50 protein-coding genes, 1 tRNA gene and 1 riboswitch (1 of these 52 only partly in view) are annotated in these 56,196 nt (G+C 67.3%); of the genes, 17 read left to right on the plus strand and 34 right to left on the minus strand.

Annotation, left to right across the window (positions count from 1 at the left end; translation table 11 throughout):
* Nucleotides 1-71 precede the first annotated feature (71 nt).
* From IQ782_RS18540 to IQ782_RS18550, 3 genes are all read right to left on the minus strand, one after another.
* Nucleotides 72-155: transfer RNA gene (locus IQ782_RS18540), tRNA-Leu, on the minus strand.
* 47 nt (nt 156-202) lie between these two features.
* The gene (locus IQ782_RS18545) at nt 203-844 is read right to left on the minus strand and encodes an META domain-containing protein (RefSeq protein ID WP_194136165.1); all 642 of its coding nucleotides are present in this window, start codon (nt 842-844) and stop codon (nt 203-205) included.
* Between the two features lie 53 nt (nt 845-897).
* Nucleotides 898-1,377, minus strand: coding sequence for an Lrp/AsnC family transcriptional regulator (locus IQ782_RS18550; protein WP_194136166.1), 480 nt, complete (start codon nt 1,375-1,377; stop codon nt 898-900).
* A 105-nt stretch (nt 1,378-1,482) separates the two neighbouring features.
* On the opposite strand from IQ782_RS18550, the gene putA reads away from it, so the two are divergent.
* Together putA and IQ782_RS18560 are read left to right on the plus strand one after the other, a co-directional pair.
* A complete protein-coding gene (putA, locus tag IQ782_RS18555) occupies nt 1,483-4,911 on the plus strand; it encodes a bifunctional proline dehydrogenase/L-glutamate gamma-semialdehyde dehydrogenase PutA (protein WP_194136167.1) in 3,429 nt (1,142 codons plus the stop codon).
* Nucleotides 4,912-5,120: 209 nt separating this feature from the next.
* The gene (locus IQ782_RS18560; RefSeq protein ID WP_194136168.1) at nt 5,121-6,998 is read left to right on the plus strand and encodes a methyl-accepting chemotaxis protein; all 1,878 of its coding nucleotides are present in this window, start codon (nt 5,121-5,123) and stop codon (nt 6,996-6,998) included.
* Nucleotides 6,999-7,135: 137 nt separating this feature from the next.
* Here the strand turns inward: IQ782_RS18560 and aroC are convergent, their stop codons facing one another.
* A complete protein-coding gene (gene aroC / locus IQ782_RS18565) occupies nt 7,136-8,236 on the minus strand; it encodes a chorismate synthase (protein WP_194136169.1) in 1,101 nt (366 codons plus the stop codon).
* Between the two features lie 192 nt (nt 8,237-8,428).
* A riboswitch (TPP riboswitch) is annotated at nt 8,429-8,539 on the plus strand.
* Between the two features lie 48 nt (nt 8,540-8,587).
* Between aroC and IQ782_RS18570 the strand changes: the two genes are divergently transcribed.
* The 3 genes from IQ782_RS18570 to IQ782_RS18580 are packed head-to-tail and all read left to right on the plus strand — an operon-like array spanning nt 8,588 to nt 11,755.
* Nucleotides 8,588-9,568 (plus strand): thiamine ABC transporter substrate-binding protein, encoded by a 981-nt coding sequence (locus tag IQ782_RS18570; protein WP_194136170.1) that lies wholly within the window; start codon nt 8,588-8,590, stop codon nt 9,566-9,568.
* On the plus strand, nt 9,544-11,061 hold the full coding sequence (locus tag IQ782_RS18575; protein WP_194136171.1) for a thiamine/thiamine pyrophosphate ABC transporter permease ThiP: 1,518 nt from the start codon (nt 9,544-9,546) through the stop codon (nt 11,059-11,061). The genes IQ782_RS18570 and IQ782_RS18575 overlap by 25 nt, the downstream gene beginning before the upstream one ends.
* Nucleotides 11,048-11,755 (plus strand): thiamine ABC transporter ATP-binding protein, encoded by a 708-nt coding sequence (locus IQ782_RS18580; RefSeq protein WP_194136172.1) that lies wholly within the window; start codon nt 11,048-11,050, stop codon nt 11,753-11,755. Before IQ782_RS18575 ends, IQ782_RS18580 begins: the two co-directional genes overlap by 14 nt.
* Nucleotides 11,756-11,815: 60 nt before the next feature.
* Here the strand turns inward: IQ782_RS18580 and IQ782_RS18585 are convergent, their stop codons facing one another.
* The 3 genes from IQ782_RS18585 to petA are packed head-to-tail and all read right to left on the minus strand — an operon-like array spanning nt 11,816 to nt 14,555.
* Entirely contained in the window at nt 11,816-12,604 is a 789-nt protein-coding gene (locus IQ782_RS18585) for a cytochrome c1 (protein WP_194136173.1), read from the minus strand.
* Nucleotides 12,605-12,623: 19 nt separating this feature from the next.
* Nucleotides 12,624-13,967: a cytochrome b gene (gene petB / locus IQ782_RS18590; protein ID WP_194136174.1), complete on the minus strand. Its 1,344-nt coding sequence runs from the start codon at nt 13,965-13,967 to the stop codon at nt 12,624-12,626.
* A 12-nt stretch (nt 13,968-13,979) separates the two neighbouring features.
* Entirely contained in the window at nt 13,980-14,555 is a 576-nt protein-coding gene (gene petA, locus IQ782_RS18595) for a ubiquinol-cytochrome c reductase iron-sulfur subunit (RefSeq protein WP_194136175.1), read from the minus strand.
* A 241-nt stretch (nt 14,556-14,796) separates the two neighbouring features.
* Between petA and IQ782_RS18600 the strand changes: the two genes are divergently transcribed.
* Nucleotides 14,797-15,459: an outer membrane protein gene (locus tag IQ782_RS18600; RefSeq protein WP_194136176.1), complete on the plus strand. Its 663-nt coding sequence runs from the start codon at nt 14,797-14,799 to the stop codon at nt 15,457-15,459.
* Between the two features lie 85 nt (nt 15,460-15,544).
* Here the strand turns inward: IQ782_RS18600 and IQ782_RS18605 are convergent, their stop codons facing one another.
* The 6 genes from IQ782_RS18605 to IQ782_RS18630 form a co-directional block, all read right to left on the minus strand.
* The gene (locus IQ782_RS18605; protein ID WP_194136177.1) at nt 15,545-15,835 is read right to left on the minus strand and encodes an alkylphosphonate utilization protein; all 291 of its coding nucleotides are present in this window, start codon (nt 15,833-15,835) and stop codon (nt 15,545-15,547) included.
* A gap of 11 nt (nt 15,836-15,846) precedes the next feature.
* The gene (pssA, locus tag IQ782_RS18610; protein ID WP_194136178.1) at nt 15,847-16,605 is read right to left on the minus strand and encodes a CDP-diacylglycerol--serine O-phosphatidyltransferase; all 759 of its coding nucleotides are present in this window, start codon (nt 16,603-16,605) and stop codon (nt 15,847-15,849) included.
* Complete coding sequence (locus IQ782_RS18615; protein WP_194136179.1) at nt 16,598-17,284, minus strand: phosphatidylserine decarboxylase; 687 nt, start codon at nt 17,282-17,284, stop codon at nt 16,598-16,600. The genes pssA and IQ782_RS18615 overlap by 8 nt, the downstream gene beginning before the upstream one ends.
* 98 nt (nt 17,285-17,382) lie before the next feature.
* Entirely contained in the window at nt 17,383-17,988 is a 606-nt protein-coding gene (locus tag IQ782_RS18620; protein WP_194136180.1) for a glutathione S-transferase, read from the minus strand.
* A 225-nt stretch (nt 17,989-18,213) separates the two neighbouring features.
* Nucleotides 18,214-19,854 carry a chaperonin GroEL gene (gene groL, locus IQ782_RS18625; RefSeq protein ID WP_095880555.1) on the minus strand — a complete coding sequence of 547 codons (1,641 nt, stop codon included), beginning with the start codon at nt 19,852-19,854 and terminating at the stop codon, nt 18,214-18,216.
* 71 nt (nt 19,855-19,925) lie between these two features.
* Entirely contained in the window at nt 19,926-20,219 is a 294-nt protein-coding gene (locus tag IQ782_RS18630) for a co-chaperone GroES (protein WP_194136181.1), read from the minus strand.
* Between the two features lie 316 nt (nt 20,220-20,535).
* Here IQ782_RS18630 and IQ782_RS18635 point away from each other — a divergent pair, with 316 nt between their 5' ends.
* Nucleotides 20,536-21,492 (plus strand): DMT family transporter, encoded by a 957-nt coding sequence (locus IQ782_RS18635; protein ID WP_194136182.1) that lies wholly within the window; start codon nt 20,536-20,538, stop codon nt 21,490-21,492.
* 9 nt (nt 21,493-21,501) lie between these two features.
* Here the strand turns inward: IQ782_RS18635 and IQ782_RS18640 are convergent, their stop codons facing one another.
* On the minus strand, nt 21,502-22,179 hold the full coding sequence (locus IQ782_RS18640; protein ID WP_194136183.1) for a DUF2161 domain-containing phosphodiesterase: 678 nt from the start codon (nt 22,177-22,179) through the stop codon (nt 21,502-21,504).
* Between the two features lie 85 nt (nt 22,180-22,264).
* Here IQ782_RS18640 and IQ782_RS18645 point away from each other — a divergent pair, with 85 nt between their 5' ends.
* Nucleotides 22,265-23,254, plus strand: coding sequence for a TraB/GumN family protein (locus tag IQ782_RS18645; protein WP_194136184.1), 990 nt, complete (start codon nt 22,265-22,267; stop codon nt 23,252-23,254).
* Nucleotides 23,255-23,261: 7 nt separating this feature from the next.
* On the opposite strand, the gene IQ782_RS18650 is transcribed toward IQ782_RS18645, so the two are convergent.
* The 8 genes from IQ782_RS18650 to IQ782_RS18685 form a co-directional block, all read right to left on the minus strand.
* On the minus strand, nt 23,262-25,283 hold the full coding sequence (locus IQ782_RS18650) for a M3 family metallopeptidase (protein WP_194136185.1): 2,022 nt from the start codon (nt 25,281-25,283) through the stop codon (nt 23,262-23,264).
* Between the two features lie 170 nt (nt 25,284-25,453).
* The gene (locus IQ782_RS18655; RefSeq protein ID WP_194136186.1) at nt 25,454-26,239 is read right to left on the minus strand and encodes an amino acid ABC transporter permease; all 786 of its coding nucleotides are present in this window, start codon (nt 26,237-26,239) and stop codon (nt 25,454-25,456) included.
* Between the two features lie 16 nt (nt 26,240-26,255).
* A complete protein-coding gene (locus IQ782_RS18660) occupies nt 26,256-27,062 on the minus strand; it encodes a transporter substrate-binding domain-containing protein (RefSeq protein ID WP_194136187.1) in 807 nt (268 codons plus the stop codon).
* Nucleotides 27,063-27,151: 89 nt separating this feature from the next.
* Nucleotides 27,152-28,207 (minus strand): HesA/MoeB/ThiF family protein, encoded by a 1,056-nt coding sequence (locus IQ782_RS18665; protein ID WP_194136188.1) that lies wholly within the window; start codon nt 28,205-28,207, stop codon nt 27,152-27,154.
* Nucleotides 28,207-28,644, minus strand: coding sequence for a dUTP diphosphatase (gene dut, locus IQ782_RS18670; protein ID WP_240989406.1), 438 nt, complete (start codon nt 28,642-28,644; stop codon nt 28,207-28,209). Before dut ends, IQ782_RS18665 begins: the two co-directional genes overlap by 1 nt.
* Nucleotides 28,645-28,764: 120 nt before the next feature.
* A complete protein-coding gene (coaBC, locus tag IQ782_RS18675) occupies nt 28,765-29,961 on the minus strand; it encodes a bifunctional phosphopantothenoylcysteine decarboxylase/phosphopantothenate--cysteine ligase CoaBC (RefSeq protein ID WP_194136190.1) in 1,197 nt (398 codons plus the stop codon).
* Between the two features lie 106 nt (nt 29,962-30,067).
* A complete protein-coding gene (locus IQ782_RS18680) occupies nt 30,068-30,910 on the minus strand; it encodes a ChaN family lipoprotein (RefSeq protein ID WP_194136191.1) in 843 nt (280 codons plus the stop codon).
* Nucleotides 30,907-31,788 (minus strand): RNA polymerase factor sigma-32, encoded by an 882-nt coding sequence (locus tag IQ782_RS18685; protein ID WP_194136192.1) that lies wholly within the window; start codon nt 31,786-31,788, stop codon nt 30,907-30,909. The genes IQ782_RS18680 and IQ782_RS18685 overlap by 4 nt, the downstream gene beginning before the upstream one ends.
* 464 nt (nt 31,789-32,252) lie before the next feature.
* Between IQ782_RS18685 and IQ782_RS18690 the strand changes: the two genes are divergently transcribed.
* Entirely contained in the window at nt 32,253-33,767 is a 1,515-nt protein-coding gene (locus IQ782_RS18690; protein ID WP_194136294.1) for a YifB family Mg chelatase-like AAA ATPase, read from the plus strand.
* On the opposite strand, the gene IQ782_RS18695 is transcribed toward IQ782_RS18690, so the two are convergent.
* The 4 genes from IQ782_RS18695 to rsmI form a co-directional block, all read right to left on the minus strand.
* Nucleotides 33,737-34,636, minus strand: coding sequence for an alpha/beta hydrolase fold domain-containing protein (locus tag IQ782_RS18695; RefSeq protein WP_194136193.1), 900 nt, complete (start codon nt 34,634-34,636; stop codon nt 33,737-33,739). The genes IQ782_RS18690 and IQ782_RS18695 overlap by 31 nt on opposite strands.
* A gap of 37 nt (nt 34,637-34,673) precedes the next feature.
* The gene (gshB, locus tag IQ782_RS18700; protein ID WP_194136194.1) at nt 34,674-35,609 is read right to left on the minus strand and encodes a glutathione synthase; all 936 of its coding nucleotides are present in this window, start codon (nt 35,607-35,609) and stop codon (nt 34,674-34,676) included.
* Nucleotides 35,610-35,708: 99 nt separating this feature from the next.
* Nucleotides 35,709-36,050, minus strand: a complete 342-nt coding sequence (locus tag IQ782_RS18705; RefSeq protein WP_240989402.1) for a YraN family protein — start codon at nt 36,048-36,050, stop codon at nt 35,709-35,711.
* A 133-nt stretch (nt 36,051-36,183) separates the two neighbouring features.
* Nucleotides 36,184-37,047, minus strand: coding sequence for a 16S rRNA (cytidine(1402)-2'-O)-methyltransferase (gene rsmI / locus IQ782_RS18710; protein WP_194136196.1), 864 nt, complete (start codon nt 37,045-37,047; stop codon nt 36,184-36,186).
* A gap of 90 nt (nt 37,048-37,137) precedes the next feature.
* Here rsmI and IQ782_RS18715 point away from each other — a divergent pair, with 90 nt between their 5' ends.
* Nucleotides 37,138-38,328, plus strand: coding sequence for a penicillin-binding protein activator (locus IQ782_RS18715; protein ID WP_194136197.1), 1,191 nt, complete (start codon nt 37,138-37,140; stop codon nt 38,326-38,328).
* Entirely contained in the window at nt 38,288-41,086 is a 2,799-nt protein-coding gene (locus tag IQ782_RS18720) for a [protein-PII] uridylyltransferase (protein WP_194136198.1), read from the plus strand. The genes IQ782_RS18715 and IQ782_RS18720 overlap by 41 nt, the downstream gene beginning before the upstream one ends.
* Before the next feature lie 104 nt (nt 41,087-41,190).
* Here IQ782_RS18720 and IQ782_RS18725 read toward each other — a convergent pair whose 3' ends face one another.
* On the minus strand, nt 41,191-41,397 hold the full coding sequence (locus tag IQ782_RS18725; protein ID WP_095884218.1) for a cold-shock protein: 207 nt from the start codon (nt 41,395-41,397) through the stop codon (nt 41,191-41,193).
* Nucleotides 41,398-41,834: 437 nt separating this feature from the next.
* On the opposite strand from IQ782_RS18725, the gene IQ782_RS18730 reads away from it, so the two are divergent.
* On the plus strand, nt 41,835-43,145 hold the full coding sequence (locus IQ782_RS18730) for a DEAD/DEAH box helicase (protein WP_194136199.1): 1,311 nt from the start codon (nt 41,835-41,837) through the stop codon (nt 43,143-43,145).
* Nucleotides 43,146-43,227: 82 nt separating this feature from the next.
* Here IQ782_RS18730 and IQ782_RS18735 read toward each other — a convergent pair whose 3' ends face one another.
* Together IQ782_RS18735 and IQ782_RS18740 are read right to left on the minus strand one after the other, a co-directional pair.
* A complete protein-coding gene (locus IQ782_RS18735) occupies nt 43,228-45,033 on the minus strand; it encodes an amidohydrolase (RefSeq protein WP_240989403.1) in 1,806 nt (601 codons plus the stop codon).
* A 156-nt stretch (nt 45,034-45,189) separates the two neighbouring features.
* Nucleotides 45,190-46,623 carry a TrkH family potassium uptake protein gene (locus IQ782_RS18740; protein WP_194136200.1) on the minus strand — a complete coding sequence of 478 codons (1,434 nt, stop codon included), beginning with the start codon at nt 46,621-46,623 and terminating at the stop codon, nt 45,190-45,192.
* A 256-nt stretch (nt 46,624-46,879) separates the two neighbouring features.
* Here IQ782_RS18740 and murJ point away from each other — a divergent pair, with 256 nt between their 5' ends.
* Both murJ and IQ782_RS30215 read left to right on the plus strand, forming a co-directional pair.
* Entirely contained in the window at nt 46,880-48,424 is a 1,545-nt protein-coding gene (gene murJ, locus IQ782_RS18745; RefSeq protein WP_194136201.1) for a murein biosynthesis integral membrane protein MurJ, read from the plus strand.
* A gap of 3 nt (nt 48,425-48,427) precedes the next feature.
* Entirely contained in the window at nt 48,428-49,915 is a 1,488-nt protein-coding gene (locus tag IQ782_RS30215; protein ID WP_194136202.1) for a phospholipase D family protein, read from the plus strand.
* A 10-nt stretch (nt 49,916-49,925) separates the two neighbouring features.
* Here the strand turns inward: IQ782_RS30215 and IQ782_RS18755 are convergent, their stop codons facing one another.
* Complete coding sequence (locus IQ782_RS18755) at nt 49,926-50,612, minus strand: rhomboid family intramembrane serine protease (protein WP_194136203.1); 687 nt, start codon at nt 50,610-50,612, stop codon at nt 49,926-49,928.
* 75 nt (nt 50,613-50,687) lie between these two features.
* On the opposite strand from IQ782_RS18755, the gene trpS reads away from it, so the two are divergent.
* Nucleotides 50,688-51,728 carry a tryptophan--tRNA ligase gene (trpS, locus tag IQ782_RS18760; protein WP_194136204.1) on the plus strand — a complete coding sequence of 347 codons (1,041 nt, stop codon included), beginning with the start codon at nt 50,688-50,690 and terminating at the stop codon, nt 51,726-51,728.
* A 147-nt stretch (nt 51,729-51,875) separates the two neighbouring features.
* Entirely contained in the window at nt 51,876-52,778 is a 903-nt protein-coding gene (locus IQ782_RS18765) for a homocysteine S-methyltransferase family protein (RefSeq protein ID WP_194136205.1), read from the plus strand.
* A gap of 12 nt (nt 52,779-52,790) precedes the next feature.
* Here IQ782_RS18765 and IQ782_RS18770 read toward each other — a convergent pair whose 3' ends face one another.
* From IQ782_RS18770 to ruvC, 4 genes are all read right to left on the minus strand, one after another.
* The gene (locus IQ782_RS18770; RefSeq protein WP_194136206.1) at nt 52,791-53,414 is read right to left on the minus strand and encodes a hypothetical protein; all 624 of its coding nucleotides are present in this window, start codon (nt 53,412-53,414) and stop codon (nt 52,791-52,793) included.
* Nucleotides 53,415-53,518: 104 nt separating this feature from the next.
* The gene (gene ruvB / locus IQ782_RS18775; RefSeq protein WP_194136207.1) at nt 53,519-54,550 is read right to left on the minus strand and encodes a Holliday junction branch migration DNA helicase RuvB; all 1,032 of its coding nucleotides are present in this window, start codon (nt 54,548-54,550) and stop codon (nt 53,519-53,521) included.
* 3 nt (nt 54,551-54,553) lie between these two features.
* Nucleotides 54,554-55,225 carry a Holliday junction branch migration protein RuvA gene (gene ruvA, locus IQ782_RS18780; protein ID WP_194136208.1) on the minus strand — a complete coding sequence of 224 codons (672 nt, stop codon included), beginning with the start codon at nt 55,223-55,225 and terminating at the stop codon, nt 54,554-54,556.
* Nucleotides 55,222-55,710 (minus strand): crossover junction endodeoxyribonuclease RuvC, encoded by a 489-nt coding sequence (gene ruvC / locus IQ782_RS18785; protein ID WP_194136209.1) that lies wholly within the window; start codon nt 55,708-55,710, stop codon nt 55,222-55,224. Before ruvC ends, ruvA begins: the two co-directional genes overlap by 4 nt.
* A 329-nt stretch (nt 55,711-56,039) precedes the next feature.
* On the opposite strand from ruvC, the gene IQ782_RS18790 reads away from it, so the two are divergent.
* Nucleotides 56,040-56,196: the 5' portion of a DUF1127 domain-containing protein gene (locus IQ782_RS18790; protein WP_194136210.1), read on the plus strand. The gene runs 110 nt beyond the window's last position; 157 of the gene's 267 nt are visible here — the first part of the coding sequence; it begins with the start codon at nt 56,040-56,042; the stop codon falls past the right edge of the window.

Genomic DNA, 56,196 nt, shown 5'->3' on the forward strand with positions numbered 1-56,196 from the left:
TCCAACATGTACTACGCCTCGGCTGCCCATGGACAAAAGCCGACGCAAAACAATGCTTTGGAAGTGATCATTGGTACCCGCGGCCGGACTCGAACCGGCACGCCATGCGGCTAGGGATTTTAAGTCCCCTGTGTCTACCATTCCACCACGCGGGCCCGCGCCCTCTGTGCCGCATCTGGCGGCGCTTGGCCAGTGCTTGCAGTCAGCGCGTCACCGTCAGCCGCGTGGCGTCACCCGCGCGCAGCTGCAAATCGCCCTCCGGAGAAAATCCAAGTCCGGTCAACGCGCGCAACGCTGCCAGCAGGGTCTCGTCCTGCGCAGCTTCCTCGGGCGAACAGGCCTCGCCGCGTGCGATCTCGGCCTCGACCGTCAGCGACCCGGCCCCTGCCGCGCTCCAGCTGCCGCCGAGCACGCCGCAACCGGCCCGCCCCGAGAGCTGCCCATCCGCTTCGAAGGACAGTTCGGCAGCCGTGTCCCCGACCGGCGCGCCGTCAAGGCTCGCAAGCCGCCAGACGCCCTCGGTCACGCGCGAGACCTGCTCGACCCGGCAACTGGCAAGATCCTGTCCCGCAAGCCGCACCTGCGCGTCATCGCCCTTTGTCCAGACGTAGGTTTCGGGATCATCGACGGAGTCGAACTTCACCCCGGAGGCCGCCCGCGCCCGTGCCATCGGCATCTCTGCCCCGCTGTAGTAAAGCGTGGCCACCTCGCCCTGCAACGTCAGCGCCAAGGCGTCGCCCGCGCAGTCGACCGCCACATGCACCGGGAAGAGATCGGCGGCATCCTCGGCCATCGCCGGGCCGCAAATTGCGACAATACCTGCAAAAATCCAACGGACTACCATGCCAACACTCCTTTTCACCCGGCGCGTCCGGGACCGAGACGGAGCGGCGCGCGTCAGTCGGCGATCTCCGCCAGCCCGTCTTCTTTCACCGCCTGCATGGCGACATAGGTCGAAGTGGTCGAGACATGCGGGAGGGTCGACAGCTTTTCGGCCAGAACCCGCCGGTAGCTGCGCATGTCCGAGGTCCTTACCTTCAGAAGATAGTCGAAACTGCCCGCGATCAAATGCACTTGCTCAATCTCGGGGATCGCCGTAACCGCCTTGTTGAAGGCTTCGAGCGAAGTTTCCCGCGTGTCCGACATGCGCACCTCGACGAAGGCGACGTGATCAAGCCCGAGCTGGATCGGGTCGAGGATGGCCCGGTATCCGCGGATCACGCCGAGGTCCTCGAGCCGCCGGAGCCGCGCCTGGGTCGGGCTTTTCGACAGGCCGATGCGTTTCGCCAACTCGGTGATCGAGAGCCGCCCCTCTTCCGCCAGCGTGGTCAGAATCGCCCGGTCGAAACGGTCGAACTCGTCCGTGACGTTTTGCATCGTGACTTCCATCATCTTCGGTGAACCTGCCTTTCAGAAATACCATCTTCGGGAAAATCGACTTTCGGACATGCGGTATCATAGGGCAAACGTCCGGAGATCACCATGCCCTACGACACCCTTTCCGACCTGCGCGCCGCGATGGATGCCGCAACCTATGCCGACGAGGCGCAGACCGTTGACCGTCTGCGCGACCTCGCCGCCCTGAGCGACGCCGAGCGCGCGCGGATCAACGCCAAGGGCGCCGATCTCGTCCGCGCCATCCGCTCCAGCGCCAAGCCGGGCCTGATGGAGGTCTTCCTAGCCGAATACGGCCTCTCGACCGACGAGGGCATCGCGCTGATGTGCCTGGCCGAGGCGCTGCTGCGGGTGCCGGATGCAGAGACCATCGATGCGCTGATCGAGGACAAGATCGCTCCTTCGGACTGGGGCAAGCACATGGGGCGCTCGACCTCGCCGCTGGTCAACGCCTCGACCTGGGCCCTGCTGCTCACCGGCAAGGTTCTCGATCCCAACCAGCGTCCGGGCCCCGTCGGGCACCTGCGCGCCGCCGTGCGCCGCCTCGGCGAGCCGGTGATCCGCAAGGCCGTGGGCCGCGCCATGAAGGAAATGGGCGCGCAGTTCGTGCTGGGCGAGACCATCGAGGCCGCGATGAAGCGCGGCGCGCAGCAGGAGGCCAAGGGCTACACCTACAGCTACGACATGCTGGGCGAGGCCGCCCGCACCGAGCCCGACGCCCTGCGCTACTTCAAGGCCTATGCCGACGCGATCAAGGCGATCGGCAAGGCGGCCAAGACCGACGACCTGCGCGACAACCCCGGCATTTCGGTGAAGCTCTCGGCGCTCTATGCCCGCTACGAAGAAGGCCAGCATGACGACGTCATGCGCGTGCTCGTGCCGCGTCTCGTCGAGCTCTGCGAGATGGCCGCCAAGGCGAAGATCGGTCTCAACATCGACGCCGAGGAGGCGGACCGACTCGCCATCTCGCTTGACGTGATCGAGGCCGCGCTGGCCGCTCCGTCGCTCGCCGGCTGGGACGGCTTCGGCGTGGTCGTGCAGGCCTACGGCAAGCGCGCCAGCCAGACGCTCGACTGGCTCTACGGCACGGCGCAGCGGCTCGACCGCAAGATCATGGTGCGACTGGTGAAGGGCGCCTACTGGGACAGCGAGATCAAGCGCGCGCAGGTCATGGGCCTGACCGATTTCCCGGTGTTCACCGCCAAGCACAACACCGACATTTCCTACATCGCGAACGCGCGCAAGCTGCTCGGCATGACCGACCGCATCTACCCGCAGTTCGCCGGGCATAACGCGCAAACGGTTGCCGCGATCCTCGAGATGGCTGGCAACGACCGCGACAGCTTCGAATTCCAGCGCCTGCACGGCATGGGCGAGCGTCTGCACGAGATCGTTCACGAGCAGGAAAAGACCCGCTGCCGGATCTATGCGCCGGTCGGCGCGCACCGGGACCTCCTGGCCTATCTCGTCCGCCGCCTGCTCGAGAACGGTGCCAACAGCTCCTTCGTCAACCAGATCGTCGATGAAAGCGTGCCGCCCGAGGTGGTCGCCGCCGATCCTTTCGCCGCGCAGGACGCGCGCGGGCTCACCCGCGGGCCGAATCTCTTCGCGCCCGAACGCGCCAACTCCGAAGGCTTCGATCTGACGGACCGTCCGACCATTGCCCGCGTCGAGGCCGCCCGCACACCTTTCGAGACCACGACCTGGGCGGCGGGCCCGCTGCTCGCCGTCGCGGCCTCTGCGGGCGCAACCGAGGACGTGCTGAACCCCGCCACCCTCGCCAAGACCGGCGAGATCACCTGGTCCAGCGCCGAGACCGTTGCCGCCGCTGCTTCCGCCGCCCAGCCGTGGAGCGCCACGCCGCGGGAGCGCGCCGCGATCCTGAACAAGGCCGCCGACCTCTACGAGGAAAACTTCGGCGAGGTCTTCGCCCTGCTCGCCCGCGAGGCTGGCAAGACCCAGCTCGACGCGGTGGCGGAACTGCGCGAGGCGGTGGACTTCCTGCGCTACTACGCCGCCCGCACCGAAGGCGCCGCACCGCAGGGTGTCTTCGCCTGCATCAGCCCGTGGAACTTCCCGCTGGCGATCTTCACCGGCCAGCTCTCCGCCGCGCTGGCAGCCGGCAACGCCGTGCTCGCCAAGCCCGCCGAGCAGACCTCGCTGATCGCCTACCGCGCGGTGCAATTGCTGCACGAGGCCGGTGTGCCCGCCGCGGTCCTGCAACTTCTGCCCGGTGCCGGTGACGTCGGCGCCGCGCTGACCTCGAACCCCGCCGTGAAGGGCGTCGCCTTCACCGGCTCGACCGAGACCGCGCAGATCATCCACAGGTCCATCGCCAAGCACCTCGCCCCCGGCACGCCGTTCATCGCCGAGACCGGCGGCCTCAACGCGATGATCGTCGACAGCACCGCCCTGCCCGAGCAGGCCGTGCGCGCCATCGTCGAGTCGGCCTTCCAGTCTGCTGGCCAACGCTGCTCGGCGCTGCGCTGCCTCTACGTGCAGGAGGACATCGCCCCGCATTTCACCGAGATGCTGAAAGGCGCGATGGACGTGCTGAAGCCGGGCACCCCCTGGCAGCTCTCGACCGACCTCGGCCCGGTGATCGATGCCGAGGCCAAGGACGGCATCGCCGCACACATCGAGAGAGCCCGCGCCGACGGCCGGTTGCTGCACGAGATCGCGGTTCCCGCCGAGGGTCACTTCATCGCGCCGACGCTGATCAAGGTCGCCGGCATCGACGATCTTGAGCGTGAGATCTTCGGGCCGGTGCTGCACATCGCCACCTTCAAGTCCTCCGAACTCGACAAGGTGATCGACGCGATCAACGGCCGCGGCTACGGGCTGACCTTCGGGCTGCAGACCCGCATCGACGACCGGGTGCAGCATGTCACCGAGCGCGTCCACGCCGGCAACATCTACGTCAACCGCAACCAGATCGGTGCCATCGTCGGCAGCCAGCCCTTTGGCGGCGAAGGCCTGTCGGGCACTGGGCCCAAGGCGGGTGGCCCGCTCTATGTCGATCGCTTCCGTGCCCATCCCGCGCCGCAGGCCGGCACCGCCTGGAGCACCGACGAGGTCCCGGCCCGCATCGAGCAGGCGCTGCGCTCCGCCGGCTGCGCTCCGCAGCCCGAGCGCAAGGATCTGCCCGGTCCGACCGGCGAGGCGAACCAGTACATGACGCTGGCGCGCGAGCCGGTGCTCTGCATGGGGCCGGGCCAGGAGGCCGCCGAGGCGCAGGCCGAGGCGATCCGCGCCCTCGGCGGTGTCGCGGTCACCACGCATGGCAGGCTGGCCCCTCAGGGCCTGGCGAAGCTGACCGGTATCTCGGCCGCGCTCTGGTGGGGCGATGCGGAACAGGCCGCCGCCTACCGCCAGGCGCTGGCGGGCCGCGAGGGTCCGATCCTGTCGCTGGTCACCGGGGCGCCGGACAAGGGCCATGCCCGCGCCGAACGCCATGTCTGCATCGACACCACCGCCTCCGGAGGCAATGCCGCCCTGCTCGGCGGCAACATGTGACCCCCGACGCCTGGCCGTTTCCGGGCGCCATGAAGCTCAGCCGCCTCCCGCCCTATCCGGCGGGAGGTGCGCATTCCCGGCACCGAATTTCGCGCCGACCCGCGCGAAATCGTGTCAATCCGAAGGGTCGCGAAGGGTTTGTTTACCCCCCGCTGCTAGCGAGGACATGTCCGGCGCACGCCGCGCCATGTCTCGAGCAGGAATGGGTCATGAGCAGGTTCTCTATCCGCGTACAATTGCTGATCCTCGGATCGGTCTTCATGCTGCTGACGCTCGCCCTGGCGGTGGCGTCGGGCTTCATCCAGATGCGCATGTCGAACAGCCTGGATTTCGGCAACGACCTGCGGCGACAGACCACGGTTCTGAATACCGTCCAGGCGCGGATCGATCACTCGGGTCTCGCGATCCTGCACTATGAGCACGGCGGCATGGCGCCACTCGACGAGCTGCGCACCAACCTTCTGGCCGTGCAGACGCTGGTGGATGAAAACGCCGATGCCTTCATGACCCCTGCATCCGCAGATGCGCGGCGCCCGGAATTCCTGACCCGCCTGCAGACGGTGGCGGCGCTGGCGAAGAGCCTCGTGCCAGAGATCGATACGCTGACGATCCCCGGCTTCACCATCTTCGAACGCGACAACCACATCAGCAACGTTCTGTTGCCGACGATCGACAAGGCCCGGACGGACGTCACCGACATGCGCAATGAGCTTCACCTCGCAGCGGCGCGCGCAGAGGCGCAGGCCACCGAGGCGGTGGACACCGGGTTTCTCATGCTTGTCACCGCCAATGCCGTGGCGGTGGGCCTGTCGCTGGTCTGTGTCCTTGGGTTCGGCAAGCTCCTCGCCCGGCCCTTCCAGACCGCCGCCAGCGCGGTCCAACGGATCGCCCAGGGCGACTACGCCACCGAGATCGAGGGGCAGGCCCGCGGTGACGAGGCCGGCTCTATCGCCCGCAACCTCGAAGAGCTGCGCGACCGGCTGCTGCAGGCCGATGACACACGCGCGCAGGAGCGGCAGGCGAACGACCGGCGACTGAACCTCTTCCAGTCTCTCGGGGCGGCGATGGGCAGCCTGGCGCGCGGGGACAGCGGGAATCGGCTGGATGCGGAGGAGTGGCGCAGTCTCGACGACGGCGCGGTGCAGCTGTGCGAGAACTTCAACGCGCTGTCGGAAGGCATCGGCACGCTGGTCAGTTCGCTGCGCGCCTCGGCCGACACGGTGCAGCGCAATTCCAAGGAGCTCTCGTCGATGTCCCGCGACATGTCGCGCCGCTCCGAGGTGCAGGCCGCCACGCTCGAGCAATCCGCCGCGGCGCTGGAACAGCTCTCCTCCAGCGTGCGTGCCGCGGCCGAGCGCGCCGAAGATGCCGACCGCCGCGTCGGAGAGGGGCGGCGCCGCGCCGAAGAGGGAGGGGCCGTCATGGAGAAGGCGCTGGCCGCCATGGGCTCGATCGCCGCCTCCTCCGACCAGATCACCCAGATCATCGGCGTGATCGACGACATCGCGTTCCAGACCAACCTTCTTGCGCTCAATGCCGGGGTCGAGGCGGCGCGCGCCGGGGAATCCGGCAAGGGCTTCTCGGTTGTCGCCTCGGAAGTGCGTTCGCTGGCGCAGCGCGCCTCGGAGTCCGCGAGGGAGATCAAGGCGCTGGTTTCCAACAGCTCGCAGCAGGTCAAGGATGGCGGCCAGCTGGTCGAAGAGACCGGCACGGCGCTCTCCGACATCGTGCGCAACGTCAGCGAGGTGTCCGACCTCGTGGCCGAAATCACCACCGCGGCCAGGGAACAGGCCGCCGGCCTGCAAGAGATCAACGTCGGGGTTGCCGAACTCGACAAGGTCACCCAGCAGAACGCCGCCATGGTCGGCGAGACGAGCACTGCCAGCGATCAGCTCAACAGCGAGGCGGACCGCCTGCTGTCGCAGCTCAACCGGTTCACCGGGACCGGCGACACCGACCCGTCCGAGGTCACGCCGCTGGCCGTACCGATCGAGGCCTTCGAGCCGGCTCCGCCCTCGGTGCCGCCAGCCCCGGCCCAGGCCCCCCGCGCCGCGGTCGGAGACGATGTGAGCTGGGAGGAGTTCTGAGAAGGACACCGCCGGAGGCTGCGCTCCCAGGCGCTCGGCGCTGCAGGACCGGCAGGCACACCGAGACCGCCGCGCGCTGCGCTCCGCTCAGAACCGCGGCCCCGACCTGCTACCCGCGGAACGCAGCGCGCCGCGCCTCAGCCGATGTGGCCGCGGTTCGCCCCGACCTGCCCGCGGTGCAACAGCAGGTGGTCGAGGATCACGCAGGCCATCATCGCCTCGCCCACTGGCACCGCCCGGATGCCAACGCAGGGATCGTGCCGGCCCTTGGTGACGATTTCGGTCTCCTCGCCGCTCACGGTCAGCGTCCTGCGCGGGGTGAGGATCGACGAAGTCGGCTTTACCGCGAAGCGCACCACCACGTCCTGCCCGGTGGATATCCCGCCAAGAATGCCACCCGCGTGGTTCGAGCTGTAGACCGGGCCATCCGGCCCCATGGTGATCTCGTCGGCGTTCTCGCTTCCGGTCAGCGTCGCCGCCGCCATACCCTCGCCGATCTCGACCGCCTTCACAGCGTTGATCGACATCATCGCGGCCGCAAGATCAGTGTCGAGCTTGCCGTAGATCGGGGCGCCCAGCCCCGCCGGTACGCCGCGGGCGGTCACCTCGATCACCGCGCCGACGCTGTCGCCGGACTTGCGCAGCCCGTCAAGGTAGTCCGCCCAGCCCTCGGCCGCCTCGGCATCCGGACACCAGAAGGGGTTGCGCGCGATCTCGTCCCAGTCGAAACGGGACCGATCGATGCCCTGCGGCCCCATCTGCACCATGTAGCCGGTGATGTGCAGCCCCGGTGCCAGTTCCGCCAGCGCCGCGCGCGCCAAGCCACCCGCCGCCACCCGTGCCGCCGTCTCGCGCGCCGAGGAGCGCCCGCCGCCGCGGTAGTCGCGGATGCCGTACTTCTGGAAGTAGGTGATGTCGGCATGGCCCGGCCGGAACTTCGCCGCGATCTCGGAATAGTCCTTCGAGCGCTGGTCGGTGTTCTCGATCATCAGCTGCACCGGCGTGCCGGTGGTCTGCCCTTCGAACACCCCCGAGAGGATCTTCACCGCGTCGGGCTCGCGCCGCTGCGTGGTGTATTTGTTCTGCCCCGGCTTGCGCAGGTCCAGCCAGCGCTGCAGCGCCGCCTCGTCGATCGGAACGCCGGGCGGGCAGCCGTCGACCGTAGCGCCAAGCGCCGGACCGTGACTCTCGCCCCAGGTGGTCACGCGGAAGAGATGGCCGAAGGTGTTGAGGCTCATGGTCGGGTCTCCTGTGTCGTGCCGTCCGGGTGCATCTGAGTCCGGGCCCGCCGCGCGGACCCGCCATTCAGGCCAGTCTGTTAGGGCAGCGCGGCCAATGCCTCAAGGGAATTGTCGGGGACCGGAGGCCCGGCGACGCAATTGCGGCACGGGCAAATCACCTTGCCAGTCCGCACCACCCCGGCTAGGTCTTGCGCTACCTCGGGGTGCCGCGCCACGCAAGCGCCGGCTGAGATGCGACTGTGCGAACCCGTTGAACCTGACCCGGTTAACACCGGCGGAGGGAAGGTCACGGCCCTCGGCGCGCTGCCCGGACCGTTCCGTCCTCTCGCCGCAAATTCGGAGGATGCCATGAAGGCCATCAGTTTTGCAGCGGGATGTCTCTTTGCCAGCACGGCGCTGGCGCAGGAGACTGTCCTCACTGTCTACGCGGGCGACTACGTCGTCTCGGAATGGGGTCCCGGCCCGAAGATCGAGGAGATGTTCGAGGCCCGCTGCGGTTGCGATCTGCAGTTCAAGCCCGGCGACCTGCTGCCGCGCCTGCTGCTCGAGGGCGGGAAGACCGAGGCGGACGTGGTCTTCGGCCTCAACACCGACGTGACGAAAAAGGCGCGAGAGAGCGGTCTCTTCGCACCGCATGGGGTTGATCTCTCGCCGCTGACGCTGCCGATCGACTGGACCGACGACACCTTCCTTCCCTACAATTACGGCGAGACGGCCTTCATCTATGACAGCGCCCGCCTGGCGGAGCCACCGCAAAGCTTCGCGGCGCTGCTGGACGCGCCGGATGACCTGAAGATCGTCATCCAAGACCCGCGCAGCTCGATTTCGGGGCTCGCCATGGCGCTCTGGGTCGAGGCAGTCTACGGCGACAAGGCCGAGGACGCCTGGCGCAAGCTGGCGCCGAAGATCCTCACCGTCACCAAGGGCTGGTCGGAAAGTTACGGGCTCTTCACCGACGGCGAGGCCGACATGGTGCTGAGCTACACCACCTCTCCCGCCTACCACATCATCGCCGAAGACGATCACGCCAAGAAGGCGCTGATCTTCCCCGAAGGCAACTACTTCATGGTCGAACTCGCGGCAAAGGTCGCCACGAGTGATCAGCCGGAGCTCGCCCAGCAGTTCATGGATTTCCTGCTGACACCTGAGTTCCAGAAGATGATCGCCACCGGCAACTGGTCCTTCCCGGCCGCGCTGCCGCATGACCGGTGGCCCGAGGGCTTCAAGGAGCTGCAGCTTCCGACCAAGGTGCTCTTCTATTCCGAGGATGAAGCCGCCGCGCTGCGCGACGAGGCCATCGAAGCATGGCGCCGCGGCCTCTCGCAGTAATCGCCGCGCTGGCCGTGGCCGGGCTGGTGCTCGGCCCGGTCGCCGCCGTGCTGGCCCGCGCCGGCGGCTGGGGAACGCTCGGCCCCGGCGACTGGCAGGCGCTGCGCTTCACACTGGTGCAATCGCTGCTCTCGGCCTTCTTCTCGGTGCTTCTGGCGATCCCCGTCGCCCGTGCGCTGGCGCGCCGGCGCTTTCCGGGGCGAGGGCTGCTGATCTCGCTGCTGGGCGCGCCCTTCATCCTGCCGACCATCGTGGCGGTGCTGGGTCTCATCGCGGTCTTCGGTCAGAACGGCATGGTCAACGGCGGACTGCGGGCCCTCGGACTGCCGGGGTTCAGCATCTACGGGCTGCACGGCGTGGTCCTGGCGCATGTCTTCTTCAACCTGCCCTTGGCGACCCGGTTGCTGCTTCAGGGCTGGCTGGCGATCCCCGCCGAGCGTTTCCGCCTCGCCGCGTCGCTGGGCCTGTCGCCACGGGCCATGCGGCGCACGCTGGAGCGACCGATGCTGCTGCGTATCGCGCCGGGGGCCTTCGCGGTGATCTTCGTCATCTGCCTGTCGAGCTTTGCCGTGGCGCTGACGCTGGGCGGCGGGCCGCGCGCCACGACGGTGGAACTGGCGATCTACCAAGCGGTGCGTTTCGACTTCGACCTTGGCCGCGCGGCGCTGCTTTCGATGATTCAGCTCGGCCTTGCCCTCGCCGCGGGACTGCTGGCACTGCGGCTTGGCACCGGCGACGGATTCGGCGCGGGGCTCGACCGAGTGGTGACCCGCTGGGACGGACGCGCGGGCCTGCCGCGGGTGATGGATGGCGCGTGGATCGCCCTTGCCGCACTCTTCCTGCTGACCCCGCTCGCCATGGTCGTCGCTCGTGGCCTGCCCGGCCTTGCCCACCTCGGCGCGGGCAGCTGGGAGGCGGCTTGGAACTCGCTGACCGTGGCGCTGGCCTCGACGATTCTGTGCCTTGCCTGGGCGCTGCCGCTCTCGAGCCGCTGGGGCGAATGGGTGGGGCTGGCGGGCATCGCCGTCTCGCCGCTGGTCCTGGGCACGGGGCTGTTTCTCATCGTGCGTCCCTACGCCAACCCGCTTGCTCTGGCGCTGCCGGTGACCACGCTGGTCAATGCGCTGGTCGCCCTGCCCTTCGCCCTGCGCATCCTGCGCCCCGAGGCCGAGGCGGTGCGGAGCGAGTTCCGGCGCCTGTCCCTGGCCCTGGGGCTGACGCCGGCGGCCTGGGTACGGCTGGTGTTGCTGCCCCGGCTGCGGCGCCCGCTCGGCTTTGCCGCCGGGCTGACGGCGGCGCTGTCGATCGGCGATCTCGGGGTCATCGCGCTTTTCGCCGATCCCGAGCGCGCGACCCTGCCGCTGCAGGTCTACCGGCTCATGGGGTCCTACCAGATGGAGGCAGCGGCGGGGGCCGCGCTGCTGCTGCTCATCTTCAGCTTCGGGGCCTTCTGGCTCTGCGACCGCGGAGGCCGAGCCCATGCTGACACTTGAAAAGCTGACCTACGGCGTGGGGGACTACAGGCTCGCGGCCGACCTCGCGCTGCCTCCCGGACAGCGGGTCGCGGTCATCGGCCCCTCGGGCGCGGGCAAGTCGACCCTGCTCGACCTCGTCGCGGGCTTCCTGACCCCTGCCACGGGGCGCATCCTCTGGCAGGGCCGCGACATCACCGCCAGCCCGCCGAACCAGCGTCCGGTGGCCATGCTCTTTCAGGAGAACAACCTCTTCCCGCACCTCGACCTTGCCCGCAACCTCGGGCTCGCGCTGCGCCCCGGCGGCGGGCGCCTGACGGCGGAAGAAGCCCGCAAGGTCGAGGAGGCGCTGGCGCGCGTCGGCCTCGGCGGCATGTCGGCGCGCAAGCCGGGCGCGCTGTCTGGCGGTCAACAGAGCCGCGCCGCGCTCGCACGGGTTCTGCTCCAGGCCCGTCCGATCCTCGCGCTGGACGAGCCCTTCGCCGCGCTGGGGCCGGCGCTGAAGATGCAGATGCTCGACCTCGTGACCGAAGTCGCCGCGGAGCTGGGCGCGCTGGTATTGCTGGTCAGCCACGATCCGCAGGACGCCCGCCGCTTCGCCCAGCAGACCGTGCTGGTCGCCGAGGGGCAGGCGCAACCGCCGGTGGCGACAGAAAATCTGTTCGATTCCCCACCGGCGGCGCTGCGGGCCTATCTGGGCCAGGAACGCCCCTGAAGCCCTCAAAGCAAAAGGCCCCGCCAATCAGCGGGGCCTTCTTTGCATTTCAAGCGCCGATCACTCGGGCTTGTACTTGATCGGGCGCCAGATCCGCTTGTTGGTCAGATAGAGCAGCACCGACAGCAGCGTCAGGAACAGCACCCCGACGAAGCCCGCGTGCTTGCGCGCCATCATCTTCGGCTCTGCGGTCCACATCAGGAAGGCCGCGATATCCTGCGCCTCGTGATGCAGCTCGTTCGAGTGACCGTCGGCGAATTCCACGTCCTCGCCCGAGAGCGGCGGGGCCATGGCGATCCAGCCGGTCGAGAAGGCGTGGTTCTCGTAGAAGGTGGTGCCTGCTTCGACCTTGGTCTCGCCGGTGTAGCCGGTAAGGACCGAGGCGATGTACTCGGCGCCGCCCATGCCGTTGAACAGCTGCGACAGGCCGGTGCCGTAGGGGCCGTGGAAGCCCGCACGTGCCTTTGCCATCAGCGACAGGTCGGGTGCGCCGACGCCGGTGTTGGCCGGGAAGTGGTCGGTCGGGGTCGCCGGACGGGTGTCATCCAGCTCGGCGTCGAAGACCTCGAAGTTCTGAGCCGCGTAGGCGCGCACCTGGTCCTCGGGGATGCCGGGGCCACCTTCGTCGCTGAGCGTGCGCAGCGGCACGAACTTCAGACCGTGGCAGGCCGAGCAGACCTCGGTGAAGATCTGCAGGCCGCGTTGCAGCTGCGCCTGGTCATAGGCACCGAAGGGACCTTCAAAGGAGAAGTCGAAATCCTCCACATGGCCCCCCTCGCCGGCGGCGAAGGCGCTGCCGGAGAAGAGACCCAGAGCCGCGACGGCGGAAAGGGCAAGTTTCTTGAACATGACTCTTGTGTCCTTTCTCTTACTCGGCCGGGTGCGACGCGGTCGCGCCCTTGTCCGAGGACGTGCCGTAATGCGCGTCGAAGTCTTCCTCGATGGTCGCGGGCACCGGCAGCGGCTTCTCGATCACGCCAAGCAGCGGCAGGATCACGAAGAAATAGCCGAACCAGTAGGCCGCGCCGATCAGCGAGAAGCTGGCGTAGGGCTCTTCGGCCGGCATGGCACCGAGCCACATCAGCGCGATGAAGTCGATCACCAGCAGCCAGAACCACCACTTGAACTGCGGACGGTACTTGCCCGAGCGCACCGAGGAGGTGTCGAGCCAGGGTGCCAGCGCCATCGCGATGATCGCGCCGAACATCGCGAGCACGCCGAAGAACTTCGCGTCGACGATGCCGCCCGTGAGGAACGAGGCGATCTGCACGACCCAGACTTCCGAGGTGAAGGCGCGCAGGATGGCGTAGAACGGCAGGAAGTACCATTCGGGCACGATGTGCGCCGGCGTCGCCAGCGGGTTCGCCTCGACGTAGTTGTCGGGGTGGCCAAGGTAGTTCGGCATGAAGCCGACGATGGCGAAGAACACGGCAAGGATCACCGCCAGGGCGAAGAGGTCCTTGATCACGTAGTAGGGCCAGAACGGCACGGTGTCCTTCTCGGCATCCGCCTTCGAGGTGCGACGCACTTCGACACCGGTCGGGTTGTTGTTGCCCGTGGTGTGGAAGGCCCAGATGTGCACGGCAACGAGGGCCGCGATCACGAAGGGCAGCAGGTAGTGCAGCGAGAAGAAGCGGTTCAGCGTGGCGTTGTCCACCGCCGGTCCGCCCAGCAGCCAGGTCTGGATCGGCTCGCCGATGAACGGGATCGCGCCGAACAGGCCGGTGATCACCGTCGCACCCCAGAAGGACATCTGCCCCCAGGGAAGCACGTAGCCCATGAAGGCGGTGCCCATCATCGCGAGGTAGATCAGCATGCCGATGATCCAGGTGATCTCGCGCGGGGCCTTGTACGAGCCGTAGTAGAGGCCGCGGAAGATGTGCGCGTAGACTGCCACGAAGAACAGCGAGGCGCCGTTGGCGTGCAGGTAACGCAGCATGAAGCCGCCGTTCACGTCGCGCATGATGTGCTCGACCGAGGCGAAGGCCATGTCGACATGCGGCGTGTAATGCATCACCAGCACGATGCCGGTGATGATCTGCAACGCGAGGCAGAAGGTCAGGACGATGCCCCAGATCCACATCCAGTTCAGGTTCTTGGGCGTGGGGATCATGATCGTGTCATAGAGAAGTCCGACGATCGGCAGGCGCTTGTGCACCCAGGTCTCGACCCCGGTCTTCGGTTCGTAATGGTCGTGCGGAATACCAGCCATGGACGCCTCCCCTTAGCCCAGCAGGACCGTGGTCTCTTCCACGAAGGAAGCCACGGGAACGTGAAGGTTCTGCGGCGCCGGACCCTTGCGAATGCGTCCCGCCGTATCGTAGTGCGACCCGTGACAGGGGCAGAACCAGCCCCCGACGCCACCCGCAGTGAAATCCCCGGCATTGCCCAGAGGCACGCAGCCCAGATGCGTACAGACGCCCATCATCACCAGCCATTCACCGGCCTCGTCGAGGGTGCGGTTCTGGTCGGTGGCGTCGGAGCCCGCGGGAACGTTCTCGTTCCGGGCCTGGGTATCGACGAGCTGGTCCATGGTGACCGTGCGGGCTTCCTCGATTTCCGCTTCGGTCCGCCGCCGGATGAACACCGGCTTGCCCAGCCATTTCACCGTGAGCTGGGTGCCGGTCTCCACTCCGGACACGTCAACTCGAATGGTGCTCAGGGCCCGGACGTCGGCCGACGGGTTCATCTGGTTGACCAGCGGCCAGACGGCCGCGCCAGTGGCGACTACGCCGGCACCGCCGGTGGCGTAGAAGAGAAAATCTCTTCGGGTGCCTTCGTGATCTTCTGCTTGTGACACGGGGTCTTCTCCATTCCTCATTGGCCGGGTTCGCGGCCGGCCGACACGCAGATAAAGCCGCGCAAGAGCGCGGCATTTCCGTCAGTTGTATTACCGATCCACCCTACGTCCGTAAAGCAAACATAACAGCCACATTGACGGGAGTGCCGATGTGTCGCGGTTGAAACGCGGTCACGACGGAAGATATTAGGCAGTTAAGACGCAAAACGTTGAACGAAGTTTACCCGAGGGAGCCACGGCCATGAGAGCCCTGATTCTGCCATCCACGCTGATCGTCACCGGGCTTGCCGCCCCCGCTTTCGCGCAGGATTTCGAAGCATCCGTCTACACCGGCTGGCAGACGTCGCCGCACAGCCGCATCACCGGTGAGTATCCGGGCAGCGGTGACAGCTTCGACGAGCTGATCGGCTGGGAAGGGAAATCCTTCGAAATGCCGCCCTACTGGGGTATCCGCGGAACCTGGTGGCAGAGCGACACCTTCGGCTGGGCGCTCGAATTCACCCATGCCAAGGTCTATGCCAACGAAGACGACCGCGACGACGCCGGCTTCGAGACGCTGGAATTCACCGATGGCATCAACATCCTGACGGTGAACGCCATGCAACGCTGGCCCGAGCACTGGGGCAAGCTGACGCCTTTCGTCGGCGCGGGTCTCGGCATCGCCGTGCCGCACGTCGAAGTGGCCACCACCGGCGGCAGCGATGACACGTTCGAGTACCAGTATACCGGCCCCGCCGCGCGCCTGCTGGCGGGCGTGAGCTACCCGATCAACGACACCTGGTCGGTCTACGGCGAATACCAGTTCACCTATTCGTGGAACGAGGCGGATCTCGACGAGGGCGGCACGCTGGAAACGGACATCAAGACCAACGCCCTCAACGTCGGCGTGTCGATGAAGTTCTGAGGCAGCCCCTCCGGGAAATGACAAAGCGCTCCCCTCGAGGAGCGCTTTTCTTTTGCCGGTTCCTCTTGTCGGGCCCGCAGGAGCCTCAGCGCTTCTTGACGAATTCGGTGCGCAACACCAAGCCCTTGATCGTCTCGTGCCGGCAGTCGATCTCTTCGGGATTGGCGGTCAGCCGGATCGCGCGGATCACCGTGCCCTGCTTCAGCGTCTGGCCCGCGCCCTTCACCTTGAGGTCCTTGACCAGCACGACCTGATCGCCATCCGCCAGCAGGTTGCCCGCCGCGTCGCGCACCTCGACCGCGCTCTCGGCAGCAACCTCCGAGGCCGGTTTCCATTCGCCGCTGACCTCGTCGTAGACCCACTCTTCGTCCGACATCGCCGCGCTCCTCAGCTCGTGCGCCGCTTGCGCGGCAGCATGATGATCACCGCCGCCACATAGGCGACACAGACCAACGCCAGGCTGATCCACGCGTAGGTCAGCACGGCCGCCCCGACAAAGGCGACCCCGACCAGCACGTATTTCACGTTCTGCCGCGAGATGCGCGTCGTCTTGAACGACCAGGTGGGGATGCGGCTGATCATTGCCAGCCCCGCCAGCACCAGCCAGGCGGCCAGCACGAGATCGGGGAACAGCGGCCCTGCCCCCAGCCCGAAGCTGAGATACATCGGCATCATTGCCAGCAGCGCGCCGGCCGGCGAGGGCACGCCGGTGAAATAGGCGTTGTCATGCGCCTTGTCCTCGGACTTGCGCATCACGTTGAAGCGGGCAAGGCGCACCACCGCGCAGACCGCGAAGACCAGCACCGCGATCCAGCCGAAGTTGCGGCTGTCCTCGAGCGCCCAGTTGTAGATCAGCAGCCCCGGCGCGACGCCGAAGTTGAGAAAATCCGCGAGGCTGTCGAGTTCCGCGCCCATGCCGCTTTCCGATTTCAGCGCGCGCGCAAGGCGGCCGTCGAGCCCGTCGAGCACCGCCGCCAGCAGGATCAGCTGCACCGCCAGTTCATAGGACCCCTGAAGACCGAAGCGGATCGCCGTCAGACCTGCGCAGATCGCCACCACGGTCAGCACGTTGGGCAGAAGCTGGATCAGCGTCACCTTGTCGGAAGCGCGGGCCTTGCTGTCCTCGATCGGCTGCTCGTCATTCATTCGGCGGGGTCCCCCTGTCTGCGGTCAGATCGGCGATGATGCTCTCGCCCGCGACCATGGTCTGGCCAATCGCGACCAGCGGCTCCACGCCTTCGGGCAGGTAGACATCGAGGCGCGAGCCGAAACGGATCAGGCCGAAACGGTCGCCGCGGTTCAGCCGGTCGCCTTCCTTGACCCACCACATGATGCGGCGCGCCACAAGACCGGCAATCTGCACCACGGCGATCTCGCGCCCATCCTCGAGACGAATGCGCAGCGCGTTGCGCTCGTTGTCCACCGAGGCCTTGTCGAGCGAGGCGTTGAAGAATTTGCCGGGGCGATAGGCGACCGAGACGATCTCGCCGGTCACCGGGGTGCGGTTCACGTGGCAGTTGAACACCGACATGAAGACCGAGACGCGGGTCATCGGCACGCCCGGCATGCCCAGTTCGGCCGGCGGCACCGCCGGCTCGATCAGCGAGACCACGCCGTCGGCGGGCGAGACCAGCAGGCCGGGGCGCTGCGGCACCACGCGTTCGGGGTCGCGGAAGAAGTAGTAGCACCACACGGTCAGGCCGACGCCGATCCAGCCAAGCGGATCCCAGATCAGGAACAGCACCACGGTGATCGCAGCGAAGATACCGACGAACTTGCGCCCCTCGGGGTGCATCGGCTTGATGAATGTGTCGCGCATCCGCATGGGAAAGTCCTTCCGGGCTTTGAAATCTTGGGTCCTCGCAGCTAAGCCGAAGCGGCCCTGCGTGCAAGGGTTTTGGGCCGCAGGCGGGGCAAAGCCGCTCAGGACGTCGGGTCGGTGGCCACCATGGACTCGCGCTTGGCAAAGCTATCGTACCAGCCCGCCAGCGCCTCGCGGCCGACCCGCCACTTGCGGGCATCGTGGCGGAAGTCGAGATATCCCAGCGCGCAGGCGACAGAGATGTGGCCCATGTCCATGCGCCCGGCGAGGTGGCTCATCCATCGCGTGTTGAGCGCGTCGAGTGCCCGGCTGACCTTTCCCCATTGCCCCTCGATCCAGTCCATCGAGACCTGCTCGCGCGGGCGGAAGCGTTCCTCGTAGATGATCAGCACGGCAGCATCCATGATGCCGTCGCCGGTCGCTTCAAGCGTGAGCGTGTCCCAGATCCGGCTCTCGGGGTAGAGCCCGGCGCCTGCACGGGCATCGAGGAAGCGGCAGATCACCCGGCTGTCGTAGAGCGTGGGCCCGTCGGCACGCACCAGCGCCGGGATCTTGCCGACCGGGTTGGCGGCGATCAGCGCGGGATCCGGGGCCATCGGCGAAGCGACGACCTCGACCTTCTCGACGTCGCCATCCTGGCCGGTTTCATGCAGGGTGACGAGCACCTTGCGAACAAAGGGCGACGGCCCGGCCTGCAGCAGTTTCATCGCGGCTCTCCTTGCGCGGTTCTCGCAGCGGAGCGTAGCGCGCCGGATCGGGAAGGAAAACGCCCAAGTCAGAAATGTGCCAACCGGTTCACGGGCTTCGTGACCCTTCACTTCAGGGTGCGGCACCCCTCCGGCGTCGGGAAGCGCCCCGGACCCGAACGCAAAACGGGGGGCCGAAGCCCCCCGCCTGCTGCCCGAAGGCAGACGTCCGTATGGACCGGCAGATTACATCATGCCGCCCATGCCGCCCATGCCGCCCATGTCGGGCATAGCGGGCGCGTCTTTTTGCGGCTTGTCGGCCACCATTGCTTCGGTGGTGATCAGCAGGCCAGCAACCGAAGCTGCGTCTTCCAGTGCGGTACGCACGACCTTCGCGGGGTCGATCACGCCGAACTTGAACATGTCGCCATATTCGTCGGTCTGCGCGTTGTAGCCGAACTTCAGGTCGTCCGATTCACGCACCTTGCCTGCAACGACCGAGCCGTCGACGCCGGCGTTCTCGGCGATCTGGCGCAGCGGAGCTTCCAGGGCCTTGCGCACGATGGCGATACCGGCGTTCTGGTCGGAGTTCATGCCGGTCAGACCCTCGAGGGTCTTGGCACCCTGCACCAGAGCGGTGCCGCCGCCGACGACGATGCCTTCCTGCACGGCTGCGCGGGTTGCGTTCAGAGCATCGTCCACACGGTCCTTGCGCTCTTTCACTTCAACCTCGGTCATGCCGCCGACGCGGATGACGGCCACGCCGCCTGCCAGCTTGGCAACACGTTCCTGCAGCTTCTCACGGTCGTAGTCCGAGGTGGTTTCCTCGATCTGCGTGCGGATCTGGGCCACGCGTGCTTCGATCTCGGCCTTGTCGCCGTGACCGTCGACGATGGTGGTCTCGTCCTTGGAGATGTTGATGGTCTTGGCGGTGCCGAGCATGTCCATGGTGACATTCTCGAGCTTCATGCCCAGATCTTCCGAGATCACCTGGCCGCCGGTCAGGATCGCGATGTCCTGCAGCATGGCCTTGCGGCGATCGCCGAAGCCCGGTGCCTTGACGGCTGCAATCTTCAGGCCGCCGCGCAGCTTGTTGACCACGAGGGTCGCCAGCGCTTCGCCTTCGACGTCTTCCGCGATGATCAGCAGCGGCTTCTGCGACTGGATGACCTGCTCGAGCAGCGGCACCAGCGGCTGCAGCGACGAGAGTTTCTTCTCGTGCAGCAGGACGAGGCAGTCGTCGAGCTCTGCGATCATCTTGTCGGCGTTGGTCACGAAGTAGGGCGACAGGTAGCCGCGGTCGAACTGCATGCCTTCAACGACGGTGGTCTCGGTCTCGAGGCCCTTGTTCTCTTCGACGGTGATGACACCCTCGTTGCCGACCTTCTGCATCGCGTCAGCAATCTGACGGCCGATTTCGGCTTCGCCGTTCGCCGAGATGGTGCCGACCTGAGCAACTTCGTTCGAGTCGTTGACCGGGCGGGCCGCTGCCTTGATCGCTTCGACGACCTTGGCGGTTGCCAGGTCAATGCCGCGCTTCAGGTCCATCGGGTTCATGCCGGCCGCAACGGCCTTCATGCCCTCTTTGACGATCGCCTGTGCGAGAACGGTCGCGGTGGTGGTGCCGTCACCGGCCTCGTCGTTGGTGCGGGAAGCAACTTCCTTCACCATCTGCGCGCCCATGTTCTCGAACTTGTCTTCCAGTTCGATTTCCTTGGCGACAGAGACACCGTCCTTGGTGATGCGCGGTGCGCCGAACGACTTGTCGAGCACGACGTTGCGGCCTTTCGGGCCGAGGGTCACCTTCACCGCGTCGGCGAGGATGTTGACGCCCTTGAGCATGCGTGCACGGGCGTCGCTGTTGAATTTCACGTCCTTGGCAGCCATCTGCAAGTACTCCTGAAATTTGATTGAATGTCTGGCGTAGCGGGGCGCGAGGCCCCAGGGCGATCAAAGGATCAGGCCGCCTCGGTGATGCCGAGGATGTCCGATTCCTTCATGATCAGCAGCTCTTCGCCTTCGATCGTGACTTCGGTGCCGGACCATTTGCCGAACAGCACGCGGTCGCCGGCTTTGACAGCCATTGCGATCAGCTCACCGGAGTCCTTGCGGGCGCCTTCGCCGCAGGCAACGATCAGGCCCTCGGCGGGCTTCTCTTTTGCGCTGTCGGGGATGATCAGACCGCCCTTGGTCTTTTCGTCGCTCTCAACGCGGCGAACCAGCACGCGGTCGTGAAGCGGTTTGAATGCCATCTTCGAGTCTCCATAGCTCAAAGGTTATCCCTGTAGGCCCCCGCTGCGACCCGGACGGAACCGGGATCGAGGGCCGTTAGCACTCACCCTTGTGGAGTGCTAACGGCAGCATAGCTAGGCAGCCGCACGATTTGAGTCAACACTCCCCTCCGAGAAAATTTCATGACACCCCGGCGGAGTGGGCGAACCCATGCCCGGCAAATGTGCAGCCGCACTCCGCGCTTCAAGATCCTCCCCTCGGGCGTGGCATCTCTCCGCCGAATGTGATGACTTGGCTGAGATCACAGATTCGAGACCTCCCCCATCGAGAGTTCGCATGGCCATCCCCTACGCGCCGATCTCGGCGCCCTCCCCTCTGAAGGGTCCACCGCACGACAACGCCCGCGGTTTCCTGTTCATGACACTCGGCTTCTGCTTCTTCGGCGTGACGGACATGCTGGCGAAGCTTTTGGCCGAGCACCTGCCGCTCATGCAGGTCGTCTGGTTCCGCCAGTCGGGGCTGTTCATCGGCGTGGTGACGCTGCTGGCGCTGCGCGGTAGCCACATTCTTCGCACCCCGCATCCGAGGCTTCAGGTGCTGCGCGGGATGATTGCGCTCGGCTCGGCTGCCTGTTTCATTATGGCGCTGCGCCACGTCGGACTGGCCGACGCCACGGCGGTGACCTTCACCGCACCCTTCCTGGTGACGATCTTCGGCGCGTTGCTGCTCAAGGAGCCGGTCGGGCCGCGCCGCTGGGCCGCGGTGATCACCGGCTTCGTCGGCATGCTTGTGGTGATCCGCCCCGGCATGGGCATCTTTCACCCGGCCATCGGCTTTGCCTTCATCTCGGCGGTCTGCTTTGCCGCACGGCAGCTTCTGTCGCGCTATCTCAGCGGTGCGGACAGCATCGCCACCACGGTCACCTACACCTCGCTGACGTCTTTCCTGCTCTGCTCCGTGCCGCTGGCGGTGGTCTGGCAGACGCCGCAAAGCGGCTGGGTCCTGCTGCTCTGCCTGATGATCGCCGCCACCGCCGGGCTGGGCGAGTTGCTGATCATCCGCGGTCTGGACCTGGGCCAGGCGGTGGTCATGGCACCGGTTCAATACACGATGATCATCTGGAGCACGCTCTACGGCTTCCTCGTTTTCGCCGACCTGCCCGACTTCTGGACCTTCGTCGGCTGCGGCATCATCATCGCCTCGGGGCTCTACACGCTCTACCGCGAACGGGTGCTGGCCAAGCGCGCCCGACGCGCCGCCATCGAGATCGAGCACGGAACGGGCACGGTCTGACGCCCCCCCTCACTCGGCCGGTTCGTCCTCCCAGCTGCCGGCCCAATGCGTCAGCCCTTCGTGCCCGGCCGCGGTCAGCGCGTAGACACCCGTCCGCACGCGGGTGAACCAGCCGTAGTGGTTGTCCGCCATCAGCCGTGTCGCGACCTTTACCCCGGTCGCCGCGGCAACCTCACGTCCGCGGCTCTCCCCCGCATCCACAAGGTAGGCGGCGCAGCGCAGCGCATCCTGCCGGTAACCGGTGACAAGGCCGTGCCGGGTCGCACCACCCTCGTTGGGATCGCCGGTGATCCGCCGGAACTCGCGCAGGAGCTTCGCTTGCCCTGCCTTGGCCTTGCGCGGTGCATAGGGGCCAGGATCGCAATGCACTTCGGCGCGCCCGTCCTTGACCGTGATGAACCCCAGTCCCAGCCGCCGGCACATGGCGAGATTGTCCTTCAGCGCGCGCCGCGCGCTGCGCCCGCCGGGCTTCGGCACCGCGATATAGACAAGATCCGAGAGCCGCAGCCGCGCCAGCGCCTGATGAAACAGGGCCAGCGAGATTTTCAGCTTCAGCTCGACGATCACTGGCTCTTCCGCGCCGCGCACCGCCACGAGATCGGCCGCGCCCACCTCGCCCTTCACCTCGTAGCCCTGCGCCTGCAAAAGCGCCTTCACCGGCGCATAGAGTTCACTTTCCCGCAACATGGCCGCCACCATTGCGCCGCTTCTTGCCGCTGGCAAGCGGCTGGCCTAGCCTGCGCCGAATTTCCCTCTCCAGCTGGTTGCCTGCATGTTCCGCCCGTTCCTCGTCTCGCTTCTCCTGCTCCTGCCCGCTGCGCTGCACGCCGCCTGCGAGGGCAGCGACCTGCGCCTGTCGCTCACCCCCGAGGAACAGGTCGAGCGCGACCGGATGCTGGCCGCGATCCCCTATCCCGTAGGCAACCACTGGCGCGCCGAGCGCGGCGGGAAGGTGATCCATCTGATCGGCACCATGCACCTCGGCGACGCCAGGCTCGATGGGCCGGTGGCCCGGCTGACGCCGCTGGTCGAGAACGCCGGACTGTTGATGCTGGAGATGACCCGCACCGAGGAGGCGGACCTTCAGAAGGCACTGGCCGCCGACCCGACGATGCTGACCCTCAGTGGTCCGACCCTACCCGAGATGCTGCCCGAGGAGGCTTGGCAGGCGCTGGCGACCGCCGCCAAGGACCGCGGCATCCCGGCCTTCATGGCTGCCAAGTTCCAACCCTGGTACCTGTCGATGATGCTGGCCACCCCGCCCTGCGCAATGACCCAGCTTCAAGGCAAGACCGGGCTCGACATGAAGCTGCAGGAGGCAGCCCGCGCCGCCGGCGTGCCGACCCGCGCGCTCGAGCCCTTCGACACCGTGTTCCGCCTGTTCAACGCCGAGCCGATCGAGGATCAGCTCGAGATGCTGCGCACCGGGGCGCTCGACACGCAAACCGCCGAGGACCAGTTTGCCACGCTTTTCGACGCCTATTTCGACGAGGCCCATGCCGACACCTGGGTGATCTCGCGGCTGATCGCCCGCCGCGCCCTGCCCGAGGCCCCGCAAGAGGTCGATGCGATGATGGAGGCGACCGAGTCCCAGCTGCTGACCGCGCGCAACCGCAGCTGGATCCCGGTTCTGCTTGCGGCCTCGGCCGAGACCGAAGGTCCGGTGGTCGCGGCCTTCGGCGCCGCCCATCTGAGCGGCGCGACCGGCATTCTGAACCTGCTCGCGGACGAAGGCTTCGCCCTCACCCGCGAGACTTTCTGAACGCCCCTCAGGCCGCCAGGCCGCGGCCGCGGAGCAGCGCCTCGACGCCCGGCATGCGGCCGCGGAAGGCGGTGTAGAGCGCCTCGGCCTCGACCGAGCCGCCCTTCGACAGGATGAACTGCTCGAGCTTCGAGGCCACCGCCGGGTCAAAGGCGCCACCGGCTTCCTCGAAGGCGGCGAAGGCGTCGGCATCCATCACCTCGGACCACATGTAGCTGTAATAGCCCGAGGAATAGCCGTCGCCTGCGAACACATGGGCAAAGTGCGGCGTCGCATGGCGCATGGCGATCGCCGACGGCATCCCGATATCCTCCAGCACCTCGGCCTGTTTCGCCATGGGATCGTCGCTCGACACGCCGCTGTGGAACTCGAGGTCGACCAGGGCCGAGGCGACGTATTCCACCGTCTGGAACCCCATGTCGAAACTCGCAGCCGCCAGCACCTTGCCGAGCAGGTCCTCAGGCATCGCCTCGCCGGTCTCGGCGTGGGTGGCGAACTCGGCCAGCACCTCGGGCACCTCCAGCCAATGCTCGTAGAGCTGGCTTGGCAGTTCCACGAAGTCGCGCGCCACAGAGGTGCCCGAAACCGATCCGAACTCGACATCCGAGAGCATCTGGTGCAGCGCATGGCCGAACTCGTGGAACAGCGTGCGCGCATCGTCGTAGGACAGCAGCGCCGGTTTGCCCTTGGGCGGCTTGGCGAAGTTGCAGACGTTGATGACGATCGGAGCCTTCCGGACCGGTCGCTTGGCCTGGCTCTGCATCGCCGAGCACCAGGCTCCCGAGCGCTTCGAGGCGCGCGCGAAATAGTCGCCGATGAAGACCGCCACGTGCCGGCCGCCCCGCGTCACCTCCCAGGCCCGGCAGTCGGGATGGTAAAGCGGCGCATCCAACTCGCGGAATTCCAGTCCGAACAGGCGATTGGAACAGGTGAAGGCCGCCTCGATCATCCGCTCGAGCTGCAGGTAGGGTTTCAGTTCGGCCTCATCGAGGTCGTGTTGTGCGCGGCGCCGTTTCTCGGCGTAGTAGCGCCAGTCCCAGGCGCGGAAATCATCGTTGATCCCGTCCTCGCGCAACATCTGCTCCATCTGCGCCTGGTCGGCCAAGGCCGCGGCGCGCGCGGGGGTCCAGACCTGCATGAGCAGCTCGCGCACCCGATCGGGACTGCCCGCCATCTCGGTCTCGAGCTTGTAGGTCGCGAAGTCCGGGTAGCCGAGCAGCGCCGCGCGCTCCTCGCGCAGGCCGAGGATCTCGCCCGCGATGCCGCGGTTGTCGGTCTCGCCGCCATTCTCGCCACGCGCGGTCCACGCCTGCCAGGCCCTTTGCCGCAGGTCGCGCCGGCGCGAGAACTGCAGGAAGGGCACGATCAGCGAGCGCGACAGGGTGACCACCGGCCCCGCCTGCCCCAGCGCTTCGCCCGAGGAGCGCGCCGCGTCCACGACGAACTCCGGCAACCCCTCGAGGTCCGCCTCCGCAAGCGGCATGAACCAATCGGCCTCGTCCTTCAGCAGGTTCTGGGTGAACTGCGTGCCGAGCACCGCAAGGCGCGACTTCACCTCCTTCATGCGTTCGGCCTCCTCACCCGTCAGCGCGGCCCCTGCGCGGACGAAGCCGCGGTGGGTCAACATGAGCACGCGGGCCTCTTCCTCCGAGAGCGCCAGTGTCTCGCGCCGCTGCCAAAGGTCCTGCACCCGGCCGAAGAGCCGCTCGTTCGAGTAGATCGCCGAACTGTGCGCAGCGAGCCTTGGCGAGAATTCGCGCTGAAGCGCCTGTCGCGCCTCGTTGCTGTCCGCGCCGGCAATCGAGAAGAACACCGACAGCACCTTGTCCAGCGCCCCGCCCGCGCCCTCCATCGCCTCGATCGTGTTGCAGAAGCTCGGCGCCTCGGGATTGTCGGCGATCGCTCCGATTTCTGCCAGGTGCGCCGCCAGCGCCTGCTCGAAGGCCGGGGCGAAGTCATCGTCGGAAATGCGGTCGAACGGGGCGAGGCCGAAGGGGGTGTCCCAATCGGCGAGCAGCGGGTTGGTCATGGGCGGTCTCCTTTTGCAGGCAACCTAGGTCGCCCCCGCGGCCCCCGCAATCCCGCAATCCCGCCCGACTGCCTTCTTCTGACGCCAGCCCCGGACGCGCCGCGCCCGGCGCTTCTTCTAGGCAAAAATATCCCCGCCGGAGGCTCCCGCCGCCACCACGCGCGCCGCCCTCAGGGCCTGTCGCGCAGCCGCGCCTCGAGCCGCCGCAGGAGCAGCGACAGGGTGATGGTCATCGTCAGGTAGATCAGCGCCACCACGTTGTACGTCTCGAAGTAGCGGAAATTGCCCGCCGCGGTGACCTTGCCAAGCTGCGTCACGTCGAGCACCCCCAGCACCGACACCAGCGAGCTGTCCTTGACCATGGCGACAAAATCATTGCCGAGCGGCGGCAGGATGGTGCGGATCGCCTGCGGCAGCACGACCAGCCGGAACACCTGGACGCGGCTCAGTCCAAGCGCCTCGGCGGCCTCGATCTGTCCCTCGTCGACCGACAGGATCCCGGCACGGAAGACCTCGGCGATGAAGGCCGAATAGCCAAAGGTGAGCGCCAGGATCGCGCGCCAGAGCAGCGAGAAGTCCCGCACCCGCATCGGCTCGACCCCAAGATGTCCGGCGAGCCAGTTCCAGCCCGCCACCAGACCCGGTGCCAGCACGAAGGCGACATAGAGCAGCAGCACGAGGATCGGAATGCCGCGCAGGATCTCGGTGTAGAAGCGCGCGATCTGCCGCAGCACCAGACTGCGCGACAGCGACATCAGCGCCACGCCCATGCCGATCAGCGACGCCAGCGCGAAGCCCACCAGCGTGACGAAGACGGTGATCTGCACCCCCTTCAGCAGCGTGCGCAGGACCTGCGACTGCACCTCGTCGGTCAGCACCGCGCCGTAGGCCAAGAGGCCGAGCGCCCCGGTGGCGACCAGCCACCAGGGGAAATCTTTCTTGGGCTGCGGTTTCATGCGCGGCGTGCGGAGCTCATTCGCCCATCTTGTAGTCGAGGAACCATGTCTTGTTCAGCGCCTCAAGCGTGCCGTCGGCGGACATGGCCTCGATGGCCGCGTTGATCGGCGCCACCAGATCCGAGCCCTTGGGGAAGATGAAGCCGAAGTCTTCCGAACCCAGCTTCTCGCCGACGATCTTCAGCGCGCCTTCCGAGGAGGCCACGTAGCCCTCGCCCGCGGTGCCGTCGGTCAGCACAAGGTCCACATCGCCCGAGCGCAACGCCTGCACGCTGGCGCCGAAGGTCTCGAAAAGGGTGATGCGCGGGGTCTGCTCATTGCCGTCGAGCACGTCGTAGACGCCGACGTAGAAAGGCGTGGTGCCGGGCTGGGCGCCCATCAGCAGGTCCTCATTGGCGGCGAAGGACGCGGCATCGTCGAAGCGCTCCTCGTCGCCGCGCACCAGCATGACCATTTCCGAGCGCATGTAGGGCTCGGAGAAATCGACTATCTCGGCGCGGTCCTCGCGGATGGTGATGCCGGTCATGCCGATGTCGAACTGCCCCTCGCTGACCGCCGGGATCATCGCGTCCCAGGAGATGGTCTCGTAGGAGACAGCCATGTTCAGGCGCTTCGCGATCTCGGCCATGGCGTCATATTCCCAGCCGATGGCCGTGCCGCTGGCCGGGTCGACGAATTGCAGCGGCGGATAGGCATTCTCGGTGACGACCACCACCTCGCGCCCCTGCAGGTCGGGCAGATCCTGCGCCAGGAGCGGCGTGGCGGCGAGCAGCAGGGCCGCGGCCGCCGGGGCGGCAGCCGCAAGGACTGGGGTCTTGAACATCGGGAAAACCTCTCAGGGAATTTGGTGTGGCGCCAGTATGGCGAGCGACCCTCGCTTGGCAAGATGGCGCCGTCGCCCGCGCCGCCGGGTCAGGCGGCGGTGCCGCAGGTCGGGCAGTCGGCGCGCCGCTTGAGGGTGATCTTGCGGGTCTCGCCCCAGAGCGCGTCGTAGATCAGCATCTCGCCGACGAGCGGTTGTCCCGCCCCGGCAATGACCTTGATCGCCTCGACCGCCATCATCGCGCCAACGACGCCCGGCAAGGGTCCCAACACCCCGGCCTGCGCGCAGGAGGGCGCGAGCCCCGGCGCCGCTGCGACCGGAAAGACGCATTGGTAGCAGGGCGCGCCGCGGGCGGGGTCGAAGACGGAAAGCTGCCCTTCCCACTGGCTGAGCGCGCCCGAGACCAGCGGCTTGCCCTGCGCTACCGCGACGCGGTTGACGAGGTAGCGGGTGTCGGTGTCGTCGGTGCCGTCGAGGATCAGGTCGTACTCGGCGACCAGCGCCTCGGCGATCTCCGGCGCCATGCGGCGGTGGTAGGGCTTCACCGTGACATAGGGGTTCTGCGCCTCCATGGCGGCCTGCGCCGAGAAGACCTTGGGCATGCCGATGCGCGCGTCTGTGTGGATCACCTGACGCTGCAGGTTGGCGTTCTCCACCACGTCGTCGTCGATCACCCCGATGGTGCCCACACCCGCCGCCGCGAGATATTGCAGCGCCGGCGCGCCAAGCCCCCCCGCGCCGATCACCAGCACCTTCGCATTGCGCAGCTTCTTCTGCCCCGGCCCGCCCAGCTCGCGCAGGACGATGTGGCGGGCGTAGCGCTCGAGCTCGCTGTCCGACATGCGGTCGGGCCTCGCGGGCAGCTCGGCGCCCCGCGCCGCCTCGCCCGCCTGCGCCCGCGCCTTCACCCGACGCAGCACCAGCGCATAGGCCAAACCCAGCCCGACGAAGCCGCCCAGGATCAGCCAGAGCGCCGGGCTTCCGCCGGTCAGCTCGCGCAATCCGTGGCCCTCCGGAAGGGCCACCTGGATCATCAGCACGATCACGTAGAGAAGCCCCAGCATGTAGAGCCGCGCCACCTTCGAGGCTCCGAGCAGATGCCCCAGCCCCCAGATCGCCGCGCCGAGACCCAGCACCAGCAGCATCAGCGCGTGCCCGTGGAACCGAAACCGCCTTCGCCGCGCAGCGTCTCGGGAAGGCTCTCCACCAGCTCGAAGGCGCTCTGCACCACGGGCGCGACGATCATCTGCGCGATGCGCTCGCCATGCGCGACGGTGAAGCTCTCCTGCCCGGCGTTCATCACGATCACCCCAAGCGGGCCGCGGTAGTCGCTGTCGATGGTCCCCGGCGTGTTGGGCAGGGTGATGCCGTGCTTCAGCGCCAACCCCGAGCGCGGACGGATCTGCACCTCGTATCCCTCGGGGATCGCCATGCGCAGCCCGGTCGGAATGAGCGCCCGCGCGCCCGGTGCCAGCACGACCGAACCGCGGTCGGGGAAGTTCGCCCGCAGGTCGGCCCCCGCCGCCCCGGCGCTCGCATAGTGCGGCAGCCCCAGGTCCCGGTCCGCGCCCTCGTCCCACATTATCGCCACAGCAACCACGGCTCGTCCTTTCCTTGTTCCCGTGCAGCCCGCTCTCGGGGTCGCACCTTCATTGTTCCAAAAATACGCAAATCCGCCGCTCGCAAACCCGCGCCGCGCGGATCAGTCCCCGAGCGCCGCCGCGATCCGCGCCGCCAGCCGCGCCGCAACCGCCCGCTTGCCCATGCGCGGCCAGTCCTCGTTGCCCTCGCCGGAGATCAGCACCACCGCGTTCTCGCTGCCGCCCATGATGCCGGTCGCGGGCGAGACGTCATTGGCGACGATCCAGTCGCAGCCTTTGCGCGCCCGCTTGGCGGTGGCATTGGCCACCACGTCGTCGGTCTCGGCGGCGAAGCCCACCACCAGTCCCGGACGCCCCTCGGTCATCTGCGCGACCTCGGCAAGGATGTCGGGGTTCTCGGCAAATTCCAGCACCGGCAGCTTGCCTGCCTGCTTCTTGATCTTCGAGCCATTTTCCGACGCCAAGCGCCAGTCGGCCACGGCAGCGGCAAAGACCGCCGCCGCGACAGGCAGCGCGGCCAGCACCGCGGCGCGCATCTCGCGCGCGGTCTCGACCTCGATCACCTCGACACCGGTGGGGCGCGGCGCATCGGCGGGGCCGGTGACGAACACCACCTCGGCCCCGAGATCGCGCAGCGCCTCGGCGATCGCCGTGCCCTGCGCCCCCGAGGACCGGTTGGCGATGTAGCGCACCGGATCGATCGGCTCGTGCGTCGGGCCCGAGGTCACAAGCACCCGGCGCCCCTTGAGCGGCCCCTCCGCCAGCGCGGCCTCGATGGCGGCGAGAATCTCCAGCGGCTCCGCCAGCCGACCCGGCCCGAACTCGCCACAGGCCATATCGCCGTCGTTGGGACCGACCACGCGCACGCCGTCGCCGTGCAGCGTCCCGAGATTCCGCTGCGTGGCGGGATGCTGCCACATGCGCACGTTCATCGCTGGGGCGATCAGCACCGGCGTGTCGGTGGCCAAGAGGAGCGTCGAGGCGAGGTCCCCCGCAAACCCCTGTGCCATCTTCGCCATCAGATCCGCCGTCGCCGGCGAGACCACCACCAGATCGGCGACCCGACTGAGCTGGATGTGCCCCATCTCGGCCTCCTTGGTCAGATCGAAAAGGTCACGGTGGACCTCCTCGCCGGCCAGCGCCGAGACAGAGAGCGGTGTGACGAACTCCTCCGCCGCGCGGGTCATCACCGGGGTCACCGCGGCACCGCGCTCGCGCAGACGCCGGATGAGTTCCAGCGACTTGTAGGCCGCAATGCCGCCGCCGATGATCAGAAGTATCCGCTTGCCGGAAAGCATGATGCCGCGCCCCTACCTTCGCGGCGCCTGCGGCCCCGCTCTTCGGGTCCAAGTGTTAGTGGCCGGGCTGCCAAAACTCAACGCTCGGACGCGCATCGGCCCTGCGTCAGTTGCTCTGCGGCATCCGGAAGTCCTCGCAGGGATCGTCGCGCTCGGCCGGGGCGCTCTCCTCGACCAGATCGAAGCCCCCCTCGGGTGCGCCCTGTCCGGTTTCGCCCTGCCCGAGCGCCGCCACCGAAACCTCGCCCGCTGCACGGGTCAGCAGCGCCGGGGCACCCCAGTCCTTGCGCGCGTGGCCATTGCCGGTGATCACCACCACCGGACCGCCCAGATTGGCGTAGGCTTCGAGTGCGGTCTCGGCCAGTCGCGCGTCGCGCAGGCGTTGAATGCTGACCATCACCGGCAGCATCTCGAGCGGCAGCGCGTCACAATGCGCCGCCATCTGCAGCTGCTGGCGTGCCGCGTCCTCGGCCGGATCGAGCGGCTCGTCGAGCCCGTAGAAACCGGCGCCGGGGCCGAAAACTCTTGTCAAATCGCTCTTCAGATCGCCCTCTCCGAGCGCCTTGGTCTGCTCGCGCGGCACTTCCGCGCCGTAGACTTTTGCCTCCGGGGCGGCCGCGAAGATCGGGAAGTACATCGAGAACTCCGGCCAGCCGCTGCCGTTCCAGCCAAGCGCCGCTTCCAGCGCCGTTTCATCGGCCACCATCTCCGGCGTGACGACCGCCGCCTGTTCGGGCGAGAGCATCTCGAAGACCAGCGCCACCGGCTTGATCTGCGCCACCAGCTCGGCCTGCCGCGCGTGATGCGCCGGATTGTCGTGGGTTTCCCCAAGAAACACCACATCCGCCCCCATGAGGGCGGATGTGCCATCCTGCGGAGAGACAGGATTTTGCTGTGCCGCGACGGGCGCAGCCAGAGAGATCAGTGTCAGGGCAAGGGCTCGCATCATGCGAGGAAGTGTTGCACCTCGGTGGACTGCGCTTCAAGCGACTTGCGCATCTTGGCGAAGGCCGCCGCTTCGAGCTGGCGCACACGCTCCTTGGACAAACCCAGTTCCTGTCCAAGGCTTTCCAGCGTACGCGTCTCGTCGCGCAGCTTGCGCTCGCGGACGATGAACCTTTCGCGATCATTCAGCGAGGTCATGGCGGTGACCAGCCACTGCCGCAGTTGGGCGTTGTCGAGCTTGCCTTCCACGAGGCTCGAACTTTGCTCGCCTTCGTCCTCGAGCGTGTCGATCCACTCGCGGCCATCCTCATCGGTGCTTTGCGTCGCGTTGAGCGAGTAGTCCGAGCCCGACAGACGGCCTTCCATCATCTCGACATCATGCAGCGGCACACCGATCTCTGTGGCAATCATCTCGCGCAGCGTGTTGCGGTTCATCACCTCGCCCCGCGACGCGGCCTCGCGCTCGAGCCGGGCCTGAACACGGCGCATGTTGAAGAACAGGGATTTCTGGGAAGAGGTGGAGCCGGTGCGCACCATCGACCAGTTGCGCATCACATAGTCCTGGATCGAGGCCTTGATCCACCACACCGCGTAAGTCGAAAAGCGCACGCCGCGGTCGGGATCGAACTTGTCAGCCGCCTTCATCAGGCCAAGCCCCGCCTCCTGAACCAGATCGTTCATTGGCGCGCCGTAACGCTTGAACTTCGCGGCCATCGAGATCGCGAGGCGCATGTATGCGGTGATGAGACGGTGAAGGGCCTGCTCATCGCGCTGGTCGCGCCAGGCGTAGGCCAATCGCAGCTCGGTTTCCGCGTCGAGCAACTCGGCCTTCATGGCACGGCGCGAGAGGGTCTGATCGTTGAAGGTCGAATCCAAAGCCATGCGAGGCCCCCGTTGACTGGGCCGAGCGCGCCGGCCTCGTTACTCTTTGGTATAGTAACGACGAACAGGCCGATTTGGTTTCCGAGAAATTTCAACGAGCGCAAATTCGCGCCTCGCGCAACGGCGGTGCGGCGGAGACTTCGGCAGGTGTCAGCCCGCCAAAACTGCATCGACGTCCCCGCACGATCGCGGAGCACGCCACATCAACTCTTTGAGCAAGCTTGCGTTTCCCTCGGATGCCCACCCGAGGCGGGGTCTGCCTCACCTGCTCGCTGTACAAGGTAGACCCCCGGAGAATTTTTCCACCCCGCCGCACGGGTGAGCTTTCGGTTTCCGGCGGATCACCGCTTGGCACCCGAAACCGCGCGAGCCCGGTCCGGTTAACCAATTCTCAAGATGCGACGGCCCATCCTCGCTCGAGCCCCGCGCAGAGGGGTATGCCAGATCAGGGGATGAGACCGGCAATGGCGGCCTGCGCCTATACCGTCGCCTTCGACGGGATCGAGGCACGCCTCGTCGAGGTGCAATGCGCCGTGACACCCGGCGTGCCCGGCTTCGCCGTCGTCGGCCTGCCAGACAAGGCCGTGTCGGAGGCGCGCGAGCGCATCCGCGCAGCGCTTCAGGCTCTTGCCATCGCGCTTCCGTCGAAACGGATCACGGTGAACCTCTCGCCTGCCGACCTGCCGAAGGAAGGCTCGCACTTCGATCTGCCGATCGCGCTCGGCCTGCTGGCGGCGCTCGAGGTGATCCCCGCCGACGAGGTTGCCGGCGTCGTCGCCCTGGGCGAACTGACGCTCGACGGCGCGCTGGTCGCCGTGCCCGGAGCGCTGCCCGCCGCGCTCACCGCCGCGGCCGAGGCCCGCAGCCTGCTCTGCCCCGCCGCCTGCGGCCCCGAGGCCGCCTGGGTCGAGGCCTGCCGCGTGCTCGCGGCGCGTGACCTGACCGAGGCGATCCGCCATTTCACCGGCGCAGGTCCGATCACCCCCTCGAGCCCCGGGTCGGCGGAAGCCCGGCTCGACGGCCCGGATCTGCGCGACGTCACAGGCCAGGAACGCGCCAAGCGCGCATTGGAGATTGCCGCGGCCGGGCGCCACCACCTGCTGTTCACCGGACCGCCGGGCACCGGAAAATCCATGCTTGCCCGCCGACTCGCGGGGCTGATGCCCCCGCTGAGCGCCGCCGAGGCGCTGGAGACCGCGATGGTGCGCTCGCTCGCCGGCGATCTCGCCGAGGGGCGGCTGTCCATGGCGCGGCCCTTTCAGCAACCGCATCACACCGCGTCGATGGCAGCGCTCACCGGCGGCGGACGCGGCGCGCGGCCGGGGCAGATCAGCCTCGCGCACAATGGCGTTCTCTTCATGGACGAGCTTCCGGAGTTTCCCCGCAACGTGCTCGACAGCCTGCGCCAGCCGCTGGAGACCGGCGAGATCACCGTGAGCCGCGCCAACGCCCATGTCACCTATCCCTGCCGATTCCTGCTGATAGCCGCGGCCAACCCCTGCAAGTGCGGCATGGCTGGCGATCCGGCACGCGCCTGCTCGCGCGCGCCGCTCTGCGCCGAAGACTACCTCGGGCGCATCTCCGGCCCGCTCATGGATCGCTTCGACCTGCGCCTCGAGGTGCCGCCGGTCTCGCTCGAGGAGATGGCCCTGCCGCCGTCCGGCGAGAACAGCGCCGCCGCCGCCGCGCGAGTCGCTTCGGCTCGTGACCGCCAGGCTGCCCGCTATGCCGGCCATCCCCGCATCCGCACCAATGCCGACGTCGACGGGCGGCTGCTCGATGAGATCGCCACCCCCGACGCCGAGGGCCGCGCGCTGCTGCTGCGCGCCGCCGAGCGTTTCGGCCTGTCGATGCGCGGCTACCACCGGGTGCTGCGCGTCGCGCGCACCTTGGCCGATCTTGCGGGCGAAGAGGCGCTGCGCCGTCCGCAGGTGGCCGAGGCGCTGAGCTACCGGCTGGTGTCGCGCAGCAGGTCCTGAACAAAGGCCGCCGCCCGGCGCAGCGTGGCTCGGGCCTCGGGTATCCAACCGTCGAAGACCGGCCAGGCGTGCGGTGCGGTCGCATGAGTCTCGACCTCGACCCGCGCGCCCTCGGCGCGGAGCCGCGCCGCCATGCGCAGGCCATCGTCGGCGAGAATCTCGCTTCGCGACCACGTGAGACGGACCGGCGGACAGGCCGGGAACGTGGCATAGAGCGGCGACAGCCGTGGGTCCGCGCGCATCTGCGCACCGCCGACGACATCGACCAGATCGCGCATGCGCGCCACCGGCAGAAAGGGATCGGATCGCGCATTTTGGGACAGGCTCGCGCCGGTCATTGCCAGGTCGGTCCAGGGCGAGAAGGCCAGCGCCCCGGCGGGCGGGTGGCCCCGCACGCAAAGGTCGCCAAGCAAGGCAAGCGCAAGCCCGCCCCCGGCGGAATCCCCGGCCAGCACCACCTGATCCGGCGTGTAGCCCAAACCGTCCAGCCGCTCCCAGGCGGCGCAGGCGGCATCGAACTGCGCCGGGAAGGGGGCTTCCTGCACCAAAGGGTACTCCGGCGCGCAGACCTCGATCCCAGAAAGCTGCGAAAGCCGCGCCATCACCCCCTGATGGGTGCGCGGGCTGCCGGAGATGTAGCCGCCGCCGTGGAAATAGAGGATCACCCGGCGCGGCGCGCAATGCCCGGCGCTGATCCAGTGCAATCCACCGGGCCGGCGCAGATGCAGCAGGTGGGCGGGCTGGCGCATCAGGATCGGCGCATGCCGGTCAAGATCGTGCGCCGCCGCCTCGGGGCCGGCGGTGCGGGCGAGCCGGGGCTTTGCGATGAGACGAAGCCCAAGCGTCAGCGCCGAAAGCCGCCAGCCCATCCCCGCCGCCCCCGCCCCGGCTGCTCCGAAACCGGCCTCAGGCCAGCTTGGCCTCGATCGCCTGCCAAATTTTCTCGGCGACGTTGACGCCGTCGAACCGCTCCAATTCCTGGATACCGGTCGGCGAGGTCACGTTGATTTCGGTCAACCAGTCGCCGATCACGTCGATGCCGACAAAGACCTGGCCCTTCTCCTTCAGCACCGGGCCGATGGTGGCGCAAATCTCGCGGTCGCGCTCGGTCAGCTCGACCTTCTCCGGGCGGCCCCCGACGTGCATGTTCGAGCGCACCTCGCCGGCCGCCGGCACCCGGTTGATCGCGCCCACCGGCTCGCCATCGACGAGGATCACCCGCTTGTCGCCCTTGCTCACCGCGGGCAGGTACTTCTGCACGATCAGCGGTTCGCGCGAGAATCCGGTGAAGAGCTCGTGCAGCGAGCTCAGGTTGCGGTCATTCTGGTCAAGCCGGAACACCCCTGCCCCGCCGTTGCCATAGAGCGGCTTGAGGATGACGTCGCCATGCTTGGCCTTGAAGGCCCTGATGGTTTCGAGGTCGCGCGCGATGGTCGTAGGCGGCGTCAGCTCGGGGAAATTCAGCACCAGCAGCTTCTCGGGCGAATTACGCACCCAGAAGGGATCGTTCACCACCAGCGTGCCCGGTGCCAACCGGTCGAGCAAATGGGTCGTGGTGATGTAATGCATGTCGAAGGGCGGGTCCTGGCGCAGCCAGACCACGTCGATCTCGGCCAGGTCAATCACCTCGCGCGGACCCAGAACGGCAGGATGCTCTGCATCGCGCTGCACGGTCATCCAGTGCCCTCGCGCGGTGATCCGCCCCTCTTCGAAGGCAAGATCGTCCGGGCCGTAGTAGAACAACTCATGCCCCCGCGCCTGCGCCTCCTCGGCAAGCCGGAAGGTGCTGTCGGCATTGATGTTCACGGACCCGATCGGGTCCATCTGAAAGGCGATCTTCATCTCGGTCTCCGCGCATGGCTTTCGCCATACATGGCGCAGCGCGGCGCAGGGCGCAATGGCAGGGACTTGCGCCGCTGTCGGGACTGCCGCCCGGGCGGCCTAGGGACCGATCGCCTGCTCGATCACCCGGATCATGCCGTGCCGGTCCATGAGCGCAACGTCGAAACGCATCTCGCTCAAAGCCCCCAGCGGTTGCGTTCCGACGAATTCCTCGGCGGCTTTCTGCAGTCGGCCAATCTGCCGCCAGCGCAGTTGCGCGAGCGCCTGATCGAAACTCCGGCTGGCTTTCACTTCCACGAAGAGGAACCCCGCCCCGTCGCGGAAGATCAGGTCTATCTCGCCGCTGCGGCCGCGCCAGCGCCGACGCAGTAAGGGATACCCGCGGCGTTCGTAGTCCAAGGCGACCCGCGCCTCGGCGGCGAGCCCCGCATGGTAGCTCATCTCTCCGCGGCAATGCCGCCGCAACGTCTCTGCCTCGGCCCGGCGCGGCGGCAGTTGTAGCGGCGTGGCACGGTCAAAATCAAAGGCCAATTGCGACGACTGTATCGACATGCCATCCCCTTTACCGAAGCACTCAGTCGCGGTCCTTCGCCAACTTCAGTGCAAGCTGGTAGACCGGGCGGCGGGCAATCCCGTACGCCTGCGCCACATGATCCGCGGCGTCCCGCACCGACATGTCGCCCAAGGCCGCACGCAGTTCTTCTTCTAGCTCGGATTCGCTAATTTTTTCCGAATCCCCCTTGCCGATCAGCACCACGATCTCGCCCTTCGGCGGCACTTCTGCATAGGCCTCCGCCAGTTCCTCGAGCGTGCCCTCGCGCACTTCCTCGAATTTCTTCGTCAGCTCGCGGCAGACCGCCGCACGGCGCTCCCCTCCCAGCGCCGCCGCGGCATCTGCGAGCATCGCGCCCAGGCGCTTGGGCGACTCGTAGAAGGCCAGCGTCGCCGCCTCGTGTTTCAGCGCCGCCAATGCGGTGCGGCGCGCGCCCTTGGCGTTGGGCAGGAAGCCCGCGAAAAAAAAGCGGTCGGTTGGCAGCCCCGCGAGTGTCAGCGCGGTGATCACCGCCGCCACACCCGGCGCGGCCGTCACCAAATGGCCTTCGGCTCGCGCGGCACGGGCAAGATCGAAACCCGGATCCGAGATCATCGGGGTGCCCGCCTCCGAGGCATAGGCAACCGATTTTCCCTCTGCCATCAACGCCATGAGACGCGGGCGCATCTTCGCGCCATTGTGATCGTGGTAGGCAAGGCACGGCCGTTCGCCGAGCGGAATGCCGAGGATTTCCATAAGACGCTTGAGGCTGCGCGTGTCCTCTGCCGCCAGCACGTCCGCCGCCCGCAGCACATCGATCGCCCTGAGCGTGATGTCGCGTGCGTTTCCGATGGGTGTGGACACCAGGTAGAGCCCCGGCACCAAACCGCTTCTTTCGGGATTCATCACTGGACCCGATCCCCCGCTGTACTATGATTGCTCCCAAATGCTCATGCGGAAGAACCGCTTGGGCGTCAACGAGGGAGCCAGCCACCAATGTTCGCCCTTTTCGCCCGCGCCCGCAAGGCGCTGCGCCCGGCCGCCATGTTCGCCACGGCCGCCCTGCTTGCCGCCTGCGACGTCTCGACCATGACCGACCTCGGCACCGCCGGCAGCGGCGGCCCGAGCATCGACCCCGGCCAGACGGTGCGCGTCGCCTTGCTGGTGCCGCAGTCAGATCCCTCGGCCGCGGCCGTCGCACGCGACCTCGAGAACGCTGCGCGGCTTGCCATCGCCGATCTCGGCAATGCCCAGATCGACCTTGCGGTCTACGACACCGGCGGCCAGCCCGCCCAGGCCGCGAGCCAGGCGCAGCGCGCCGTCGACGAAGGGGCACGCATCATCCTCGGCCCGCTGCGCGGCGAGGAAGCGGTCGAAGCCTCGAAGATGGTCGCTGACGAGGGCGTGAACGTTCTGGCCTTCTCCAACAACGCAACGATCGCAGGGGGCAACCTCTTCATCCTCGGGCCGACGTTCACCAATACCGCGGATCGGCTCATGGGCTTTGGCGCGCGCCGGGGCGTCAACTCGGTCGCCGTGCTCTACTCGCAGGACGTGCCTGGCGAGTTCGGCCGCAGCGCGATCAACCAGGCGGCTGCGCGCAACGGTGTATCGGTGGTCGCCGAGCAGCCTTACGAGCTGAGCGTCGAGGGCGTGACCCGCACCGCGCAGGCGATGAGCGGCATCGTCGGCAGCAGCGGCGCGCAGTCGGTCTTCATCACCTCCGATGCCACAAATGCCGCCATGCCGCTGCTTCTGCAGCTGATGCCCGAAAACGGCGTGAACCCGGCGGTGACCCAGTACATCGGCCTGACCCGCTGGGACGTGGCGCCGCAGCTGTTCTCCTACCCCGGCGCGCAGGGCGCGTGGTTCGCCATGCCCGACCAGGCCATGCAGCGCAATTTCAACGCCCGCTACCGCGGCGCCTACGGCTCGGAACCGCATCCGCTCGCCGGGCTTGCCTTTGACGGTGTCGCCGCAGTCGGGGCCCTGGTCGCACAGGGCCGCAGCGACGCGCTCACTGGCCGCGCGCTGACGCAAGCCGCTGGTTTCCAAGGCACCGGCGGTGTATTCAGGCTGAAATCGGACGGCACCAACGAACGCGGTCTCGCCGTCGCCACCATCCAGAACAGCCAGGTAACGATTCTTGACCCTGCCCCCTCCAGTTTCTCCGGCGCCGGCTACTGATACACGCGACATCCTGCCGGACGACCTGATCGCCCCGGCCACGGAGATCTTCGACATCGCGGGCATTCGTGCCCGTGTATTCGCTGCCCTGCCGGACGAGGGCGGCGAAGCCGCGGCCCGCTCCGCCGTGGTGAAAATCCTCGGCGATGAGAGCAAGCGCGGGCGCGAAACCATCGCCGCAGCCTTCGCCAACCGGCCGCACAATGCCTTTCCGGTAACCCATGCCTACACCTGGATCACCGACGGGCTGGTGCGGATCTGCTTCGACGTCGCCACCCAGCACCTGCACCGCAACCCCAACCCGACAAAGGGCGAACGGCTCTCGGTGCTGGCGGTGGGCGGCTACGGGCGCGGCGAGATGGCGCCCTTCTCCGACGTCGATCTTCTGTTCCTGACCCCGCACAAGATCACCGCCTGGGCCGAGAGCGTCATCGAGTCGATGCTCTACATGCTTTGGGATCTGAAGCTGAAGGTCGGGCATTCCTCGCGCACGGTGAAGGACTGCCTGCGGCTCGGCGCCGAGGATTTCACCATCCGCACCGCGATGCTCGAGCACCGTTTCCTGACCGGGCACAAGCCGCTGGCGGACGAGCTGGAAACGCGGCTGTGGAACGATCTGTTCAAGGGCACCGAGCGCGCCTTCGTCGCCGCCAAGCTCGAGGAACGCTCCGAGCGGCACCGCAAGCACGGGCTGCGCTACGTGGTCGAGCCCAACGTGAAGGAGGGCAAGGGCGGGCTGCGCGACCTGCAATCGCTCTACTGGATCACCAAGTACATCCACCACACCGACGACACCGAGGATCTGGTACGCCTCGGCGTGTTCCGCCCCGAGGAGTACCGCACCTTCTACCGCGCCGAGGAATTTCTCTGGGCGACGCGCTGCCATCTTCACCTCGCCGCGGGCCGCGCGGTCGAGCAGCTGACCTTCGACATGCAGGTCGAGGTGGCGGAACGCATGGGCTACAACGACCGCGGCGGGCGCCGCGCGGTGGAATGGTTCATGCAGGACTATTTCCGCCATGCCACCTCGACCGGCGATCTCACCCGCATCTTCCTCACCTCGCTGGAATCCGAGCAGCAGAAGGACGCGCCGCTGCTGCTGCGCATGTTCAAGCGCGGACCCAATGTGAAGGATGGCTACGAGGTGGTGCACAACCGGCTCGCCATCGTCGATCCGATCGCCTTCCTGTCCGACAAGATCAACCTGCTGCGCTTCTTCGAGGAGGGCCTGCGCACCGGCCTGCTGCTGCATCCCGACGCCATGCGGCTGGTGAAGGCCAACCTGCACCTCATCGACGAGGACATGCGGCAGGATCGCGAGGCGCAGCGCATCTTCATGGATTTGCTGCTGAAACACGGCAATCCCGAACGCTCGCTGCGGCGGATGAACGAGCTTGGCGTGCTCGCCGCCTTCATCCCCGAGTTCGAGCCGATCGTGGCGATGATGCAGTTCAACATGTACCACAGCTACACGGTGGACGAGCACACCATACAGTGCATCGGCAACCTGTCGCAGATCGAGCATGGCGACCTGGTCGAGGATCTGCCTGTCGCCTCGTCGATCCTGCGCGAGGGGGTGAACCGCAAGGTGCTCTACATCGCGCTGCTGCTGCACGACATCGGCAAAGGACGCGACGAGGACCACGCGGTGCTCGGCGCGCAGATCGCCCGCCGCGTGGCGCCGCGCCTCGGCCTCAGCAAGCAGGAGAGCGCCACGGTCGAATGGCTGGTACGCTACCACCTGCTGATGTCCGACATGGCGCAGAAACGCGACATCGCCGACCCGCGCACCGTGCGCGACTTCGCCAAGGCGGTGCAGACCCGAGAGCGTCTCGACCTGTTGACCGTGCTGACCGTCTGCGACATCCGCGGGGTCGGCCCGGACGTCTGGAACAACTGGAAGGCAGCGCTCCTGCGCGCGCTCTACCGCCAGACCCGCCGCGGGCTCGAGGACGGGATGGAAGCGCTCAACCGCGAGAACCGTGGCAACGAGGCAAAGCGCGCCCTGCGCGAGGCGCTGTCGGACTGGGACGCCAAGGAACTGCGCACCGAGACCGGGCGGCACTACGAATCCTACTGGCAGGGTCTGCATGTCACCGCGCATGAGGTCTTTGCCCGGCTGCTGCGCGACATCAAGGATGACGAGATCAAGATCGACATCCACCCCGACGAGGACCGCGACGCCACCCGCGCCTGCTTTGCCCTGCAGGACCACCCCGGCATCTTCGCCCGGCTCGCCGGCGCGCTCTCTCTGGTAGGGGCAAACGTGGTGGATGCGCGCACTTTCACCTCGAAGGACGGCTACGCCACCGCGGCCTTCTGGATCCAGGACGCCGACGGCTCGCCTTATGAGGAGGCCCGCCTGCCCCGTCTGCGCGACATGATCCGCAAGACGCTGATGGGCGAGGTGCGCCCGCGCGAGGCGATCGAGCAGCGCGGCAAGCTCAAGAAGCGCGAGCAGGCCTTCAAGGTGCCCACCTCGATCAGCTTCGACAACGAGGGCTCGGACATCTACACGATCATCGAGGTCGACACACGCGACCGTCCGGGCCTGCTCTACGATCTGACGCGCACCCTGTCGGAGAGCCACGTCTACATCGTCTCGGCGGTCATCGCGACCTACGGCGAGCAGGTGGTGGACACCTTCTACGTGAAGGACATGTTCGGGCTGAAGTACTTCACCCCCTCGAAGCAGAAGATGCTGGAACGCAAGCTGCGCGACGCCATCGCAGCAGGGGCGCAGCGGGCCGGGGTCTGATCACCCGCGCCCGTTGCCTTCAAGGGCAGACAAAACAAAAGAGCGGACCCAAGGGCCCGCTCTTCCGTGTTTCTTGGCAGGACCGCAGTCCCATCAGGATTGGCTTACACCAGTTCCAGATTGATCGCCGACTCGCGGCCGTCACGGCCTGCTTCGATGTCGAACGACACTTTCTGGTTGTCTGCGAGGCCGGTGAGGCCCGAACGCTCAACTGCCGAGATGTGCACGAAAACGTCTTTCGAGCCACCATCGGGTGCGATGAAGCCGAAGCCCTTGGTGGTGTTGAACCACTTGACGGTACCAGTTGCCATGGTTGTATTCCTCTATCTGTGTCGCCCACGAAGCGCGGCGACCTGGCGTCTCAACGTCGCATGCTGAGCCGTGGAGGAATCAGGAAACGAAATTCAGTAGCCCTCCCTAAATGGGCCTTTTGGGCCGGAATTACAAGCGATGATCCGATGTCAGGCCATTTCATGCCTCCTGCATTGACTTTCCGGCCGAATTCCCCCATTTACACCGCGTGATCGCCGGTTCCTTACCAGCCCAGGGCCACCCGCCCTGCGCCTGCGATGCCAGATTTCCCGCCGTTGGCACCCTCCCATGGGTCCGGCCTCGCGAAGGAGTTCTTGCGATTACGGCATTCGGGCAATCCGGCCCGTTCGTCCAATCGCAGCCCGCTGCACATCTCCTCCCGCGCGAAGGCGCATATCCGGCGACGGCCCTCGCGGCCCTCCCCGAAAGGATTTTCATGACATTCGACACGCTGGGGCTCCGCCCCGCCCTTCTGGCTCGCCTTGCCGAGCAGAATCTCACTCAGCCGACCCCGATCCAGACCCAGGCCATCCCCGAGGCCCTCGCCGGCCGCGACGTGATGGGCCTTGCGCAGACCGGCACCGGCAAGACCTTCGCCTTCGGCCTGCCGATCGCCGATGCGCTGCTCGCCAGCCAGCAACGCTGCGCACCGAAATCGGCGCAGGCGCTGATCCTCGCCCCGACCCGTGAACTGGCGGCACAGATCCACGACACGCTGTCGTCGGTGCTGACCGGCGCGCACCTGCGTCTGACCCTGGTGGTCGGCGGCAACTCGATCAACGTGCAGTCGCGCAAGCTCGAGAAGGGCACGCACCTGCTGATCGCCACCCCCGGCCGTCTCATCGACCTGATGGACCGCGGCGCGCTGAAGCTCGACCAGGTGTCGCACTTCGTGCTCGACGAGGCCGACCAGATGCTCGACCTCGGCTTCATCCACGCGCTGCGCCGCATCGCCCGCGACCTGCCGTCCAAGCGCCAGACGCTGCTCTTCTCGGCCACCATGCCCAAGCAGATGGACGAGATCGCCCGCGCCTACCTGAACGATCCGGTGCGTATCCAGGTCGCCCCTCCGGGCAAGACCGCCGACAAGATCGAACAGTCGGTGATCTTCGTCGAGACGCCGAAGCGGATCGAAACACTTACCGGCCTGCTCGACGATCACCGTGACGAGTTGGCGCTGGTCTTCTGCCGCACCAAGCACGGCGCCGAGAAGCTCTCGCGCAAGCTTGACCAGGCCGGTTTCGCCGTCGGCGCGATCCACGGCAACAAGAGCCAGGGCCAGCGCAACCGCGCGCTCGACTCGTTCCGCAAGGGCGAGATGCGCGTGCTCGTGGCCACCGACGTCGCCGCGCGCGGCATCGACATCCCCGACGTGCGCCACGTCTACAACTTCGACCTGCCGAACGTGGCGGACAACTACGTCCACCGCATCGGCCGTACCGCCCGCGCCGGGCGCGACGGTCGCGCCGTGAGCTTCTGCGGCATCGAGGAAATGGCCGACCTGCGCGGCATCGAGAAGCTGATCGGCCAGCAGATCGCCACGCTCGGTGGCGAGCGCCCGGCCGAGCCGTCGCGCGGACAGCGCAGCGCCGGAGGCACCGGCGGTGGCCGAGGCCGTCCCGGTGGCAGCAAGCCCGCTGGCAGCGCCGGCAAGCCTGGCGGCGCGCGGCGCCCGCGCGGAGGCCGTGGCCGCCGCAGCGGTGGCGGTGGCGGCGGTGGCCGGGGCAAGGCACACGCCTCGGCCTGATCCGGAGCGAGAAAAGGCGCGGAGCCCCCTCCGCGCCTTTTTCTTTGCATCACGGTCCGGCCACCAGCCCGGCAAAGGGGCGTCACTCCGCCTTCATCGCCGCGTACATCGAATCCAGCAACTCGTGGTTCACCTCAGGGCCACCTAGGAACGGGCGGTCGCGCAGCTCGGTCTTCCGCTCGCCCTCGGGCGCCTCGTAGACCACCGCGCCGTCCTTGATCGTCACCCGTATCTGGATCTGCGCAAGCGTCTCGGGGTCCACCGTTGTCGGATCCTCTGACAGGATCACGAAATCCGCCAGCTTGCCCGCTTCGATCGAACCCTTCCGGTCTTCCTCGAAATGCTGCCAGGCCGGCCAGATGGTCAGCGCCTTCAGCCCCTCCATCACGCTCACCCGCTGCGCGGGGCCGAGGATGTCACCGGAGCGCGTGCGCCGGGTCACCGTGGCCGAGAGAATCCGCATGCTGTCGGGGAAGGCCACTGGCGCATCATGGTGCGAGCCGAACATCATGCCGCGCTCGCGCACCCAGCCTGTGGGTGAGATATTCTCGGCATTCACCGGCCCCACGGTGTGATCGCGGTGCCAATCGCCCCAGTAGTAGGTGTGCATCGGGAAAAGCGACGGGAAAACGCCCAGCTTCTGGATGCTGTCCACCTGGTCTTCACGCAGGAACTGGCCGTGCACCAGCACCGGGCGGTTGGTCGGGGGCCCGTATTTCTGCTCCGCCGCGCCGATGGCGGCGATCAGCATGTCCGAGGCGCCCTCGCCATTGGAATGGGTCAGGATCTGGAAATCATGGCCGAAACACCAGTCGACCGCATCGTTGACCTGCTCCATGGTGATCGCCGCATAGCCCTTGTAGCCCGGCGGGTAGTCCCCGACCGGATCGTAGTAGGGCCGGTCGCGCAGCGCGGTGAAGCCCTGCGGCGAGCCGTCGATGGTCAGCTTGCAGCCGCCCACCCGCACGTGCCCGTCATACTCCTGGCTGACGTTCGCCTCGATGAAGTCGCGGGCTTCCAGCACATCGGGAAAGGCCACCACGTCGATCGGCAACTCTCCCTTGGCATCGACCGCCTTCAGCGCCGCCACGTTGCCCGCGCTCGAGCGCCCCTCCTGCCCGGTGGTGTAGCCGAAACGCGCCCACATTTCCGCCCCTGCCTTGGCAAAGGCTTCGAAGCCTTCGGGGCCCAGCTGGCTCAGCAGCGGCACCAGCGTGCCGAAAAAGGCATATTCCTCCAGCACGCCGTTGGGCGAGCCGTCGTCGCCGCGGCGGATCACCCCGCCGGGAGGGTTCTCGGAGGCGTCGGTGATTCCAGCGATCTCCAATGCTTTGGAATTGGCCACCGCAAGATGCCCCGACTGGTGGATGATCAGGATCGGCACCTCCGAAGACACTGCGTCGAGCTCAACCTTGGTCGGGTGCCGAAGTTCGGCCAGCTGCGCGTTGTCGTAGCCGAAACCGATGATCAGGTTGACGGAGTCCACCACCGCCTGATTGTCCGCGATCCAGTCGCGCAGCCCCTGCTGCAGGCTGGCAATATCGGTCACATCGCCATCGGGCGGGGCGAGCATATTGGCCGACAGCGCCTGGATGCCGCCCATCACCACGTGGCCGTGGCTGTCGACGAAGCCCGGCAGCATGGTGCGCCCGCCCAGGTCGAACATCTCGGTGGCCTCGCCCCTCAGGGCCGAGACCTCCGCCATCGTCCCGACGGCGAGGATCGTCCCGTCCTTCACCGCCACCGCCTCGGCCGTGGGTGCGGCGTCGTTGATGGTGAGGATGGGGCCGCCCGAATAGATCGTGTCGGCCATCTCCTGCGCCAGAGCCCCGCCCGAGGTCAGCATCGTTCCAAGCAGAAAAGCCGCGCCGCGAGTTGCAATCCGCATCGAAAATTCCTCCAGAAACCTTCGCGCCCGCGCACAATCATCACGCGAATCGGCGGCGCTCCAGACGCCGCCACCGAAGCCTAACGTGAGGTAATATTTGCGTCACCCCGCGGCGCGCTTCCGGCGTGGCCACGATGCGACATCGCCCGAGCTACGTCAGCTGCGGCGCAAATCCCCGACTTCGCGCCAGAAGAGCGGCGTCAGCAGAACGTAGACGGTGATCATCTCGAGCCGCCCAAGGTACATGGCGACAGAGAGGATCAGCTTCACCGGATCGGTCATCGTGGCGAAATTCCCCGCCGGGCCGATGATCGGCCCCACGCCCGGCCCGACATTCGCCAAGGCGGTCAGCGCGCCGCTCGCCGACGTCTCGAGGTCGAGCCCGGCGAAATCGAGAGTGATGGTCAAGGCGCCGAAGGTCAGCCCGTAGAACATCATGAAGCTGATCACGCCCTTCATCACGTCTTCGTCCACCCGCGCGCCCTCGTAGTGGATCGCGGTGACGGCGTGGGGCGCGCGGATCGTCTGCATCTTGGCCTTGAGCGCACGGGCAAAGAGCAGCCAGCGCATCGCCTTCGCCCCACCCGCGGTGGAGCCGGTACAGCCGCCCACCGCGGTCAGCAGGAAGAAGGCCACCGCGGCGAAGGGCCCCCAGAGCGTGTAATCGGTGGTGGCATAGCCGGTTGTCGTCACCACGGAAACCACGTTGAAAGCCACGGCCGTGGCGGCCTCGAAGAGGGGCATCCCCTCATCCACCACCAGCCAGACGGTCAACACGGTGATGACGGCGACCAGCGACTTGACCATCGCCGCAACCTGCTCGCTGCGGATCACGCCGCGCAGCACGACCCGCAGGTACCATGCAAAGGGCAGCGCCCCCAAGAGCATGAAGAGCGTGCAGGCCCATTGCAGGAAAGGGCTGGTGAAATGCCCGAAGGACGCGTCATAGCCCGAATAGCCGCCGGTCGAGAGCGTGGTCATCGCGTGGGTTATGGCGTCAAAGACGCTCATCCCGCCCAGCACGTAGACAAAGGCGCAGAGCGCAATAAGGCCGAGATAGATGCGCAGCGTCGCCGAGGCGAAGGCGGCGGCATTGCGCAGCTCCTTCTCGCCCTTGTCAGAGCTCTCGGTGCGGAAAAGCTGCATCCCGCCGACCTGCAGCAGCGGCAGCATGGCGATGCCGGTCACGATGAAGCCCACACCGCCGACCCCCTGCAAGAGCGCCCGCCAGAGTATCACCCCACGCGGCGTCTGGTCGAGCCCGCTCATCACCGTCGAGCCAGTGGTAGTGATGCCCGACATCGCCTCGAAGAGCGCATCCACCGGCGTCAGCCCCCACATCCACAGCGGCACCGCCCCCGCCACGGCGGCAGTCACCCAGACCGACGAGGTCAGCAGGAAAGTCAGAAGCCGGTTCTGCTCGTGGAAATCAGACCATGTCGACAGGCTCACCCCGCCGCCGACCATGCCGACCAGCGCCGCCGACATGGCGAAGGTCCCGCCGGTATCGGGAAAGAGGATCGCCACCACGACCATGAGCAGCGCGAAGAACACGCACACCAGACCGTTGATGAAATAGATGAACGACATGACGGCCTTCTCTCGACGTGCCGGCCCGGCGCTGATGCCGCGCCGGTCCCGAAGCCATGCGGGGCTGACAGCGAGAATTCAACGCGACTTTTGACGCACCGGCAATCGGCATCCCTTCAACACCATCCCCGCGCCGGACGCAACAACCGGCAAACCCCCGCGTGTGCATGATTTGTGCATCGGTTGTCCCCCCTTCCTAGGCCTTCGGGGATAGTCTACCTCTGGCCCCTGCGAACATGTCAAAGGGCCCGCCATCATGAAACCCATCCGCCTGATCTCGGGCATTCTCACGGTCGGCTTCTGGACCCTCGCCAGCCGCGTCCTCGGCGTCGCGCGCGAGATATTCATCCTGGCTTATATCGGGCCGGGTCCGCTGATGGACGCCTTCGTGGCCGCCTTTCGCCTGCCCAACATGTTCCGCCGCTTCTTTGCCGAAGGCGCTTTCAACGCGGCCTTCGTGCCGATTTTCTCGAAAAAATACGAAGGCGAGGAAAATCCGCTGAAGTTCGGCAGCGATGCGATGAACGGGCTGGCCTTCGTGCTGCTGGTGATCTCGGCGCTGGCGCTGATCTTCATGCCTGCGCTGGTCTGGGCCACCGCCGGGGGCTTCGCCGCCGACAGCCGCTTCGACCTGACGGTCGGTTACGGGCGCATCGTCTTTCCCTACATCTTCTTCATCTCGCTTGCCGCGCTCTTCTCCGGCGCGCTCAACGCCACCGGCCATTTCGCCGCCGCCGCCGCCGCGCCGATCCTGCTGAACATCTTCGTCATTGCGGCGATGGTCACCGCGAAGGTCGTCGGAGGCGAGATCATCCATTGGCTCATCTGGGCGATCCCCTTCGCCGGTGTGGCGCAGCTGGCGCTGGTCTGGATCGCCGCCGAGCGCGCCGGGATCCGCCTGCGCCCCGGCCGCCCTGTCTGGACACCCGACATGAAGCGGCTGGTCCGTGTCGCCATCCCCGCGGCGCTGGCGGGCGGGGTCATGCAGGTCAACCTGCTGGTCGGCCAGCAGGTCGCCTCGAACTTCGAGAAGGCCGTGGGCTGGCTCTACGCCGCCGACCGGCTCTACCAGCTGCCGCTCGGCGTGGTCGGCATTGCCGTCGCCATCGTGCTGCTGCCGGACCTCTCGCGCCGCCTCAAGGCCAAGGACAACGTCGGCGCGCGCCATGCCTTCTCCCGCGCGGGAGAGCTGTCGCTTGCCTTGACCATCCCCGCCGCCGTTGCGCTGGTGGTGGTCCCTTTCCCGATCGTTTCGGTACTGTTCCAGCGCGGGGCCACCTCGGTCGCCGATGCGCAGGCGATTGCCTTTGCCGTGGCGCTCTACGGCCTCGGGCTGCCCGCCTTCGTGATGCAGAAGGTCCTGCAGCCGCTCTTTTTCGCCCGAGAGAACACGCGCACACCTTTCTACTACGCGCTGTGGTGCATGGCGGTGAACGCGGCGCTGGCCATCGGTCTCGCGCCGGTGCTGGGCTGGTACGCGCCGGCCATCGCCACCACGGTCGCCGCCTGGACGATGGTGGCGCAACTGGCCTGGGGCGGGCGCAAGCTGGGCGAAGTCGCCCGCTTCGATACCCGCTTCCGCCAGCGCATTTTCCGAATCTGCCTCGCCTCGGCGATCATGGGTGCGATTCTCTGGGGAACCATGCTGGCCCTCGGACCGTTGCTGGAAAGAAGCTACTGGCGGGGCCTCGCGCTCGTCGGCCTGATCGGTGTCGGCATCCTATCTTACGGCATCGCCGGTCAGACCGTGGGGGCATTCCGCCTGTCCGAATTCCGATCTGCATTCCGCCGCAAGGGCTGACACATGACGCTGACATCGCTGATCACCGCCGCCGAGGGTTTCCCCGCCCTCGAACGGCTCTGCCATGCAGCGCAGAGCGAGCTGGTGATGAGCTTCCGCATTCTCGATCCGCAGACCAAACTGCGCAGCCCCGAGCTGCGGCAGCAGGGTCTGGAGGATTGGGCCGACCTGCTGGCCGACGTGGCGCGGCGCGGCGTGACCCTGCGGATGATCATCTCGGACTTTGACCCGATCTTCACCTCGTCTCTGCACCGCAACGCCTGGCGCTCTGCCTCGGGCTTTGCCGAACGGCTTTCGGGGGACGTGCAGATCCTCTGCGCGCCGCACGGTCAGAACGCCGGCTGGCTCTGGCGGTGGGCGATGCGCGGCAAGATCGCGCGCTACATCGCCGAGCTGCGGCGCGAGGAAGAGGGTTCGCTCACGCCGGTGCAGCGCACGGTGCTGAAGGGCGCGGTGCTGCTGCGCCCCGTGACGATTCACCAGAAATTTGCGGTGGCTGACGGCAAGGCCTGCGTCATCGGCGGACTCGACATCAACGAGCGCCGCTTCGACACGCCCGAGCATGACCGCCCCGCCGACGAAACCTGGCACGACGTTTCGATGCAGGTAGACGACCCGGATTTCTCGGCCGCCCTGCGCGCCCATTTCGACGATTGCTGGAATTCCGCGCTGGATTGCGACACGCCCTGCGTTACCGGCCGGGCCGAGCGCCGCGGCAACGGCAAGCGGCCGCAGACCCCGCAGGACCTGCGTCTCGTGCGGACCTTCTCGGCCCCCTGCCCCGGCCTCACGCGGCTTTCACCGCGCGCCGCGGTCATCGAGCACGAAAAGGCGGTGATCGCCATGATCGGCGAGGCGCAGCGCAACATCTACATCGAAACCCAGTTCCTGCGGCACCGCCCGGTGGCCGAGGCTTTGGCCAAGGCCGGTGCGCGCAACGCCGAGCTGCAACTGGTGCTGCTTATGCCCTCCTTCCCGGACCGGGTGCTCTACGAGGGCAACGACGGCTGGGATACGCGCCATGGCCATGCCTTGCAGACCGAGGCGGTGACCCGCGTGCAGCGCGCTTTCGGCGACCGCGCGGCCATCGTCTCGCCCGGCCAGCACGAGAACTCCCCCAAGGAAATCCCCGATCTGCTCGGCTCGGGACCGATCTACGTGCACTCGAAGGTGCTGCTGGTGGATGATCGCGTCGGGCTGGTCGGCTCGGCCAACCTCAACGGGCGCAGCCTGCGCTGGGACACCGAGGCCTCGGTGCTCTTCCGAAAGCCCGACGCGGTGCACGAGCTGCAGCGGCGTCTGGCAAGGACCTGGCTCGGCGATCACCTCAACGGCCACGATCCCGTCGCCGCCCGGACCTGGCGTCAGGCGGCGCTGTCCAACGCCGCCCACCCGCCGCAGGATCGCGAGGGGTTCGTCCTGCCCTATCCGCAGGCGGCGGGGCGAAAGTTCTCGCGCGCCCTGCCGATCCTGCCGGCCGACATGTTCTGATCCGCCGGGATCAGCGCCGCTGCCGCAGCCGTTCGCGCAGCCGCGCCCAGCCGCCGGGCACCAGCACCATCGTGAGCAGGAAGCCCGAGGCAAAGCCGCCGAGGTCCGCAACCCAATCAAGGCTGCCGCCGAAGAGCAGGCCAAAAAGCAGCTGGATTCCCAGCAGGATGCCGATCAGTGAGAAGGCCCGCGCCTGCTGCGCACCCATCTGCCCCAGCCGCAGCCACAGCAGGTAGGTGAAGCCCCCGATCAGCCCGTAGACCGGCGGGAAGGCCCCGATCAGCGGCATCGGCGTGCTCAGGAAGCCATAAGCCAGCGCTCCGCCGACGCTGGACGCCGCGAGGATCGCCAGCGTGCGCGGGGTCCCCAGCGCCTCGCCGACCATCTTGCCGAGCGCCAGCAGCATCACCGCGGCAAACAGCGCATGGCTGAAACTTGCGTGCACGAAGGGATAGCTGAAGAAGCGCAGAAGGTGCTGCGCCTGGAACTGGCCGGTGGACAGCATCCAGTGCCAGATTTCTCCCGAGAAGGCGAAGCGTTGCAGCGCATCGAGCCGCCAGCCCACCGCGCCGGGCCCGCCGAGCAGGCCGCGCGCACCCAGCGAGAAGGCCGCCTCGACCCCGACGATGACCACGGCCAGCGCCGCGATCACCGGCGGCAGGGAATTGAACGGCGAGACATTGTGGTTATGCGCCATGGTGGCCTCTTTCTTGACGGCATGTCGGGGCATGGGTAAGCCAGCCCAGACCGAATTTCCAGACGGAGGAAGCCCATGTCCGAGGCCGGCGTCAACAATTCCGCTTTCACGCCGCGCGTGTTTTCCGGCATCCAGCCCTCGGGCGGGCTGACGCTGGGCAACTATCTTGGCGCGATCAAACGCTTCGTCGACATGCAGGACAGCGGGATCGAGACGATCTACTGCGTCGTCGACATGCATGCGATCACCGTCTGGCAGGACCCCGAGGCGCTGCGCCGGCAGACCCGCGAGCTGACGGCGGGCTATCTAGCCTCCGGCCTCGATCCGGAAAAGTCGATCCTCTTCAACCAGAGCCAGGTCGCCGGCCACGCCCAGCTCGGCTGGATTTTCAACTGCGTCGCCCGGCTCGGCTGGATGAACCGGATGACCCAGTTCAAGGACAAGGCCGGCAAGAACGCCGAGAAGGCCTCGCTTGGGCTCTACGCCTATCCCGCGCTGATGGCCGCCGACATCCTGCTCTACCACGCCACCCACGTGCCCGTGGGCGAGGACCAGAAACAGCACGTCGAGCTGACCCGCGACATCGCCGCGAAGTTCAACCATGACTACGGCACCGAGTTCTTCCCGATGACCGAGCCGGTGATCGAGGGCGCGGCCACCCGCGTCATGAGCTTGCGCGACGGCTCGAAGAAGATGTCGAAATCCGATCCCTCGGATGCCTCGCGCATCAACATGACCGATGACGCCGACGCCATCGCCAAGAAGATCCGCAAGGCCAAGACCGACCCTGACGGGCTGCCGTCCGAGGCCAAGGGCCTCGAGGGACGTCCCGAGGCGCGCAATCTCGTCAATATCTACGCCGCCCTCGCCGGGCAGAGCGTCGACGAGGTGCTCGCCATGGCGGGCGGCAAGCAGTTCTCGGAGTTCAAGCCGATGCTGGTGGATCTCGCCGTCGACAAGCTGGCGCCGATCTCGACCGAGATGGCCCGGCTGATGCAGGACCCGGCGCAGATCGACACGATCCTCGCCAACGGCGCGGACCGCGCCCGCGCCATCGCCGAGCCGATCCTGCAAAGGACCTACGAGATCGTCGGGATGGTCGGCGCCAAGGCCTGACCTTCCGTCCAATCCACAAGCGAGAGGCCGTCCGCTAAGGGCGGCCTTTCGCCTTTTTCCACCTTCCCGCCATGCGCCCTGCAGCGCCGGCGCTTTCGTGCTAAACTCCCCGCCATCGCCTTGGGCTTGTGAGGGAGGACCTGCGCGATGACACTCGCCCCAGACCGCACTTGGATCGCCTGGACCGGGATGGAGACCGACCTGATCTTCAACCACGGCGTCGATCTTCCGCATTTCGCCGCCTTCCCGATGATCGACGAGACCGAGGGCCGCGCCCGGCTGCGTGGCTATGCCGAGGCGCTGATCGCCATCGGCCGCGACACCGGCGCGGGCATCATCCTCGACACGCCCACATGGATGGCCAACCCCGACCGCGCCGCCCCCGTCGGCTACGCGCCGGACGATCTCGGTCGGGTCACCCGCGAGGCGGTGGCGCTGCTGCGCGAGATGGCGGCGGCGCATCCCGACGTTCACACCAGGATCAGCGTGCAGATCGGCCCGCAGGGCGACGGCTACAAGCCCGGCAACGCCGCCGCCGAGGCCTCCGCCGCCTACCACGCGCCGCAGGTGCGCGCGGCGAAAGAGGCCGGGGCGGACATGGTCAGCGCCTACACGCTCGGCGCCGCGGGCGAGGCGATCGGCATCGCCAAGGCCGCCGCGCACGCGGGCATCCCCGCCCTCGTCTCCTTCACCGTGGAAACCGACGGCCGCCTCGCCGACGGCACGCTGCTATCCGAGGCGGTGCAGCGCCTCGCCGGGGCAGCGGACCCGATGGCGATCCTGGTCAACTGCGCCCACCCGGACCACATCGCGGAAGCCTTCGACGGCGGCGAATGGGAGGCGCATCTCGCCGGCATCGTCGCAAATGCCTCGCGCCAGAGCCACGCCGAGCTCGACGCCTGCGACACGCTCGACGATGGCGATCCCGAAGAGCTGGCTGCCCAGCTTGCCGAGATGCAGCGCAACCACCCCGCACTGCGTGTGCTCGGCGGCTGTTGCGGCACCGACCTGCGCCACCTGCGCGAGATCGCCCGGCGCGTGTCGGGCTAGGTCATTACAGGATCAGGAAAGCCCCATGCGCGCCGCCAGCCGCAGCGCGTGGCTCGGGTCCATCGCGGCGGACGGCATCACCCGGTCATAGGCCGCGCGGATCACCGCGCCGATCTCCGGGCGCAGCACCACGCGCCCATCCTCGAGCCGCCCCAGCGGCGAGCGGGACGCAAAGGCGCCATTGCCCCAGGTCAGCATCACCTGTGCCACCTGCGCCAGCGCAAGGTCCTCGGCGGGCATCTGCGACAGGCTCGCGTTCATCCGCAGGAAGACAAAGGCCGCCTTGATCGCGCCGTCGCGGTCGAAGCGGAACACACGGTACTGGGTCGCGCCCTCCGCCTGAAGCCGCGCCACCATTGCCGGCAGCCCGTCGATCATCCGGCCGAGGTCGGGCAGTTCCAAGAGCTCGTCCCAGTCGCGGAAGAAGAAAACCATGACGTTGGCGCCAAGCTCGGGATCATGCTCGGCCATCTTGTGCCCGGACATGGCGCAGACCGCCTCGAAGGCACCCTTCACGACGGACAGCGTCGCATCTTCCACACCGAAGACGATGGGCACCAGCGGCCGCCCCCAGCGGGCGCAGAGGTAGGTCCCGTCATCGCGGGTAAACAGCGCTTCGACCTCGGCAGCGTCCATGGCTCGCCCCTTCTTCTCTTTGGCAAATACGCAGGGCGCAGCGCCCGCCACGCGGCGCTCCACCTGCCACGCCGGGCGCGGCCTTGCAAGGCTGACGGTGCGGGTCAGTCGAAGAGCAGGCCCTGCCCCGGCCCCTGCGGGCGCGGCATCGGCAGGCCGAGGTGGTCCCAGGCCCGCTGCGCCAGCATCCGCCCGCGCGGGGTGCGCTGGATCAGCCCCTGCTGCAGCAGGTAGGGTTCGATCACCTCCTCCAGCGCATCGCGGCTTTCCGAGAGCGCCGCCGAGAGCGTCTCGATGCCCACCGGTCCGCCGGAATAGTTCTCGGCCATCAAGGTCAGGTAGCGCCGGTCGGCGCCGTCGAGACCCAGCTGGTCCACCCCGAGCCGGGTGAGCGCGCCGTCGGCAAGATCGCGGGTGACGACGCCGCCGCCTTCCACGACGGCGAAATCCACCACCCGACGAAGCAGCCGCCCGGCGATGCGCGGCGTGCCGCGTGCCCGGCGGGCGATCTCGCGCGCCCCTTCGGACTCGGCCCGCACCCCGAGCTTCACGGCGTTGCGGCTGACGATCTCGTGCAACTCGTCCTCGGTGTAGAACTGCAGCCGGGTTGGAATACCGAAGCGATCGCGCAGCGGCGTCGTCAGCAGGCCGAGCCGTGTGGTCGCGCCGACCAGCGTGAAAGGCTGCAGCTCGATCCGCACGGTGCGCGCGGCGGGGCCCTCGCCGATCACCAGGTCGAGCTCGTAATCCTCCATGGCCGGGTAGAGCACCTCCTCGACCGCCGGGTTGAGCCGGTGGATCTCGTCGATGAAGAGCACGTCGCGCGCCTCGAGGTTGGTGAGGATCGCCGCCAGATCCCCGGCCTTTGCCAGCACCGGGCCGGAGGTCATTCGGAAGCCGACCCCCAGCTCGCGCGCCATGATCTGCGCCAATGTCGTCTTGCCAAGGCCGGGCGGGCCGTGGAACAGCGTGTGGTCCATCGCCTCGCCGCGCGAGCGGGCCGACTGGATGAACACGCGCAGGTTGGCGCGCGCCTCGGCCTGGCCGATGAAATCGCCCAGCATCTGCGGGCGCAGCGCGCGGCCCTCGTCCTCGGGCAGCGGCTGGGGACGCAGGGTGGGATCGGGTCCGACCATGGATTATCCCTTCGGAGCCAGCAGCTTCAACGCGGCACGGATCAGCGCAGGGGTCTCGGCCTCGGGGTCCTCGCCCGCTGCCTGTGCCACCGCCGAGGCCGCCTCGCCGGGCGCATACCCGAGGTTGCCGAGCGCCGAGAGCGCCTCGGCCTGCGCCGAGGCATTGGGCTTCGGCGCAGGGGCCTTGCGGGCGACAGGCGCGGGCGACGCCACGGGGGTGTCCTCGATCACCACGTCCTCGGCCGAGGTCACCCGCCCCGCGCCCATGGCCATGATCATCGGCGCCTTGTCCTTCAACTCGTTGACCACACGCTGCGCGGTCTTCGGGCCGATGCCCTTGGCGGCCTTGATCGCATTCCAGTCACCGAGCGCAATGGCGCGACTCACCCCGTCCGGCCCCAGCGTTCCGAGGATGGCGAGCGAGGCCTTGGCCCCCACGCCCTGCACCGACATCAGCAGGCGGAACCATTCCTTTTCCACCAGCGAAGGGAAGCCGTAGAGCTGCAACAGATCCTCGCGCACCAGCAGGTCGGTGTAGAGCGCCGCCGCCTCGCCCGGCGCCAGAGACATCAGCACCCGCTCCGAGCAGTAGACCACGTAGCCCACGCCCCGCACGTCGATCAGCGCGTGATCGTCGCCCTTGTAATCCACCCGTCCGGCGATCCGTCCGATCATGCCTTCACCTTCATTCTCTGCGCGCCCTGATGATGCGCGTGACATATGGCGATGGCCAGCGCGTCCGCCGCGTCGGGGCCGTGGATGACCACGCCCGGCAGCTGCATCCGCACCATGTGGTCCACCTGCGCCTTTTCCGCGTGGCCGACCCCGACCACCGTCTTTTTCACCGTGTTGGGAGCGTATTCGCCGATCTCGAGCCCGAACTGCGCCGGCACCAGCATGGCGATGCCCCGAGCCTGCCCGAGCTTCAGCGTGCCCGCGCCGTCCCGGTTGACGAAGGTCTGTTCCACCGCCGCGATCTCGGGCTGCCAGCGGTGCAGCACGTCGGTCAGCTGCTCGTGCAAGGTCAGCAGACGCGCGGCAAGCGTACCGGGTCCCGAATCGCAGGTGCCGTTGGCGACATGCCGCAAACGGCTGCCCTCTGCCTCGATCACACCCCAGCCGAGGTGTCTGAGGCCGGGATCGATTCCGATGACCCTCATTCTTGCCTGCCCGTTCTTGTTTTCCTGCCTCTGAATTAGCACGAAACGCGAACATCCGCCAAGCCCTCGACCCCGTGCATTTTTTCCCTGCGGTCCGGCGGTCACTCAGGCCACGGGATCGAGGCCCGCAGGGGGTATCCGACGGGTCCTCCCCGACCCATTCCGCCCGAAATTTGGGAGATATTGCAGGCATTTTGCTTAAATCGAATGCTATGTGAAAACTGCAGATCGACCATGCGTTTTTGACCAGTTGTTAGAAATGCCCGGCGGCTCTATCTCCCGCTCAGAATTCAGGCACTTTAAAAACTTCCGTACAAGGACACTGACCCATGGCTGCTTATGACTACTCGCGCGACGCTGACGGCGCCGCTGGTCTGGCAGGTCGCATCGGGAACGTCTTCGTCACCGGCTTCGCGCCCGTCGCCGCTGATGAGACCCCCCGTTCGGCCGGCCTCTTCGCAACTCTCTTCGGCATGTTCGCCGAGT

It is taken from the genome of Salipiger mangrovisoli (assembly GCF_015223355.1).
Lineage (GTDB): Bacteria > Pseudomonadota > Alphaproteobacteria > Rhodobacterales > Rhodobacteraceae > Salipiger > Salipiger mangrovisoli.

Coding starts and splice junctions, on each gene's coding strand:
- IQ782_RS30215 (WP_194136202.1), top strand. CDS start 48,428: ATGACGCTGACATCGCTGATCACCGCCGCCGAGGGTTTCCCCGCCCTC.
- IQ782_RS18735 (WP_240989403.1), bottom strand. CDS start 45,033: ATGCGGATTGCAACTCGCGGCGCGGCTTTTCTGCTTGGAACGATGCTG.
- IQ782_RS18705 (WP_240989402.1), bottom strand. CDS start 36,050: ATGAGCTACCATGCGGGGCTCGCCGCCGAGGCGCGGGTCGCCTTGGAC.
- trpS (WP_194136204.1), top strand. CDS start 50,688: ATGTCCGAGGCCGGCGTCAACAATTCCGCTTTCACGCCGCGCGTGTTT.
- IQ782_RS18600 (WP_194136176.1), top strand. CDS start 14,797: ATGAGAGCCCTGATTCTGCCATCCACGCTGATCGTCACCGGGCTTGCC.
- IQ782_RS18725 (WP_095884218.1), bottom strand. CDS start 41,397: ATGGCAACTGGTACCGTCAAGTGGTTCAACACCACCAAGGGCTTCGGC.
- IQ782_RS18605 (WP_194136177.1), bottom strand. CDS start 15,835: ATGTCGGACGAAGAGTGGGTCTACGACGAGGTCAGCGGCGAATGGAAA.
- IQ782_RS18765 (WP_194136205.1), top strand. CDS start 51,876: ATGACACTCGCCCCAGACCGCACTTGGATCGCCTGGACCGGGATGGAG.
- murJ (WP_194136201.1), top strand. CDS start 46,880: ATGAAACCCATCCGCCTGATCTCGGGCATTCTCACGGTCGGCTTCTGG.
- IQ782_RS18640 (WP_194136183.1), bottom strand. CDS start 22,179: ATGTTGCGGGAAAGTGAACTCTATGCGCCGGTGAAGGCGCTTTTGCAG.
- IQ782_RS18695 (WP_194136193.1), bottom strand. CDS start 34,636: ATGGGCTGGCGGCTTTCGGCGCTGACGCTTGGGCTTCGTCTCATCGCA.
- IQ782_RS18665 (WP_194136188.1), bottom strand. CDS start 28,207: ATGCTGCTGGTGCTGGGTCTCGGCGCGGCGATCTGGGGGCTGGGGCAT.
- IQ782_RS18630 (WP_194136181.1), bottom strand. CDS start 20,219: ATGGCATTCAAACCGCTTCACGACCGCGTGCTGGTTCGCCGCGTTGAG.
- IQ782_RS18755 (WP_194136203.1), bottom strand. CDS start 50,612: ATGGCGCATAACCACAATGTCTCGCCGTTCAATTCCCTGCCGCCGGTG.
- ruvA (WP_194136208.1), bottom strand. CDS start 55,225: ATGATCGGACGGATCGCCGGACGGGTGGATTACAAGGGCGACGATCAC.
- IQ782_RS18660 (WP_194136187.1), bottom strand. CDS start 27,062: ATGTTCAAGACCCCAGTCCTTGCGGCTGCCGCCCCGGCGGCCGCGGCC.
- dut (WP_240989406.1), bottom strand. CDS start 28,644: ATGTGGGACGAGGGCGCGGACCGGGACCTGGGGCTGCCGCACTATGCG.
- gshB (WP_194136194.1), bottom strand. CDS start 35,609: ATGAAGATCGCCTTTCAGATGGACCCGATCGGGTCCGTGAACATCAAT.
- ruvB (WP_194136207.1), bottom strand. CDS start 54,550: ATGGTCGGACCCGATCCCACCCTGCGTCCCCAGCCGCTGCCCGAGGAC.
- IQ782_RS18645 (WP_194136184.1), top strand. CDS start 22,265: ATGTTCCGCCCGTTCCTCGTCTCGCTTCTCCTGCTCCTGCCCGCTGCG.
- IQ782_RS18580 (WP_194136172.1), top strand. CDS start 11,048: ATGCTGACACTTGAAAAGCTGACCTACGGCGTGGGGGACTACAGGCTC.
- putA (WP_194136167.1), top strand. CDS start 1,483: ATGCCCTACGACACCCTTTCCGACCTGCGCGCCGCGATGGATGCCGCA.
- IQ782_RS18655 (WP_194136186.1), bottom strand. CDS start 26,239: ATGAAACCGCAGCCCAAGAAAGATTTCCCCTGGTGGCTGGTCGCCACC.
- IQ782_RS18545 (WP_194136165.1), bottom strand. CDS start 844: ATGGTAGTCCGTTGGATTTTTGCAGGTATTGTCGCAATTTGCGGCCCG.
- pssA (WP_194136178.1), bottom strand. CDS start 16,605: ATGAATGACGAGCAGCCGATCGAGGACAGCAAGGCCCGCGCTTCCGAC.
- IQ782_RS18560 (WP_194136168.1), top strand. CDS start 5,121: ATGAGCAGGTTCTCTATCCGCGTACAATTGCTGATCCTCGGATCGGTC.
- groL (WP_095880555.1), bottom strand. CDS start 19,854: ATGGCTGCCAAGGACGTGAAATTCAACAGCGACGCCCGTGCACGCATG.
- IQ782_RS18585 (WP_194136173.1), bottom strand. CDS start 12,604: ATGTTCAAGAAACTTGCCCTTTCCGCCGTCGCGGCTCTGGGTCTCTTC.
- IQ782_RS18570 (WP_194136170.1), top strand. CDS start 8,588: ATGAAGGCCATCAGTTTTGCAGCGGGATGTCTCTTTGCCAGCACGGCG.
- ruvC (WP_194136209.1), bottom strand. CDS start 55,710: ATGAGGGTCATCGGAATCGATCCCGGCCTCAGACACCTCGGCTGGGGT.
- IQ782_RS18615 (WP_194136179.1), bottom strand. CDS start 17,284: ATGCGGATGCGCGACACATTCATCAAGCCGATGCACCCCGAGGGGCGC.
- coaBC (WP_194136190.1), bottom strand. CDS start 29,961: ATGCTTTCCGGCAAGCGGATACTTCTGATCATCGGCGGCGGCATTGCG.
- IQ782_RS18740 (WP_194136200.1), bottom strand. CDS start 46,623: ATGTCGTTCATCTATTTCATCAACGGTCTGGTGTGCGTGTTCTTCGCG.
- IQ782_RS18575 (WP_194136171.1), top strand. CDS start 9,544: ATGGCGCCGCGGCCTCTCGCAGTAATCGCCGCGCTGGCCGTGGCCGGG.
- IQ782_RS18770 (WP_194136206.1), bottom strand. CDS start 53,414: ATGGACGCTGCCGAGGTCGAAGCGCTGTTTACCCGCGATGACGGGACC.
- petB (WP_194136174.1), bottom strand. CDS start 13,967: ATGGCTGGTATTCCGCACGACCATTACGAACCGAAGACCGGGGTCGAG.
- IQ782_RS18715 (WP_194136197.1), top strand. CDS start 37,138: ATGTTCGCCCTTTTCGCCCGCGCCCGCAAGGCGCTGCGCCCGGCCGCC.
- IQ782_RS18635 (WP_194136182.1), top strand. CDS start 20,536: ATGGCCATCCCCTACGCGCCGATCTCGGCGCCCTCCCCTCTGAAGGGT.
- IQ782_RS18550 (WP_194136166.1), bottom strand. CDS start 1,377: ATGCAAAACGTCACGGACGAGTTCGACCGTTTCGACCGGGCGATTCTG.
- rsmI (WP_194136196.1), bottom strand. CDS start 37,047: ATGAATCCCGAAAGAAGCGGTTTGGTGCCGGGGCTCTACCTGGTGTCC.
- IQ782_RS18650 (WP_194136185.1), bottom strand. CDS start 25,283: ATGACCAACCCGCTGCTCGCCGATTGGGACACCCCCTTCGGCCTCGCC.
- IQ782_RS18730 (WP_194136199.1), top strand. CDS start 41,835: ATGACATTCGACACGCTGGGGCTCCGCCCCGCCCTTCTGGCTCGCCTT.
- aroC (WP_194136169.1), bottom strand. CDS start 8,236: ATGAGCCTCAACACCTTCGGCCATCTCTTCCGCGTGACCACCTGGGGC.
- IQ782_RS18690 (WP_194136294.1), top strand. CDS start 32,253: ATGGCGGCCTGCGCCTATACCGTCGCCTTCGACGGGATCGAGGCACGC.
- IQ782_RS18680 (WP_194136191.1), bottom strand. CDS start 30,910: ATGATGCGAGCCCTTGCCCTGACACTGATCTCTCTGGCTGCGCCCGTC.
- IQ782_RS18685 (WP_194136192.1), bottom strand. CDS start 31,788: ATGGCTTTGGATTCGACCTTCAACGATCAGACCCTCTCGCGCCGTGCC.
- IQ782_RS18620 (WP_194136180.1), bottom strand. CDS start 17,988: ATGAAACTGCTGCAGGCCGGGCCGTCGCCCTTTGTTCGCAAGGTGCTC.